The organism is Prauserella salsuginis (assembly GCF_024648885.1).
GTDB lineage: Bacteria > Actinomycetota > Actinomycetes > Mycobacteriales > Pseudonocardiaceae > Prauserella > Prauserella salsuginis.
In genome coordinates this window covers 922,747-978,107 of record NZ_JANBBF010000008.1, presented here as the reverse complement: position 1 = coordinate 978,107, position 55,361 = coordinate 922,747, and the positions used below count along the sequence as shown (strand labels likewise).

The following is a 55,361-nucleotide window of genomic DNA, read 5'->3' as shown; positions in this document are numbered from 1 at the left end:
AGTTCGCGGCGCAGTTCCGGGCCGCCCTCGACGCGGGCGCCGACTCGGTCGTGTCGGTGCACCTGTCGAAACGTCTCTCCGGCACCTGGGAGGCCGCGGTGCTCGCGGCCCAGGAGGTCGGTCCGGACCGGGTGCGCGTCGTCGATTCGCGGACCACGGCCATGGGACTCGGATTCGCCGCCAGCCACGCCGCGGCGGCCGCGCAGGCCGGCCTGACCGGTGCCGAGGTGGAGGACGCTGCGACGGCCACAGCGTTGCGGTCGCGGACGTTGTTCGTCGTCGAAACCCTCGAACATCTGCGCCGTGGTGGGCGTATCGGCCACGCGGCCGCACTGCTCGGGACCGCGCTGATGGTCAAGCCGGTGCTGCACATGGCCGAAGGGGAGATCACGCCGCTCGAGAAGGTACGCACCACCGGCAGAGCGATGGCACGGCTGGTCGAGCTGGCGGCCGAGGCAGCGGCAGGTGAGCCGGACGTGGAGGTCGCGGTACATCATCTCGCGGCACCGGACCGCGCGGCCGAACTGGCGACCCGGCTCGACGAACGCCTCCCCGCCTCGCGTGGCTGTGTCGTCACCGAACTGGGCGCCGTGATCGGCGCACACACCGGCCCCGGCGTCCTCGGCGTCGTGGTGCAGCGCCCGACTCCCCGGCAGTGAGGCCGCGGCGGTGTGAGGGTTGCCCGGGCGCGTGGCGCCGGGCCGTGATGCCGGGCCGTGGCGGCCCGGCATCGTAGCGCACCTCACCGACGACGACCGGCGACGACGGCGCTCGAGCCGGGAGTTGTTCACACCGCCCCGGCTGTCCACAGAATGCGGTTTTCCCTCTGCCGCCCCGGTCGCCGGCTTCCTAACGTCGAGCGGGTGTTCGACGAAACAGCGCAGGTCCGGGCCGGTCGCTCCGCCACGGCGGCCGCAAGGGGACCGCAACGACGACTGGCAGAGCTGGCCGCCCTCGCACCCCTCGACGACGCACTCCGCGCGCCGCCGGAGGAGACGGCGCCGCGCGGACGGCCGGGGATTGACACCGGCACCGGGCGCGGTGGCACGGCCGCCGGGCACGCATCGGACGCCGCGCCGGGATCAGGCCGATCCGGATCCGGCGACGACGGCCCCGCCCCGCCGGATGCGGTGACCGCACCGCCGGATGGGGCGCCGGTGTCGCCGGATCCGGCGGCGTCCCCGAGCGACGCCGCATCCCCGATCGAGGCGATGCGGTCGGCCAGTGAGACAGCGGCGCAGGACGAGCACGCCGGGCCGCTGCGCGAGAACCCGATGACCGCGGCATTGCGCGGCCGCGCCGGACGTCTCGTCGAACGATGGGTGCCCGCCGGTCTTGCAGGCTCCGGCCGCAGGCCGTCGCGGCGGTTGCTGGTGTCGGTGGCCGCGGGGGTGGTCATCGCGCTCGGCCTGGCCGGATTCGTGCTCGCCGACGAACCCGCCGCGGAGGCGCCGCCGCCGCTCCCCGCAGCCCAGCAGACGTCCGGATCCGCATCACCCCGTCCCACGTCGGCGTCGCAGTCCGCGACGGCACCATCGACGTCGGGCTCCGCCGCGGCGTCGTCGGGAGCGGCGGGCGAACGACTGGTCGTCAGCGTGGTCGGCAAGGTGCGCAGGCCCGGCCTCGTGCGGATGCGTGCCGGGGCGCGTGTCGCCGATGCGATCGAGTCCGCGGGCGGCGCGCCGCGCCGGGCCGACCTGCTGTCGGTCAACCTGGCCCGTGTGCTCGTCGACGGCGAGCAGATCTACGTCGGCGTGCCGGTGCCGCCGGAAGTGCGTGCCGGCGGCACCGCGGACGGCGCGCAGCCGAACGGCACCGGGACGGCCGACGAGACCGGCGACGAGCGCGTCCCGCTGAACACCGCCGACCAGGAGGCGCTGGAGAGCCTGCCCGGGGTCGGCGAGGTCACTGCGCAGCGAATCCTCGAGTGGCGTGACGACCACGGCGAGTTCACCGCGGTGGAACAACTGCGCGAGGTCGACGGGATCGGTGACAAACGCTTCGCGGACCTGCGCGACGCGGTGAGCATCGCATGACGCTCACCGCCGGTATCGGTGCCGCGTCCGAGGTCACCGCGGATCCCGCGGCGCGGCCACGTCGGGACATGCGGCTGGTGCCGGCGGCGCTCGCCGTGTGGGGCGGCGCTCTCGCGGGCCTGCAGTGGGGCTGGCAGTCGGCGGTCGCGGTCGGTGGCGTCGCCGTCGTCGCCGGAGGTCTCGTCGCGGTGCGCGCGCGGCGCCGTGGCGCGCCCAGGGTGGCCGCGGCGGCGATGGCCGTGGGCTGTTGCGGACTGCTGGTGCTGGTGCCCGTCGGCCTTCGGGTGCACGAGGCGGATGCGGACCCGCTCCGGGCGGTGGCCGCCGACGGCGGCGAAGTCCGGATGCGCACCGAGGTGCGGGAGCGACCACGCCCGCTGCGGGACGACGGGTACGGCGCTCAGCGCGGCGGGGCCCGGTCGGTGCTGGTGCCCGTGGACGTCGTGAGCGTCCATGATCGAGACGAGGCCGCCCGTGTCGGCACGGGCGGGGCCGGGTCCGGCGGCGACGGCCTCTCGTCGACGGGACGTGTCCTGCTCATCGGGCCGGTAGGCGAGTGGGCCCGGCTCCTGCCGGGGCAGCGGGTCAGCGTGACGGTCTCGTTGGCACCGGCCCGCCGCGGGGATCTGACCGTGGCGGTCGGCTACGTGCGCGGACCACCGGAGCGGGTCGACGCGGCCCCGGTCTGGCAGCGCGCGGCCGACGTCGTGCGCAGCGCACTGCGGGATGCCTCGGGAGTGCTCGGCGAGGACGAAGCGGGCCTGCTGCCCGGGCTCGTCGTCGGCGACACCGGTGATCAGTCGGCGCGTGTGGAGAAGGAGTTCCTCGACGCCGGGCTGTCCCACCTCACGGCGGTCAGCGGTTCGAACGTCGCCATCGTGTGCGGTGCGGTGCTCCTGCTCGCGCGTGCCGTGCGGCTCGGTCCACGCGTCTCGGCAGGTGCGGCCGGGATCGCGCTGGCGGGGTTCGTCGTGCTCGTCGGCTACGAACCGAGCGTGCTGCGCGCCGCGGTCATGGGAGCCCTGGGACTCGCCGCCCTCGTGCTCGGACGCCGGCGCTCCGTGGTGCCGGCGCTGGCGGCGGCCGTCTGCGGACTGATACTCGTCGACCCGGCGATGGCCACGAGCATGGGCTTCGCGCTGTCGGTCGTCGCGACCGGGGGTCTGATCTTCCTGGCACCCCGGTGGGCCGCCGCGCTCGCTGCGCGGCGCGTCCCGCCCGGCATGGCGGAGGCGCTCGCCGTGCCCGTGGCCGCCTTCGTCGCCACCGCACCGGTCATCGCCGGCATGGCGGGCGAGATCAGCATGGTCTCCGTCGCCGCGAATCTGCTCGCAGCGCCGGTGGTCGCGCCGGTCACGGTGCTCGGCGTGGCGGCGGCCGCGCTCGCCGTGCCTGCACCGGCGGCGGCCGAGGTCCTGGTGCACCTCGCCGGGCCGGGGGTGAGCTGGCTCGTGATCGTCGCCCGGGAGGCGGCCGCAGTGCCCGGGGCGGTCGTGTCCTGGCCGTCGGGGTGGTGGGGCGGGGTCGCCGCCGCGGGCATCGCCGTCGGTGCCGTCGCCGCGCTGCGGTACCGAAAGGCGCGCATGGCCGTGGCGATCGGTGTGACGGCAGCGCTCGTGGTGACCGTGCCACCACGGTTCCTGCAGGCCGGATGGCCGCCCGCCGGCTGGACGGTCGTGGCGTGCGATGTCGGCCAGGGTGACGGGATCGTGTTGGCCACCGGTACGCCCGGCCGGGCCGTGGTCGTCGACGTCGGTCCCGATGCCAGGGAGATCGACCGCTGTCTCGACCGGTTGGACGTCCGGCGGGTGCCACTGGTCGCGTTGAGCCACCTCCACGCCGACCACGTCGGCGGCCTGCATGCCGTGCTCGACGGCCGCAGTGTCGGTGCGATCGCCGTCGGCCGCGGACGCAGTCCGGCGTGGGCGTGGCGCGAAGTGTCGACCACGGCCCGTCGCCGCGCGGTGCCGCTGGTCGACCTGACGGTCGGCAGGACGCTGCGCTGGGACGCACTCACCCTCGAGGTCCTCGGTCCGCACTACACGCCGCAACGCGCACGCGCAGGCGAGAGTGAGGACGGCACCGTCGTCAACGACACGTCGGCCGTGTTGCGCGCGTCGACGCCCGCGGGACGCGTACTGCTCAGCGGGGACATCGAACTGACCGCCCAGAGCGACCTGCTCGCTCGCGACGTCGACCTGGGGGCCGAGGTGCTCAAGGTGCCACACCACGGCAGCCGCTACACCAGGCCCGAGTTCCTGGCCGCGGTGCGACCGCGCATCGCGCTGGTCAGCGTCGGTGCAGACAACGACTACGGGCACCCCAGCGACACCACCACGGATGCCTTGGAGGCAGTGGGCGCGCTCGTCGCGCGGACCGACCGGGGCGGAGACCTCGCGGTCGTCCCTGGCGACGGGGACGAACCCGCGCTCGTTCGACGCGGACCGGGACCGTGACGGAACGGCCCGCGTCGAACGAGGGAGTCGGAAGCAGCCGAGACCCGGCCGTCCGGTCGTCAGCCGCCGAGGACCTCGTTCACCGCGGCCGCCGACGGTGCGACCGTCGCCTTCGGGCCGATCTTGTCCTCGACCGCATCGAGGGTCTTGAGGCCGTCGCCGGTGATCAGCAGTACGGTCTCGGCGTCCGGGTCGATCTTGCCTGCCTCGATGAGCTTCTTCGCCGTCGCGACGGTCACGCCGCCCGCGGTCTCGGTGAAGATGCCTTCCGTGCGGGCCAGCAGCCGGATGCCTTCGACCACCTCGTCGTCGGTGACGTCCTCGACCGCGCCGCCGGTGCGGTTCACCGTGTCGAGCACGTAGGGCCCGTCGGCCGGGTTACCGATCGCCAGCGACCGCGCGATCGTGTCGGGCTTGACAGGCTGGACGACGTCGTGACCGTTGCGGAAAGCCGTTGAGACGGGCGAGCAGCCGCTGGCCTGGGCACCGAAAATGGTGTATGGCGAGTCCTCGACGAGGCCGAGCTGCGCCAGCTCCTTGAAACCCTTGTCGACCTTGGTCAGCTGCGAACCGGAGGCGATCGGCACCACGATCTGTTCGGGCAGGCGCCAGCCGAGCTGCTCGGCGACCTCGAAGCCGAGCGTCTTCGACCCCTCGGAGTAGTACGGCCGCACGTTGACGTTCACGAACGCCCACGACTCGTGCTCGGCGGCCAACTCGGTGGCCAAGCGGTTGACGTCGTCGTAGTTGCCGTCGACGGCGAGCAGTGCGCCGTCGTACACCGCGGTCGTGAGGATCTTCGCGCGCTCGAGCGAGGACGGCACGAGCACCACCGACTGCCAGCCGGCGCGGGCGGCTGCGGCAGCCACGGCATTGGCCAGGTTGCCCGTCGAAGGGCAGGCGAGCGTGTCGAAGCCGAACTCACGTGCCGCCGCGAGCGCCACGGCGACCACGCGGTCCTTGAACGAGTGCGTCGGGTTGCCGGTGTCGTCCTTCACCCAGAGGCGCTTCACACCGAGCGCCTTCGCCAGGTTGTCGGCCCGCACCAGCCGGGTACAGCCCGGTTCGGTGTTCGGGATCTCTTCGACGTTGGACGGGACGGGCAGCAGCTTCTTGTAGCGCCAGATGTTGCGCGGCCCGGACTCGATGTCCTCCCGGCGGACCCTGCCGAAGTCGTACCCGACCTCGAGCGGCGAGAAGTCCTCCGCGGAGACGAACTCCGGGGCGAGCGGCTGGCGGTGCCCCTCTTCCTTCGACACCAGTTCGACGGCCGGACCGAGGTCGACGGCCTTGGTGGTGGAGGGGGTCAGGGCTGCAGTCATCGCGAGGTTCCTTTCCTCATCTGCCCCGCTGGCACGGGTCGGAATTAGCACCGTTGTCGTCAGCTACCTCGCGGAATCGAGATGACAGGCTGACGCCGGTTGCCGGGGCTTCTGCGGGCCGTTCCCTCTGCCCCTCTTGATGAGCGGTATTCGATTGTCCGCCGTATGCCTGCGCGGCGTGTGTGGGCACCACATTAGGGCATAGCGATCAGTCCCGGCCATGCCGTTGCGCTCCATGTCACCGTGGCAGGATCAGGGTGTGACCGCGTCGACCGCCGCCCCTGCGCCCCTGCACCTCGTGCTGGGCGACGAAGAACTACTCGTCGACAGGGCTGTGCACGCCGCCGTAGGCGCGGCCAGAGCCGTGGACGAGACGGCCGAACTGACGCGGATGAAAGTGTCCGACCTCACGCCCCCGGAGCTGGCCGAACTCGTCAGCCCGTCGCTGTTCAGCGAGGGCCGGGTGATCGTGCTCGAACAGGCGCAGGACATCGGGCAGGAACTCGCCGACGCCGTGTCGGCCTATCTGAAGGACCCGGCCGACGGCGTGACGCTCGTCGTGGTGCATTCCGGGGGTGGCCGGAGCAAGGCCGCCAAGTCGCTGCCGACGGCGCTGAAGAAGGCGGGCGCCGAAGTCACCGAATGCGCCAAGATCACCAAGCCCGCCGAACGGGAGGCCTTCGTGCGTGCGGAGGTCAAACGGGCGGGTGGCCGGATCGATGCGGCGGGGGTGTCCGCCCTGGTCGACGCCGTCGGCTCGGACCTGCGGGAACTGTCGTCGGCGGCGACGCAGCTGGTGGCCGACTCGGGGGGCAAGGTCGACGAGGAGGCCGTCCGCCGCTATCACCGCGGCAAGGCCGACGTCACCGGTTTCCTGGTCGCGGAGAAGGCTGTCGGCGGGGATCGGGCCGCGGCGTTGGAGACGCTGCGGTGGGCACAGCAGATCGGTGTGCCGCACGTGCTCATCGCGGACGCGCTCGCCGACGCGGTACGGACCGTCGCCCGGGTGTCGGCCGCGGGCAGGGGGAACCCGAACCAGCTGGCGGGCGAGCTCGGTATGCCGCCGTGGAAGATCCGCAAGGCACAGGGACAGACGCGCGGTTGGAACGCGGCGGGACTCGCCGAGGCCATGCGGACGGTCGCCCGGGTGAACGCCGAGGTCAAGGGTGCGGCGGCCGACCCCGACTACGCGCTGGAACGCGCTGTGCTCGACGTCGTCGGCGCGAAGCAGAACCGCTGAGCAGAACCGCTGAGCAGGGACGAACGCCGGGAACCGGGCTACGGTCGTCGAACCGGACAGGACCAATGCGCCGGCGGAATCGGCGAGCCGCGCGGAACCGTCCAGTCGGCGGATTCGGCGCCGCGAGGTGCCGAGTGGGCAGCATCGCGGACCCGGGCCGGGCCGATCACCCGGGCGATGTGGTCGGCCCGGCCGGAGCGGCAGTACCGGGTTCGAGTGCATCGCGGTCCCGGAGGCGACAACGTGAGGCCGTGACAGGCGGACTGTGACACCGACACGCGGGCTGTGACACCGACACGCGGGCTGTGGCTCTGCAACGGGAACCTCGGGCTGCAACACGGGCCGGGGACGCAGCCGCGCATGACGAAGCCCCCGGCTTCCTGAGGAAACCGGGGGCTTCGCCCGAGTCGACGAGTGACAGCTCAGAGGTTGTTCACGCGCTGGGCCATGGCCGACTTCTTGTTCGCGGCCTGGTTCTTGTGGATGACGCCCTTGCTGGCGGCCTTGTCCAGCTGGCGGCCCGCGGCGCGCAGCATCTCGACGGCCTTGTCCTTGTCGCCGGCGTCGGCGGCCTCGCGGAACTTGCGGATCGAGGTCTTCACCGTGGACTTGACCGCCTGATTGCGCTGACGGCGCTTCTCGTTGGTCTGGATGCGCTTCATCTGGGACTTGATGTTGGCCACGAGGTGACTCCTTCATGTTCGGCCGTGTCCTACGGCTACTGGCGATCGCTGCCGCGCTCGTCTCGGCACCGGCTGAGCCGGGTTTCCTCCCTGGCGGAATGCCGCACGGCAGCGGTGGAACAGCTTATCAGCGCCGGTCAGGATCCTTGCGTGCGGAGGTAGGCTGCCGCCGACAGTGCCTAGGGTTCCGCCGCGCCCCGCTCGTTCCCGCGGGAACGACGACACCGACAACGAGGGCAGCGCGGGTCCGGTCCGAGCGGCACCCGGGTGCGGGAGTGGCCGCACCCGCATATGACGGGACAAAAGCCTGGAGTAGCCGGCCTGCCGTGACCGCGGCGGGCCAGGAAGGCTACCCGTGTCCCTTACCGCACTGGTTCTCGTTCTGCTCGCCGCCGCGTTCCACGCCGCGTGGAACCTCGTGGCCACCCGCGTTCCCGGCGGGGCCCGCTTCGTCTTCTGCTACTACACGGTCTCGGCGGCGGTGCTGCTGCCGTTCGGGATCGCGCACGTCCTGGTGAGCGGTGAGCAGCCCCGCTGGACGTGGCTCCTGGCCGCCGCGGTCACGGCCGTGGCGCACGTGGCCTACGGCGTGGTGCTGCAGCGCGGCTATGCCGTCGGCGACCTGTCCGTGGTCTACCCGCTGGCGCGAGGGTGCGGTCCACTGCTGGCCGTGGTGGTGGCCGTGCTCGTGCTGCACGAGCGCCCCGGCTGGCCGGGCCTCGTCGGCGCCGTCCTCGTCGTCGGCGGGGTGTTGGTGATCAGTGCGCCCAGCACGACGCCCACTCGTGGCCGCGGGCGGGCAGGGGCCGGCTACGGCGTGCTCACCGGGGTGACCATCGCGGCGTACACACTGTGGGACGCCTACTCCGTCGACGAACTCGGGGTCCCGCCGGTCGTCTACCTCGCTGCCGGAACGGCGCTGCAGAGCCTGCTGCTGGCGCCCCATGCACTGAGTGGGGCCCGAGGGCGCGTACTGGTACCCGCTGACGACCGGACCGACGGTGTCCCGCGCAGTGAAACCCCGCGCAGCGAGGCCCCGCGCAGCGAGGCCCCGCGCAGCGAGGCCCCGCGCAGCGAGGCCCCGCACGGCGAGGCCCCGCACGGTGGCGCCACGCCGCGAGGTGCCGCGGGCGCCGGTGCCGACGGCAGTGGCCCCGACGGCAGTGGCCCCGACGACGCACGGTTCGACGACGCACGGTTCGACGGCAGTGGCCTCGATGGCGCCGCGCCTCGAGGCGCCGAGGACCGTGATGCCGAGGACCGTGATGCCGAGGACCGTGATGCCGAGGACCGTGATGCCGAGGACCGTGATGCCGGGGTCGCGTTCGAAGGGCCGACCGGCAGGCTGTGGCGGGAGCATCGCCGGTCCGTGGTTCTCGTGGGGCTGCTCTCGCCGGTCGCGTACCTGCTCGTGCTGTTCGCGATGCGGCTGGCCCCGGTGAGTTTGGTGGCGCCGTTGCGCGAGGTGAGCATCGTGCTGGCCGGGTTGGCGGGGTGGCTGATCCTGGGCGAACCCCACGGCCGCAGGAGAGTGGCGGGCTCGTTGGTGGTGCTGGCGGGAATCGCGGCGATCGCGCTGGCGTGAGCCGGCGCCGAGGTGTGAGACCCTGCGGCCATGGACGTGCTGAACAGCCGCATCCTGCTGCACCCGCGTGATCCGGAGGTCACGACCGCGTTCTACCGGGACACGCTCGGGTTGGCGATCTACCGCGAGTTCCCCGGGGGAACGGTGTTCTTCGCCGGTGGTGGGCTTGTGGAGATCGTCGGCCGCGCGAGCACGGGGCCGAGCGAGGCGATGGCGCTGTGGCTGCAGGTCCGCGACCTGCCCGCCGAGCTGGCGACGCTGCGGGAGCGCGGGGTGGAGCCGGAACGTGACGCCCGTCGTGAACCGTGGGGTCTCGACGAGGCGTGGTTGCGGGACCCGGACGGCGTGCGGATCGTGCTGGTGCAGGTCCCGTCGGACCACCCGTTGCGGACCGACGTCCGGCCCGCCGCGGGCTGACGCCCGCCGCGGCGCGCCCACGGTCCGTGCCGTCGGGCGGGGCTGACCTCGCTCGACGTCCGGCCTCCGGGGGAACCTCACGGGCGGCGGCATGGGACCATGGGGGTGGCCGTCCACGAGCGATCCGAGGAAACGAGTGACAAAGAACCGCCCGTCCGCCGAGAAGACGTTCACGCCGCCGGAGTTCATCCGCAACTTCTGCATCATCGCCCACATCGACCACGGCAAGTCGACGTTGGCCGACCGGATGCTGCAGCTCACCGGCGTGATCGAGCAGCGGGCCATGCGCGACCAGTACCTCGACCGCATGGACATCGAGCGGGAACGCGGTATCACGATCAAGGCGCAGAACGTGCGGCTGCCGTGGCACGTCGACGGCCAGGACCACGTCATGCACCTCATCGACACCCCGGGCCACGTCGACTTCACCTACGAGGTCTCCCGCGCGCTCGAGGCGTGCGAGGGCGCGATCCTGCTCGTGGACGCCGCCCAGGGCATCGAGGCGCAGACGCTGGCCAACCTGTACCTCGCGCTCGAGAACGATCTGCAGATCATCCCGGTCCTGAACAAGATCGACCTGCCGGCGGCCGAACCGGAGAAGTACGCAGCCGAGCTGGCGCACATCATCGGCTGCGAGCCCTCCGACGTGCTGCGGGTGTCGGCGAAGACCGGTGACGGCGTCGAGGCACTGCTCGACGAGATCGTGCGCCAGGTGCCGCCCCCGGAGGGTGATGCGGAGGCTCCGGCCCGCGCGATGATCTTCGACTCGGTGTACGACACCTATCGCGGTGTCGTGACCTACATCCGCGTCGTCGACGGCAAGATCACGCCGCGCGAGAAGATCCGCATGATGTCGACGGGCGCGACGCACGAGCTGCTCGAGGTCGGCATCATCTCGCCCGATCCGAAGCCGTCGGAAGGGCTCGGGGTCGGCGAGGTCGGTTACCTCATCACCGGGGTGAAGGACGTCCGGCAGTCGAAGGTCGGTGACACGGTCACGTTCGAGCGGCGCGGGGCGGAGAAGCCGCTGGCCGGCTACCGCGAGCCCCAGCCGATGGTGTTCTCCGGGCTCTACCCGGTGGACGGTTCGGACTACCCGGTGCTGCGTGACGCGCTCGACAAGCTGCGCCTCAACGACGCCGCGCTGTCCTACGAGCCGGAGACGTCCGTGGCGCTGGGCTTCGGCTTCCGCTGTGGCTTCCTCGGGCTGCTGCACCTCGAGATCACCCGTGCCCGGCTGGAGCGCGAGTTCGGCCTGAACCTGATCGCCACGGCGCCGAACGTCGTCTACGACGTCTTCCTCGACGACGGCACCGAGCACGTCGTCACCAACCCGTCGGACTGGCCGACCGAGGGCAAGATCGCCGAGACCCACGAGCCGATCAGCAAGGTGACGATCATCGCTCCCTCGGAGTTCGTGGGCGCGATCATGGAGCTGTGCCAGGGCAAGCGCGGCACGATGCTCGGTATGGACTACCTGTCGGAGGATCGTGTCGAGCTGCGGTACAAGTTGCCGCTCGCCGAGATCATCTTCGACTTCTTCGACTCGCTCAAGTCCCGCACGCGTGGCTACGCCTCGCTGGACTACGAGGAGGCGGGCGAGCAGACGGCCGATCTGGTCAAAGTGGACATTCTCTTGCAGGGCGAGGCCGTCGACGCGTTCTCGGCGATCGTGCACAAGGACTTCGCTTACAGCTACGGCAACAAGATGACCAAGCGATTGCGCGAGCTGATCCCGCGGCAACAGTTCGAGGTGCCGATCCAGGCTGCCGTCGGCTCCCGCATCATCGCGCGCGAGACGATCCGGGCGATCCGCAAGGACGTGCTCGCCAAGTGCTACGGCGGTGACATCTCGCGGAAGCGCAAGCTGCTGGAGAAGCAGAAGGAAGGCAAGAAGAAGATGAAGACCGTCGGCCGCGTGGAGGTGCCGCAGGAGGCGTTCGTCGCCGCACTGTCCGCGGACGAGGGGGAGAGCAGCGACAAGGGCAAGGGAAAGAAGTAACGGCAGACTGTCGTGATCGGACTGTCCGATCACGACGGTTCCGTGAACCCGGTACCGCGAGGGCCGCGCGATCCGCCCGGATCGCGCGGCCCTCGTCGTCGACCGGATCACGCCCGGTGTCCGGTCATGCCGCGGGTCAGCGCACGCCGAGCAGTAGGGCCAGGGCTTCGACCAGCGAGGCGGACGTGGTGGCGATCGTCTCGTCGAGATACTCGGCGATCGGCGTGAGTTCCGCCGCCGACGCCGTGCCGCCGAGGACGGCCAGCATCGGAACGGCCAGCGCGCTCACGGCGAGGCCGCGTACGGTCCAGCGCTGCGCGGGGCGCGGGGTCTGCTTCTCGGTCATGGGTCCTCTTCCTCTCGGGTGCTGCGCGAAGGGCTTTCGCGTATGGCGAGGAAGCCTGGACTGGCCCGAACGGCCCATTCAAGGTTCGGCGACGAGGCTTAGCGTGCTCGAAACGCGGTGTAGCTCACCCGGGTGACGGCGGGTCATGTCGGTGTTACGTTGCCGACTGATATGTCACGCGGTCGCCACGTGGCGTCGGCGGCACCTCGGTGCCGCATCGAATCCCGGCAGCGTCCGTTCGTACGATGAGGGGCATGTTCGAGTCCTTGCGCGTCCCGGTGATCGCGGCGCCGATGGCCGGCGGTCCGTCCACGCCGGAATTGGTCACCTCGGTCGTGCGGGCGGGTGGCTTCGGGTTCCTCGCCGGGGGCTACCTCACGGCCGCCACGCTGGCCGATCAGATCCACAAGACCCGCGAGCTCGCGGGGGAGTCGTTCGGGGTGAACCTGTTCGTCCCCGGCGTGCGGTCGCTGGTCGATGTGACCTCGTACGCCGACCGGTTGAGCGGTGAGGCCGACCGCTACGGCGTCGCGCCGGGTGCGGGCCGGTGGGACGACGACGGCTACGCGGCGAAGCTGGACCTCGTCGTCGAACGGCGGGTGCCGGTGGTGTCGTTCACCTTCGGTACGCCGTTGGTCGCCGATATCGAGCGGCTCCACGAGGCGGGCGTGACCGTCGTGGTGACCGTGACGACCCCCGACGAGGCCCGCGAGGCCGCCACGGCGGGCGCCGATGTGCTCTGCGTCCAGGGGTTCGAGGCGGGTGGCCACCGCGCGGTGTTCACCGACGACGCGAGCAGTGACAGCGGTGGACCGCTGCTCGGCCTGCTGTCGGCGCTGCGGCTCATCGGCGCCGAGACCGACCTGCCGCTCGTGGCCGCGGGCGGGCTCGTGCACGGCGCGGACGTCGCCGCGACGCTGTCGGCGGGCGCGGTCGCCGCACAGCTCGGAACGGCATTCCTGCGGGCGGACGAGGCAGGCACGAACGGCACCTATCGCGCGGCCCTCGACGCCGGCGGACGGCAGACGGCGATCACGCGTGCGTTCAGCGGGAGGCCCGCGCGGGGTCTGGAGAACCGGTTCCTCCGGGAGAACTCGGCCGCCGCGCCGGCGGCGTATCCGCAGCTGAACAACATCACCAAGCCGGTGCGTGCCGCGGCTACGGCGGCGGGCGACCCGGAGGCGGTATCGCTCTGGGCGGGCCAGACCTACCCGCTGACGGAATCGGGTCCTGCGGAACGGATCGTGGCGCGGCTCGCCGAACAGGCGCGGGAGGCCGTGTCGGCGGCCGCTCGCAGGTTCGGCTGAGGGCGGCCGCCGACACCGCGCGCCGGCTCACGGCAGCCGCGCGCCGGTTCACTGTCGCGAGTCAGCCCACCGCATCGGACAGGGATCGGCCGCGCGTGTGCCGGTCCTCGTCCCGGGGTCGTTCGGACAGCGCACTGCCGGCGAAATAATGCAGTGCCTGTGCCAGACCACGCGGATCGTCGAGCTGGGGGCAGTGTCCCCAGTCCTGGCGGACCAGCAGTCTGCTGTGCGGCACGAGCGAATGCAGCCGCTGGCCCGAATCGGCGTTGACCAGCCGGTCTCGTCCGCAGGCCACCACGAGCAGCGGCAGCGTGATGCGGTCGAGCTCGTAGGCGTCGTCGAGCTCGGTGATCAGGCGGGCCGCCTGGTCCAGGCGTTCGCCGGTCGTCTTGAAGTCCGGGAACAGATCGACGAACCGGGCGACGTGCTCGGCTGCGGCCTTTCCCGAGTCGGCGTAGAGCAGCCGCGGCACGATCTGTTCGGCGACGCTCTTGACCAGGAACCGGGGCACGGGCAGCGGAAGCGACGTGGCGAGCCGCGTGAGCGGATTGCGCGCCACACCGCGGACGAGCCACGAGTCGGACAGTCCGGGCGCCGCGATCGAGGCGACGCCCGCGAGCGGCAGGGACGGGTTCTGCGCCGCCCGCAGTGCCATCGTGCCGCCGAGCGAATTGCCGGCCACCACGACACCGCCCAGCGCGGACTGGTCCCCTATGACGGCGGCGGTGAACACGTCGAGCTGCGGCAGTATCGCGCCGGACCGTAGCGCCGAGGCCTCGCCGAACCCGGGGAGGTCGACGGCCACCGCGGCCACGCCCGCGCGCGCCAGCTCCGTGAGCGCCGGGCGCCAGGTGTCGGCGCTGTCGCAGTAGCCGTGCAACAGCACGAGACGGGGTGTGCGGCGCCGCTGCTCGTCGGAACGCCGGCGGAACCGTCGTCCCGCCGGGCGTTCCACGGGCCGGGGTCCTGCCTCCAGGACGCGGGTCGAGAAGCCGCCGAACCGCCGGTACGTGGTGCGGATCTCGACATCGTGCTCGGGGCCCGCGCCGGGGTGGCCGGAGCGGGCCGCGGTATCCGGAGGTTCCAGGGAGTCCGGAGCGTCGTCCGGGTCCGGAATCCCTGGAACCCCGGCTGCTGCCGGGGAGCCTGATGCCTCCCGCCGGGATGCGATCATGGAACCAGGCTAAACACAGAAGGCCGGTTCAGGCTCCGTAACAAAGGTCACGAAGCGATATCGTGACTCTGTGTGTTCGGAATTTTCCCTGGTCAGCGGCATTTTCGCAGGTTAGCGAGTGAAGACGATCTTGCCGGAGGTCCTGCCTTCCAGCATGTCCTCGAAGCCCTTCCCCGCCTCGGTCATCGGCAGTTCGGCGCCGATCTGCGGCCGAATCCCCGTCAGCTCGGTGTAGGAGAGCAGGTCGGTGAGCTCGTCGCGGGTTCCCATGGTCGACCCGGCCACCCGCAGCTGCAGGAAGAACAGGCGCTGCAGCTCGGCGCTCGCATCGGGGCCGCTGGTCGAGCCGGACACGACGATGATCCCGCCCGGCTTCAGCGACTTCATCGAGTGCGACCAGGTGGCCTTGCCCACCGTCTCGAACACGCCGTCCACGCGTTCGGGCAGGCGGGCACCAGATTCGAACGTCTGGTGCGCCCCGAGCTGTTCGGCCAGGGCGCGCTTGTCCTCGCTGCGGCCGGTGACCCACACGCGCAGCCCGGCCGCCCGGCCGAGCTGCACCAGCGCGGTCGACACCCCGCCGGAAGCCCCCTGCACCAGCATCGTCTGACCGGGACGCAGGCCCGACTTGACGAACAGCATGCGGTAGGCCGTGAGCCAGGCGGTGCCCATCGTGGCCGCCTCCGACATCGACAGGCCTGCGGGCTTGGGGACGACGTTGCGGGCGGGCACCACGACCGAGTCGGCGAACGTGCCCTGGTGCTTCTCGGTCAGCAGCGTGCGCTTGGGGTCGAGGGTGTCGTCCCCCTGCCACGACTCGTCGTTGACGACCGAGTGGATGACCACCTCGGTGCCGTCGTCGAGCACGCCGGCACCGTCGCAGCCGAGGATCATGGGGAACTGCTCGCTCTTGATCCCGACGCCGCGCAGCGTCCAGATGTCGTGCATGTTCAGGCTTGCGGCTTTGACATTCACCTTGACCCAGCCTGCGGGAACCTCCGGGTCGGGGCGCTCGCCCACGACGAGGGAGGCGAGAGGGTCGTCGGCATTGGCTTCGTTGGCATAGACGGCGAACATGGCGCCAACGTACCTGCAGTAGGCTCACGTTGTGTTCGACGGAGTTGCCCGCTGGTGGGACGGGTTCGAGCTCTGGCTCGCGCAGCAGTGGTTCCCGTTGCAGTTCGTGCTGGTCGCGGCCGTCCTGCTGCCGATCTGCGCTGTCGCGACGTGGTTGCTCCACCGTGGTGTGGACTTCGCAATGGCCCTCGCCGGCCGGCTGCGACGCGCGCGTCCGGACGAGCAGGCTGAGCGGTCCACAGGCGGCCGTCCGGGTTCCTAGGGAGGCGCGCGTGTTCTCGCGCAGGCGTATCAGTGTGGCGTTGGCCGGTCTCATCCTGCTCGCGCTCGGCGGCTGGCTCGTGGGTGAACTCACCGGGGGAGGCGACGCGTCGGGTGGAGGCGGTAGCCTGCCGGGCGCGGAATCCGGTCTCGAGGTGGTGGCGTTCGCCGACCTGCCCCCGGAAGCCGAACGGACGTGGGAGCTCATCGAACGCGGTGGCCCCTTCCCGTACCCCGAGCGGGACGGCACCGTTTTCGGCAACCGGGAAGGGCTGTTGCCCGACGAACCCCACGGCTACTACCACGAGTACACGGTGGACACGCCCGGTAGCCCCGACCGGGGTGCCCGGCGGCTCGTCACCGGCAGTGAGGACGAGCTGTACTACACCGCAGACCATTACGAATCGTTCGTCGTCGTCGATACCCGGACCTGACCGTGACATCCACACCTGCACCGAACCCCGACAGCAGTGCGCTCGTGGCCGACGCCAAAGCGCGCGGCGCGTTCACCTACGTGCTCGACGGCAGCGGCTTGACCGACAAGGCCGCGACGCTCGACGCCATCGCCGAACTGCTGCGGTTCCCGCCGCACTTCGGCCGGAACCTGGACGCGCTGTACGACTGTCTGACCGACCTGTCGTGGCTGCCCGCGGGAGAGCACGTCCTGGTCTGGGTGGGCGCCGACGCACTGAAGCAGGCCGATCCGCGGACCTACCTGGCCGTGCACGGCACGCTCTCGGACGCCCAGCGGGCGCTCGCGGCGGGTGGTGACCGGGTGAGCAGCCGCCGGTTCACTGTTCTGCTCGCCGACTCCTGACGTTCGCGGCGCGGACACGATCACCCGCTTCGATCGGGTTCCCAGTCCGCACCGACGTGAGGAGCCCGCATGCATGCGTCCCGTGCCGCCGCCCTGCTGGCGGTGGTGATCGCTCTGGTCTCACCGGCCACCGCCGGCGCGCAGCCACGACCGGACCTCGGCAGGCCGCTGGCCCAGGCACACGCGCACAACGACTACGAACACCCGCGGCCGTTGCTGGATGCGCTGGAGCACGGCTTCACCAGCGTCGAGGCGGACGTGTGGGCCGTCGGCGATGAACTGCTGGTCGCCCACGACTCGTGGGAGCTCGATCCCGACCGCACGCTGCGCAGCCTGTACCTGGAACCGCTGCGCGACGCCGTACGCGGCAAGTCCGGTGTCTACCCGGGGTGGAAGGGGCAGTTCCAGCTGCTCGTCGACATCAAGAGTGACGGGCCGCGCACGTGGGAGTTGCTGGAGCACCAGCTCGCCGAATACGCGGGCATGCTCACGCGCTACCGCGACGGGAAGGTCGACACCGGTGCGATCCAGGTCGTGGTGAGCGGTAATCGGCCGCTCGACGACATGGCCGAGGCTCCGGAGCGGTTGTCGTTCTACGACGGGCGCTCCGGTGACCTGGGCGGCGATTTGGCCGCCGAGCTGATGCCGCTGGTCAGCGACAACTGGAACACCGTATTCGACTGGAAGGGCGAGGGCCCCATGCCCGCTCGGGAGCGCGCCCGCCTGCGCGAGATGGCCGCTCGTGCCCACGAAGCCGGGCAGCGGCTGCGGTTCTGGGCCACCCCGGATCAGGCGGGCGAACAGCGCACCGCGGTGTGGACCGAGCTCCGCGACGCCGGTGTCGACCACATCAACACCGACGACCTGGCCGGGCTGCGGGACTTCCTGCGCTCCTGAGGCCGTCTGTGCTCCGCACCGGAGCGTCTCGCGATAGCGAAGGCCGCCCCTCCCGGACCGGGAAAGAGGCGGCCTTCGCCGTCACGGCGGATGCCGGATGGGGGGGGGGAGTCAGGGAATCCAGCGGGGCGGGCGTTTCTCGCCGAACGCGGCGATGCCCTCCTGGCCCTCCTCACTGGCGAAGTAGTGCGCGGACACCGCCTGCATCTTCTCCAGCTCCGCGCCGATGGTGCGGCCGCGTTCGCCGTGCAGCAGCTCCTTCGTCGCCGTCAGCGCCGTAGGCCCGCCGCGCACCAGCGAGTCGACGTAGGAGGCGACCTTCGCGTCGAGTTCGTCGGCGGGTACGGCGGCGTTGAGCAGACCCACCTCGGCGGCGCGTACGGCGTCGAACGTGTCGCCGGTGAGGAAGAGTTCGTGGGCCGCACGCGGGGATAGTCGCGGCAGCACGGTGACCGAGATCAGTGCGGGCACGACGCCGATGCGCACCTCGGTGAACGCGAACGTCGCGTCGGCGGCCGCCACCGCGATGTCGGCTGCCGCGACCATGCCGACACCGCCGGCGCGAGCGGGCCCGGCGAGCTTGGCGACGACCGGTTTCGGGCTCGTCCAGAGCTGCTCGAGGATCGCGGGGAAGCCGTTCACCCCTTGGTCGTCGGAGCCGGCGCCCTTGGCCTCTTTGAGGTCCATGCCGGCGCAGAAGACGGTGCCGGTGTGGGTCAGCACGATCACGCGCGCCTGCTCGTCGTCGGCGGCCCTGGTCAGCGCGTCGGTGAGTTCGCTGCGCAGCTGCGTGGACAGGGCGTTGCGGTTGTGCGGCGAGTCGAGCGTGATCGTCGCGACCCCGCCGTCGAGGTCGTAGTGGACGAGTTCGTCAGCCATGCCGAACACTCTGGCATACGCCGACGCGCGCCGGCGCCGGCTCAGGCCGAGGCCGCCGCGCCGGTGAGCGCGTCGGCGTAGCGGTCGAGCACGACCGTGGCGACGCGCGGATCGGTGCCCAGCGGGGCGGCGAGGACGGCGTCCGGGGCCGATTCGGCCGCGAGGGCTGCGATGCGGTCGGGGAGCAGTCCCGGGGCGAAGAACCACGACGCGACGGCGAACCGGCGCGCGCCGTGGGCGCGGAGCCTGGCGATCGCTGCGGGCACGTCCGGCCGGGCCGTACTGGCGAATGCGGCCGCGACCCGTGCACCGCGGCGGCCGTCCCAGCCGCGGGCGATGCGGGCGACGACGTCGTTGGCCGCATCGTGCGACGAACCCACGGCGGCGAGCACGACGCCGAGGTCCGGGTCGTCGAGATCCGCTCCGGCGGCGGCGAGGCGGTCGAGCGCGACGTCCTCCAGCAGCGGATCGGGGCCGAGGACGTCGGCAACTGTCACCGACAACCGCGGCAGGCTGCCGGTGACCTCGTCGACGAGCGCGGGCAGGTCCACCCGCGCGTGATAGGCGTGGCCGAGCAGCAACGGCACGGCCACGACGTGGCGGTGTCCCTCGGCGTACAGGCCGGAGAGGGCGGTACCGACCGACGGTGCGGACAGGTCCAGGAACGCCACGCGGACGTCCGCACCGGGGGAGTGGGCGCGCACCACCTCCGCGAGCGCGCGCACGGTAGCCGCGGACCTGGAGTCCCGGCTACCGTGCGCGACGATCAGCAGCGGCGGATGCGCCACCGTCACGCGACCTCGGGCTCTGTCACACCCTTGAGCTGGCTGAACCGGTGCCCGACCAGACCCGCGGCGAGCGTGTCGCCGTCCTTCGGGTCGATCACGATGAACGCACCCGTGCGGGGGCTCACCGTGTAGTCGTCCACCGGAAGCTGCTCGGCCAGCCGCAGGCTGACGTTGCCGATCTCGTTGAGCTCCAGCTTCTCCGGAGCGTCCACGATGGACAGCGTCTGCTCGTCGAACCGGGCGTTGAGCTCCTCGACCATGGCCTGCACCGTGCGCGTGCCCTGCTTGACCAGTACACGTGCGCCGGGCTCGAGCTGCTTGCTCGACAGCCAGCACAGCGCCGCGGTGAACTCGTCGGTGACCTTCGGCGCGTTGTCGGCCGCGGCGATCACGTCACCGCGCGTGATGTCGAGGTCGTCGGAGAGCACCACGGTGATCGACTTGCCGGTGCCGGCCTCGTCGAGCGAACCGTCGGCGGTGTCGACGCTCTCGACCGTCGACTTCAGGCCCTGCGGCAGCACCACGACCTCGTCGCCCGGCCGGACCGTGCCCGCCGCGATCTGGCCCGCGTAACCCCGGTAATCGGGGTATTCGGGCGTGCGCGGACGGATGACGTATTGCACCGGCATCCGGAACGGCGCCTCGTGCGGGTCCGGCGCGACCGGCACCTCTTCGAGGTGCTCGAGCAGCGTCGGGCCCGAGTACCACGGCGTGTTCTCCGACTTGGTCGCCACGTTGTCGCCCTGCAGCGCCGACACCGGGATGGCCAGCACCGTGCCCTCGGCGTAACCCAACGACGTCGCGTGCGCGGCGAACTCCTTGGCGATCACGGTGAACGCGGCCTCGTCGTAGTCGATGAGGTCGACCTTGTTCACCGCCAGCACCAACCGCGGCACGCCGAGCATCGCCAGCACGGCCGCGTGCCTGCGGGTCTGCTCGACGACGCCGTTGCGGGCGTCGACCAGCAGCACACCGAGCTGCGCCGTCGACGCGCCGGTGACCGTGTTGCGGGTGTACTGCACGTGCCCGGGGGTGTCCGCGAGCACGAAGCTGCGATTCGGCGTGGCGAAGTAGCGGTACGCCACGTCGATCGTGATGCCCTGCTCCCGCTCGGAACGCAGACCGTCGACCAGCAGCGACAGGTCCGGGGTCGTCATACCCTTGTCGACGCTGGCGCGCTCGATGGCGTCCAGCTGGTCGGCGAGTACGGACTTGGTGTCGTACAGCAGCCTGCCGACCAGAGTCGACTTGCCGTCGTCGACGCTGCCCGCCGTGGCGAGCCTCAGCAACGAGCTCATGGTTAGAAGTACCCCTCCCGCTTGCGGTCTTCCATGGCGGCCTCGGACATGCGGTCGTCGGCACGCGTCGCACCGCGCTCGGTGAGGCGGCTCGCCTGCACCTCGGCGATGACCTCCTCGACCGTCGAGGCGGTGGATTCGACGGCTCCGGTGCACGAGCCGTCACCGACGGTGCGGTACCGCACCGTCAGCTCGTGGACCTCTTCGTCCGCGCGCGGACCGCCCCACGGGCCCTCGGTGAGCCACATGCCGTCGCGGCTGTAGACCTTGCGCTGGTGCGCGTAGTAGATCGACGGCAGTTCGACCTGCTCGCGCGCGATGTAGTTCCACACGTCGGCTTCGGTGAAGTTCGACAGCGGGAACACCCGCACGTGCTCGCCGGGGCGGTGCCTGCCGTTGTAGAGGTTCCACAGCTCAGGGCGCTGCCTGCGTGGGTCCCACTGGCCGAAGGCGCTGCGCAGGCTGAAGATGCGCTCCTTGGCGCGGGCCCGTTCCTCGTCGCGGCGGCCGCCGCCGAACACGGCGTCGAACTTGTTGTCGGCGATCGCGTCGAGCAGCGGCTGCGTCTGCAGCGGGTTGCGCGTACCGTCGGCCCGCTCGACGAGCCTGCCGTCGTCGATGTAGTCCTGCACGCTGGCCACGACCAGCCGCAGGCCGTACTTCTCCACGACGTGGTCACGGAAGGCGATGACCTCGTCGAAGTTGTGGCCGGTGTCGACGTGCAACAGCGGGAACGGAACCGGCGCGGGCCAGAACGCCTTGATGGCCAGGTGCAGCAGCAGCGTGGAGTCCTTGCCACCGGAGAAGAGGATCACGGGACGATCGAATTCGCCCGCCACCTCACGGAAGATGTGAATGGCTTCCGATTCCAGCGCCGCGAGATTGTCGCGCGCCGCATCGGCCGCGGCCTCTAGTGTGGTCATGACATCCTTCCTCAGGCGTGCAGCCCGCACTCAGTCTTGGACTTGCCGGCCCAGCGACCACTGCGTGGGTCGGCGCCCGGCGCGACCTTCGCGGTGCACGGGGCGCAGCCGATCGAGAGGTACCCCTCGTGGACCAGTGGATTCTGCAGAATCCCGTGCTCGTCGATGTAGCCGTTGAACTCGTCGTCGGTCCAGGCCGCGATCGGGTTCACCTTCACCAGGCCATTGCGATCGTCCCATGTCACGATCGGCGTGTTCGCTCTGGTGGGTGCATCGACACGGCGGACACCCGTGATCCAGCAGGAATACTCGGCGAGCGTGTTGCGCAGCGGAACGACTTTTCGCAGGTGGCAGCACTGGTTGGGGTCCCGGTCGTGCAATTTCGGACCGTATTCCGCGTCCTGCTCGGCCACGCTCTGTTCGGCCTGTGCGTTGACGATCCGCACGTCGGGATAGATCGTCGCCACCGCATCACGCACTCCGAGCGTTTCTGCGAAATGGTAGCCCGTTTCGAGAAAAAGCACGTCGATGTCCGATTTGACCTTGGTGACGACATCGACGAGAAGGGCGTCCTGCATATTCGAGGCGACGATCAGATCGTCGCCGAATTGCTCGACCGCCCACCGGATGGCCTCCTCGGTGGTGGCCTCGGCCAATTCGCCGGACGCTCGTTCGGCGAGGGCTTGTAGCTCCTCGGCCGTCCTTGTCGCGGTCATCGCTTTACCTCCGGAATGCGCAGTCCGATGAAGGTCACTGTGAACACCCGCCGACAGGACGTGCACAGCCATGCACCGTCGTCTTCCGGACGGAGATCCTCGTCGGCACAGTACGGGCAGTGCATGGGCGTGGCCCTCGAGGAAGTGGCCTCACTCACGTGAGATCGGCTTCCTCTGCGCGCACGACCCACTGGGCGAACCGCTCGCCCTCGCCGCGCTGATCCAGGTAGTTCCTCACGACCCGCTCCACATAGTCGGTGAGCTCGTCGCTCGTGACCTTATGGCCACGCAGTTTACGGCCGAATCCTGCATCCAGCCCGAGGCCGCCGCCGAGATGCACCTGGAAGCCCTCGACCTGGTTGCCGTCGGCGTCGGTGACGATCTGGCCCTTGAGGCCGATGTCGGCCACCTGAATGCGTGCGCACGAGTTCGGGCAGCCGTTCAGGTGCACGGACACGGGGTTGTCGAGGCCGTCCTGCAGATCGGCCAGCCGCTGCTCCAGCTCGGCGACCAGGTCCGAGGCACGCTTCTTCGTCTCGACGATCGCCAGCTTGCAGAACTCGATGCCGGTGCACGCCATCACGTTGCGCCGCCACGGCGACGGCTTCGTGTCCAGGCCCGCCTCGGCCAGCTCGGCCTGCAGCGAGGCGACCTCGGGCTCGGGCACGTCCAGTACGACCAGCTTCTGCTGCGGTGTCAGCCGCACCCGGCCCGATCCGGCGCGCTCGGCCGCCTTCGCCGCCGACAGCAGCAACGACCCGGACGCGCGGCCCGCGACCGGCGCCCCGCCGACGTAGCGCAGCCCGTCGGTCTGCTCGTGCACGCCGATGTGGTCGATCGGCCGCTCCGGAGCCTCCGGGGCGGGGCCGTCGATGAGCGTGCGCTGCAGGTACTCGGTCTCGAGCACCTCGCGGAACTTCTCGGGACCCCAGTCCTTGACCAGGAACTTGATGCGGGCGCGCGAGCGCAGCCGCCGGTAGCCGTAGTCGCGGAAGATGCTGATGATGCCTTCCCACACGTCCGGCACCTCGTCCCGCGGCACCCACACGCCGAGGCGCTTGGCGATCATCGGGTTGGTCGAGAGGCCGCCGCCGACCCACACGTCGAACCCGGGACCGTGCTCGGGGTGCTCGACCCCGACGAACGCGACGTCGTGGATCTCGTGCGCCACATCCTGCTGGCCGGAGATCGCCGTCTTGAACTTGCGGGGCAGGTTCGCGAACGTCGGATCGCCGACGAAACGGCGCGTGATCTCGTCGATCGCGGGCGTGCCGTCGATGATCTCGTCAGCCGAGATCCCGGCGACGGGGGAGCCGAGGATGACCCGCGGGCTGTCGCCGCAGGCCTCCATCGTCGTCATGCCCGCGTCCTCCAGCTTCTGCCAGATCGCGGGCATGTCCTCGACACGGATCCAGTGGTACTGGATGTTCTGCCGGTCGGTGATGTCGGCCGTGTCACGGGCGTAGGTCTGCGAGATCTCACCCAGGACGGCGAGCTGCCGGGTGGTCAGCGCGCCGCCGTCGAGCCGCACCCGGAGCATGAAGTACTTGTCGTCGAGGTCCTCTGGTTCGAGCGCCGCCGTCCTTCCGCCGTCGATCCCGGGCTTGCGCTGGGTGTAGAGGCCGAACCAGCGGAACCGGCCGCGCAGGTCGCCGGGGTCGATGCCGTCGAAGCCGGTGTGGGCGTAGATGTTCTCGATGCGCGCGCGCACGTTCAGCGGCGCGTCGTCCTTCTTGGAGCGCTCGTTGGGGTTGAGCGGCTCGCGGTAACCCAGGGCCCACTGGCCCTCGCCGCGGCGCTTCTTGGGGCGGGCGGGTCGGCCTGTCTCGGCGGCCATGGCGGTGTCCTCCAGGGCGGTGTGTTCGGCGGCGGTTCGGGCTGGGCGTTCGGGCGGCTCGTGGCAGCCCGAGGGCGGCCGGGGACGACCGGGCGCGGCGCTGCCGCTCGTGAGCGGTGCCGGGACGGGCGCGCGGTGGGCTCGGACGTGGGCGTCGGTGACCAGAGGCCGGCCTGTGGCGTCGGCGATGTGCGGTGGCATCGGCCTGCGCCGGCAGGCGGACCGACGTGCGGCCCGGTGCGCGCTCGACGTGCGGCTGCGGCTGGGCAGGAGCGGCGCGTCGCGGTCAGGGCCGGCACAGACTGCTGGAGACGCGCAGGTAGTCCACGTGGCGTCGTACCACGAGGGCTACACCGGCGGTCGTCACAGTCACAACGATTACCTTGCCACGGTGTTCACAGGGTGGTCCAGCAGCGTCCGCATCGTGGGAGCAACGTCACCAGCGACGGCGTCCGCCGGCCGGCCCGCGACGTGTCCCCAAGGGCACCTCAGTGGCGTTGAACGCCACGAATCCTCCCCTCACGATCTGCGGACGGACGTGAGTCCGGCCCCGTCGCGAGGGGAGGATCAGGGGTCCCTCCCGCCGGCCCGGCCACTGTTCCTCAACGGCACGCTGCTGCGTGGCTGTGTTGCATGTGCGGGTGCCCCCTTGGGGGCGGTTGCGGTCGCCTCAGGGAGCCGGCTGGAGGCGGCGTTGGGCGGCGCGGAGACCGGTGCGGCAGGCCTTCGCCAGTGCGCGGTGCCGCCGGGTACGTGCCAGCAGGCCGAGGGTGGTTAGGTCCTCGCCCGGTGACCCGGTCCGGGTTTCGACGGCCAGCCGTTCGCGCTCGACCGTGCCGGCCAGCGACCACGCTTCCCACCGTTCGAGATCGGGCATCGTGTAGTCGTAGCCGAACGCCAGCGCGCCCGCGGACGCGGCGGGCAGCGGTTCACCCGCCAGCTCACGCACTCCCATGACGTCGGACGCTGCCGCGCCGGACTGTGCGGAGTCGGCACCCAGGTCGACACTGCGCAACTCGGGGGCACTGCGAAGCTCGGGGGCACTGCGAAGCTCGGGGGCACTGCGCAAATCGGGGATAGTCGGCAGCTCGGGGACACGCTGCGACTCGGCGCCCCCGGGTGCCGTGGTGACGAGCAGTGCGTGCCGGGTCGGGTCGGTGCGCGCGGGCAGCGGCTTCTCGCCGGGGTGCCCGGCGGCCGGGAGCGGACCGGTGAGTTCCACGACGATCCGGGGCAGCCACCACCAGTTCTCCCGGCGGAGCAGCACGCTGTCGGCGAGCGTGCGCGACGGCGGGTACTTGACCAGCTCCTGGTCGAGCAGCTCCTCGGTGAACAACTCGCCGTCGACGTCGTCGACGATCCGCACCCCACCCGCCGCGGCGATTCCGGACGCGGCGCCCCCGGGCCCTGAGACCCGGGTTCCGGATTCGGTGTCGTCGGGCAGCGAGCGCGAGTCGGTCACGGCGAACACCGCGGCCGGGGCCGCACGCAGGCCTTCGACCTCGCCCGCCCGGGCGTAGGGCAGGGCGGCGCACACCGTCGCCGAGGCGGGATCCGATCCGCGCAGCACCGGGGTCACGGCGATCGCGGCGGCACTGCCGTCGGGGTTCGTCCAGCACAGCTCTGCCGTGACGGCCCGCCGCCAGGCCTCCCGCAGCCGGTTCACCGTTGGTCGCCTCCACGTCTCGCCCAGCGCGGGATTCACACCGCTCTTACCTCGTCAGCCACACTGCTGTTACCGTCCCACGTCGCCTGACCACCGTGTCAACGTCGCTCACGGGAAGGAACGTCCATGCCGGCCATCGTGATGGTCCTGATCGTCGGGGTGCTGTTCTACCTCGGCTACCGCTACTACTCGGGATACCTCTCGCGTCGTGTGTACGCGCTCGACGACAGCCGGCCGACACCCGCGCACACCATGCGGGACGGCGTGGACTTCATCCCGACCAACAAGCACGTCCTCTTCGGACACCACTTCACCTCGGTCGCCGGCGCGGCACCGATCGTCGGTCCCGCCATCGCCGTGTTCTGGGGATGGGGACCGGCGCTGATCTGGGTCGTGGTGGGCACGATCTTCGCCGCGGGCGTGCACGACTTCGGCTCGATCGTGGTGTCGGTGCGGCACAAGGCGCAGAGCATCGGCACGCTCACCCGCGAGGTGGTGGGCACCCGCGCCCGCGTGCTGTTCCTGCTGATCATCTTCTTCCTGCTGACCCTGGTGAACGCCGTGTTCGCCGTGGTGATCGGGAACCTGTTCGTGGCCAATCCCGAGGCCGTGCTGCCGATCCTGCTGGAGATCCCGCTGGCCATCGGCATCGGCCAGTACATCTACCGCACGCGCAGCGCGGCGCTGATTCCGTCACTCGTCGGCGTCGTCGTGCTGTACGTGACGATCCTGCTCGGGCAGGCGCTGCCGATCTCGCTGGCGGGCATCGCCGCCGAGGACGGCCTGTTCACCGAGCGCAACATCTGGATCGTGCTGCTGTTCGTCTACACGTTCATCGCATCGCGCATCCCGGTGTGGGTGCTGCTGCAGCCGCGCGACTACATCAACTCCCACCAGCTGTTCATCGCGCTCGGCGTGATCGGTCTGGGCGTGCTCGTCGGCTGGGACACGATCGTGGCGCCCGTGGTCAACGACCAGACGCCTGCCGATTCGCCCAGCTGGTTCCCGTTGCTGTTCGTGACGATCGCGTGCGGCGCGATCTCCGGGTTCCACAGTCTCGTGTCGTCGGGCACGACGTCGAAACAGCTCGACAAGGAGAGCGACGCCCGGTACGTCGGCTACTTCGGCGCGATCGGCGAAGGGTCGCTGGCGCTGGGGTCGATCCTCGCGTGCACCGCGGGCATCGTTGCCACGACGGCCGACTGGCACGCCGCCTATTCCGACTTCGCCACCGCCTCGGACGGTGCGACCTCGAACTTCGTCAACGGCGTCGGCCACTTCGCCGCCAACCTCGGCGTGCCCCAGGCGACCGCCGTGGTCTTCGCCGCCGTCGTGGTGATCAGCTTCGCCGCGACCACGATGGACACCGGGGTGCGCCTGCAGCGCTACATCGTGCAGGAGATCGCCGAGATCGTCCGCATCCGTGCCATCTCACGCAACCTGACCCTGGCGGGGCTGATCGCCGTGCTCATCCCGCTCGTGCTGGCGCTGCTGCCCGGCGGCGGCGACGCGGGCTACACGTTCGGCGTGCTGTGGCAGCTGTTCGGCACCACCAACCAGCTCACCGCGGGCCTGGCGCTCGCCGTCATCGCGGTGTGGGTCACCAAGAACCGCCGCAACCCGATCGCCGTTCTGGTGCCGCTGGTGTTCCTCGTCGTGATGACGACGTGGGCGCTCATCCAGAACCTCATGACGTTCATCGCCGAGAGCGAATGGGTGCTGGCGCCGCTCGACGCGATCATCTTCGTGCTGGCCGTGTGGCTCATCGTCGAGGCGGCGCTCGCGCTGCGCCGGGCTCGCGGCGCCGCCGCCGACGCGGGTGATCCCGAGCCGACGGAGCTGACAGAGCGGTGACCGCAGGCGGGAGGTGGCGGCGGCTCGGCGCCCGGTTGCTCCGGTACTGGCGCCGGTTCGAACGGGGCCATGAGCTGCTGCTGGTCTCCCGCTGGCGGCAGGGTCTGCGCAAGGAGGCGCGCCGTCGCGACGACACCCTGCGCACACTGCTGCTGCTGGAATCGCTGGGCGTGGACAATCCGGTCGCCTACGAGACGCTCGATGCCGTTCCGTATCTCGTGGCCGACTTCCACGCCTGGCACCGGCGCATGGGACGGGACGAGTTCGGCGACGCCGGAGTGTGCTGTTGATCCGGTTCTTCGGCGGCAAAGGCGGGGTCGGTAAGACGACGCTCGCCGCGGCGTTCGCCGTCCGGCAGGCGCGCCGCGGTGTGCGCACGCTCGTCGTGTCGACCGATCCGGCGCATTCGCTGGGCGACGTGCTCGGTGAGTCGCTGTCCGACGAGCCGCGGTCGGTCGGCGAGTCGCTCCTGGCCGCCGAGATCAGTGGTGAGCGGCAGGCGAGCAACCGGGTCGCCGAAGTCCTCGAGGACGCCAGGCATGCGGTCCCCAGGGAGGTGCTGCCGGCCGTGGAGCGGCACCTGCGCAGGGCGGTCGACAGTCCCGGAACCGTCGAATCGGCGTTGCTGGACCGGCTCACCGACCTCGTCGAGCGCACCGGCCGGGACTGGGACCTGTTGGTCGTCGACAGCGCGCCGACGGGGCACATGTTGCGGCTGCTGAGCCTGCCGGCACTGCTCACGCCGTGGATCGAAGGCCTGGCCCACAACCGGAAACAGGCCCGCGACGTCGACCGGTTCGCCGACGGGCTGCTCGGCGAGGTCGGACCGCAAAATGACCCGCTGCTGGAACGGTTGCAGAACCGCCGCCGGCGGCTGGAGGCGTTGCAGAGCCGGCTGCGCGAGGACGCCCGTGTGCACCTCGTGCTCGTGCCGGAGCGGCTGCCGCTGGCCGAGACCGAACGGGCCGCCGACCAGCTGGCCGAGGCGGGAGTGTCGCTCGGGGCGGTGCTGGTCAACCGGGTCGCCTCCGGCGACGAGTCCGGGGTGCTCGCCCGCCGCCGGACCCAGGAACGCGCCGTGCTGGCACGCGTCAGGGAACGCTTCGGCGGTGAGGAGACCGGCGTGCTCACCGTGCCGCTGCTGCCCGGTGAGCTGACCGGCGTGGCCGACCTGGCCGAGGCGAGCGGCTGGTTGCAGTCCCTGGACCCGCCTGGTCCGCGGGAGGCGTGACGACCGCGTTGTGTCCGGGGAGCCGGTGGGCAGCACGCGCTTGCCTGCCCGCCGGTGGGACACTGGGGACGTGAGCACCCCGGACGATCTTCACCTGCCCGACTTCGCCCTGCAGGGGCTCGGCACGAGGCCGTTCGGGGTGTACGTGCACGTGCCGTTCTGTGCGACCCGCTGCGGCTACTGCGACTTCAACACCTACACTGCCGGCGAACTCGGTTCCGGTGCGGCGCCCGAGGACTGGCTCGAAGGACTGCGCAAGGAACTCGACCTCGCCGCACAGCGCCTCGGGAGGCCGCCGGCCGCCGACACCGTGTTCGTCGGAGGCGGCACCCCGTCGCTGCTGGGCGCCGACGGGCTGGCGGCGGTGCTGGACGCCGTGCGGCAGTCCTTCGGACTCGCCGCCGACGCCGAGGTCACCACCGAGTCCAACCCGGAATCGACGTCGCCGGAACTGTTCGCCGGAATCCGCGACGCCGGGTACACGCGGGTGTCACTGGGCATGCAGTCGGCCGCGCCGCACGTACTGCGCGTGCTCGACCGCACGCACACGCCGGGCCGTCCCGTCGCCGCCGCTGCGGAGGCCCGAGCCGCAGGATTCGACCACGTCAACCTGGACCTCATCTACGGCACGCCCGGCGAGCGTACCGAGGACCTGCAGGCGTCGCTGGACGCGGTGTTGGAGGCCGGCGTCGACCACGTGTCGGCCTACGCGCTGATCGTCGAGGACGGCACCGCGCTGGCGCGCCGGGTCCGCAAGGGGGAGATCCCGATGCCGGACGACGACGTGCTGGCCGCCGACTACGAACTGCTCGACGCGATGCTCGAGAAGGCGGGCCTGCGGTGGTACGAGGTGTCCAACTGGGCCGCCTCCGAACAGGCGCGCTGCCGGCACAACCTCGGCTACTGGCTCGGTGGCGACTGGTGGGGCGCCGGTCCCGGAGCCCACTCGCACGTGGGCGGGGTGCGGTGGTGGAACGTCAAGCATCCGGCCCGCTACACGGCGACGCTCGCCGACGCCGCGTTGCCCGTCGGCGGACAGGAGAGCCTGACCGCCGAGGACCGGCACCTCGAACGGGTCATGCTCGAACTCCGCCTCGCCGACGGTCTTCCGCTCGACGCGCTCGACGACGACGGTGCGCGGGAGGCGCGGCGCGCCGCCGCCGACGGCCTGCTGTCCACTCGGGACCTCGACGGCGGCCGTGCGGTACTCACCGACCGGGGCCGACTGCTCGCCGACGCCGTCGTCCGCCGCCTCGTCAGCTGAGGCTCACTCGCTCCCGGGTCTCGCTCACACCCAACCCTGCCGTCACCGCAGGATCACTCGTCGAGGACGCGGATGCGCAGCCCCGCGTTCTGCAGGCGCGTGACGAGGGAGTCGCCCATCGCCACGGCGGTCGTCACCTGCCCCGCGGTGTCGGGTAGTTCGTCGAAAGCCAGGCACAGCGCCGATTCGGACAGCATCTTCGCGGTCTCGTCGTAGCCGGGGTCGCCGCCCGCCACCTCCGTGACGACGCGCTGCCCGCCTGCTTCGCCGGTGAACCGCACCTGGAACCACGACCGCGCCCGGCGCTGTGCGCTCGGCCCGTCGCCGGGCTTGCGGATCTTGCCGAGCGCGCTGCGCACCGGCGGGATCTGCGCTGCGACCGCCAGCACGCCGAGGCCCGCACCGGTCGCCACGAGCGTCGTCAGCCGCTTCATCGCCGCGGACTGGCGATAGGTGAACGACGTGCCGTACCGGGGCAGCGTGGCTGCCGAGCGGGCCACGATCTGCGGGTCGAGCGTCGGCATCGGCACGAGCCACCTGCCGGTCTCGGAGTCCCGGGTGGGCGGCCCGGAGGGGGTGCGGATCTCACGGTCGGCGGGGCGCGGGTCGGCGCGGCGGCGGCGCTTGGCCACGTCCGTCATGTGGCGGGCACGGGAGAAGGCCGTCAGGGCCGAGGCGAACGTGCCGCCGGAGAACTCGGCGTTCGCGCGGATCTGGGCGTCGACCGTCGTCGGCGCGTCGTCGGGCAACTGGCCGACCGTGAAGTAGGCGCCCAGGTCGTAGGGGATCGAGTCCAGTCCGCACGCGTGGACGAGCCGGGCGCCGGTGCGCCGGGCGGTCTCGTGGTGGGCGAGGTACATGCGGTCGACGAACTCGGGTTCGCCGGTCAGGTCGACGTAGTCGGTGCCGGCCTCGGCGCACGCCGCGACGAGCGGTTCGCCGTAGTTCAGGTACGGGCCGACGGTCGTGACGACGACCCGTGCCGACTCGGCGACGGTGCGCAGCGACGCGGTGTCGGTGACGTCGGCCTGCAGCAGCGGCAGGTCGGCGCAGGCGGGATCGATGGAGCTCAGCCGCCGGCGCACGGCCTCGAGCCTGGTGGTGTTGCGGCCCGCGAGTGCCCATCGGCAGCCGTCCGGCACGTGGGCGGCGAGGTACTCGGCGGTCAGACCGCCGGTGAACCCGGTGGCGCCGAACACCACGATGTCGTATTGCCGCTCGCTCATGCGCATCCTCCGGCGTCGTCGCTGCAGTCTGGCCGGAGCGTACCGGAGGTATGTCGGGTCCGACCGAACCCGTGAGCGGCGGCCACGGGATCCGGGTGATCGAACCGTGATTGAACACCGCGCAGGCGGGGTATCACGTCGATCATGACGGAGAACCACGATCTCGCACCGGCCTCCGATGTCGACGAGCAGCGGCGTCCGGTCGTCGACGACTTCGAGCGCGGCGAGTTCACCGACGACACCGGCGCCGGGGACGAACCCGGACCGGCGGGGGTTTCCGTCCCATTGGACGCCGATCCCGCCGATGTCGCCGACCAGGCGGAACCGGTGGCCGTCGACGACGACGAGTACCGCTGACGTACGGCAGGTGTGATTTCCGCACCGGCCGGGTACACCGCGCATCGCACATCTTCACGGAGGTGATCACCATGGCCGACACGTCCCGGCTGCCGACCCCGGTGGCTGAGGTCTGGGAATGGCAGCGCAACGGAAATTGCCGCAATCTGGACAGTGCGGTGTTCTTCCATCCTGACGGCGAACGCGGTTTCGCGCGAGCCGACCGTGTGGCGCGGGCCAAGGAGGTCTGCCGCACGTGCCCGGTGATCGTCCAATGTCGACACCACGCGCTGACGGTGCAGGAGCCGTTCGGAGTGTGGGGAGGGCTCGACGAGACCGAACGTCGTGAGGCCATCGCCCGCCGCAAACGGATCGGTGTCGAAGAAGAGCCCGAGCCCACACCGGCGCTGCGCTGACGCCGGCGGCGCCGATATCCGCAGCGCTGACGTTTGCAGTGCCGAGACCGCAATGCCGATCTCAGTGCCGATACCTGCTGTGCCGATGTCCGCTCCAACCGGCCTCGCTGTGCCGCGGGCGGCACCAAGGCCCGCGGCACTACAAGGCCCGCGGCACCAAGGCTCGCAGGACGCAGGCCCGCAGCACTGAGGAACGCAGTATCGGCCTGCGCTCCCACGGCGGCCCGTGCGGTGCAGAGGCCGCTCGGGCGGGTGCCGGCGTGGCTGCCGGTGAGGGCCGGGAACCGTTGTGACGATGAGGAGGGGCCGGCCACGGCCGGCCACAGGGGAGACGTGTGCGTTTCGGTTATACGTTGCTGACCGAGCAGGCCGGCCCGCGCCGGCTCGTTGCCGATGCGGCGCGAGCCGAGCGGGCCGGTTTCGCGTTCGAGGTGATGAGCGACCACTTCTCGCCGTGGCTCGACGAGCAGGGCCACGCGCCGCACGCGTGGTCGGTGCTCGGCGCGGTCGCGGAGGTCACCGGCGACGTCGAGCTCATGTCGCTGGTGACCTGCCCGACGATGCGCTATCACCCCGCCGTGGTGGCGCAGCAGGCGGCGACCGTGCAGGAGCTGTCCGGCGGGCGATTCCTGCTGGGCCTCGGCTCCGGCGAGAACCTCAACGAGCACGTGGTCGGCCGGGGATGGCCGCCGGTCAACGTGCGGCACGACATGCTCGCCGAGGCGCTGCAGATCATCAACGATCTTTTCGACGGCGGGTACACGAACCGGGCGGGCGAACATTTCCGCGTGGACTCGGCGAAACTGTGGGACCTGCCGCAGCGGCGGGTGCCGATCGGGGTCGCGGTCTCGGGCGCCCAGTCGGTCGAGAAGTTCGCGGCGGCCTCGGAGGCGCTGATCGCCGTCGAGCCCGCGAACGAGTTGTGCCACCACTGGGACGACGTGCGTGGCCAGCTCGGGTTGTCGCCGTCCCGGAAGATCGGCCAGCTGCCGGTGTCGTGGGGCCGGGACACAGGGGAGGCCGTCAGGCGCGCGCGGGAGCAGTTCCGATGGTTCGCCGGCGGTTGGAAGGTCAACGCCGAGCTCCCAGGGACGCAGGCGTTCGCGGCCGCGACGCACTACGTGCGTGAGGAGGACGTGGCCGCGGCGATCCCGTGCGGCGGGTCGGTCCAGGCGGTGGTCGACGCCGCACGGCCGTTCCGCGACGCGGGGTTCACCGATCTGGCCCTGGTGCAGGTCGGCGGTGACCACCAGGACGAGTTCCTGGACGCCGCCGAGTCCGAGTTGCTGCCCGAGTTGCGCCGCCAGCTGCGGTAGCAGGGCCGCGGATCAGTGGCCGATCGTGAGCGCGGCGAGCAGTGCCGCGAGGCTCACCACGGTCGTGGCGGTGACGAGCAGGGCGGCCGTCGCGGCGAGGGGCAGCGGCAGTGGGGCGGTGCTGCGGCGCAGTCGTCTGCCCCGGCTCGTTCCCGCGGCGGCGAGGACGACCGTGGTCACGAGCGAGACCGGGAGGGCGATCGCCGGTGCGGCGTGGCCGGTCGTGAGCGCGGCGTGCAGCAACAACCCGCTGCACGCGGCCGAGGCCAGCGCGGTGCGCTGCCACGCGAGGCCCGTGCGTTCCGGCTGGTCCCCGTTCATGCCGTGATCACCAGCACGAGTGCGAGCGCCGTGATCACGGCGATGCCGAATCCGAGCACCGGCAGCAGGACGTTCCGCGGCAGCGGCCCGCCACGGGACATCGCCCGCTGCACCGTCCGCCAGCGCGGATAGGCGGCCGCGGCGATCACCAGGGCCAGCCCGATGCACAGCGCCGCGAGCACGGTGCGGGTCACCTCGGAGGCCAGCCCGGGCACGAGCTGCTGAATCGCGACGCCTCCGGCGACCAGCCCGAGTGCCGTGCGCAGCCACGCGAGGAACGTGCGTTCGTTGGCCAGCGTGAACCGGTGGTCGGGCTCGCCGGCGGTCCCGTCGTCCTCGTCGTGGGACGCGTGGTCGGGCGGCTGCTGCATCCTCACCGGGTCACCTCGGGGTCACGGCTCCAGACGAACACCCACGAGCGCAGCACGAGGAAGCGCAGCACTCCGCCGACGAGGCTGGTCGCGACCAGCACCGTCGTCTCGGTCATCGGCGACGGGTGTTCGGCCAGCAGATGCAGCAGGCCGAGCGCCGTCGTGCCCGCGCACGCGTAGAACAGGAACGTGCCGACGGTCTGCAGGTGCTGCCGGCCTCGAGGTCCCGTGACGTCGGCGAACGTGATCCGCCGGTGGAACTCGGTGTTGAGCACCGTGGTGACGCCGATGGCGACGGGATTGGCGGCCGCCGGGGTCAGCGGATCGCGGAGCAGGAGGAACAGCAGGGCCTGCAGCCCGGTGCTGACGGCCCCGCCCAGCACATACAGCGGTACGTGCCGGGCGAGTTCCGGCTGATCCCTGGCACTCGTCCGGGCGAGTTCCCACGCCGCCACGCGCGCCCTGGCCAGTACACAGCTCATACCCGAACGATACGTCGCCGACGGTGCCGGTCACGTCCACCTCGGGCCGTGGCGATCGTCGCATTCGGCTGGGCGGCTGCGGGTGAGTGCGGACGCCCGGCCGTGACAGTGGGCCGGGGCCGTGTCGGGTGTGCTTCGCGCGGCCGGATCACACGGCCGATACCGCCGAGTCGACGCCGGCGTGCACCGGGATCTGCTCGGCGAGGCCGGTCGCCTCCAGCGGGCGCAGCACGACGCGGGTGCTCGCGACGATCGCCCAGTTCAGTTGGTCGCCGGCGGCCTGTTCGGACAGCTCGGCGAGTACGGACAGGCCCGCCGAGCCGAGGAAGTCGACGCCGTCGAGGTCGAGCACGAGCCGTGCGGGTGCCGGGAGCTCCTCGTGGATCCACTTGCGCAGATCCGGTGCGGACAACAGATCGAGTTCGCCGCTCACGCGGGCGTGCACGATGCCGTCGGCGCGCCGTTCGGCCTCGATACGCATGCCGGAGGTGCCGACGGTGTCCACGGGGCCGGTCTGCTCGTGAGGCGTGCCTGCCGGGGTGAGCGCCGGTCCGAACGCCGGGTCACCGGCACCGGACGGGCCACTGGTCAGGCCGGTCAATGGGCCGCTGTCCTGGGAATGGCTGGGTCGCACTGCGGTATCCCTCCGTCGGGTCGGCGAGCGCGGGATTGGACATCCCGGTGCTGTGCATTCGTCCGGACGGGATCCATCCGGGCGGAAATCTGCGTCCGCCTTGCCTTTTCCACCGTAGGAACATCTGCGTGGGCTTTCAACAACAGGGTGGCGTCTGACGTGTGAGGTTCCTGTGGTGTGGCGGACGTTTATCGCGTCCGTGCGGGGGTATCGCGGAGCTGCCGGAAAAATTCCTGCCAGGAACTTTCGGAAAGTGCGCGGTGGCCGGGTGTCGAAGCCGGGTGCGAGGGGGCAATACCGGAAACTCGATCGAGTGACGGGTCGGCGGAGGCTCGTTGCCGCGTAAGGGTTTCCCGGTGGGCACGGACCTATTCCCGGGTTCGGCCGATGATCTCGCCACGTGTCCGCACGCATGCCTGCGGGGCTGCCGTGGGAAATCGCCAGGAATGGACGGGCACCGCCGTTCTCGTGGAATTTCCTGACGAGCCCGGGGGTGTGCCGAAATGGGCGTGCCGGTAGGGCGATCGACGTGGCCGACCTTTACGGTGGGAATGGCAGCCCAAGCAACCGAAGGGAAATAGCGACCATGCTTGCGATGACTGACGCTGCCGTGGAGGCGATCAGCGCGCTGACCGCCCAGGACGGTCAGGATGCCGCCGGTCTCCGGTTCGCGGTCCGGGAGGAGACGGAAGAGGGCGCTCAGCTCGCGCTTTCGGTCGCTCCTGGCCCCGAAGAGGGCGACCAGGTGCTGGGCACCGAGAGCGGTGCGCGGGTTTTCCTCGAGGAGAAGGCGTCGTCGTTCCTCGACGACAAGGTGCTGGACGTCCAGCAGGACGAACAGGGCCAGCTGAACTTCGCGGTGATGCAGCAGCCGGAAGGCGAAGGCTGACGCACCCGCTGTCGAGCGCGAGGCCGGCATCCGGAGATCCGTCCGGATGCCGGCCTTCGTCGTGTCAGGGGCGTCGTGTCAAGGGTGTCGTGTCGAGGGGCCGTGTCGTTGCTCGCCCGCGGCTCGCCGGGTCCGTCAGGGGTGTGGGTTCAGCCGGACCGAGCCAGGTCGGCGCTGTGGCGGCGGAGCAACGCGGCGGCATCGCGCACGGCGACCTCCACCGACGGTGCGTGGTCGGCGAGCGCGACCGCTGCCGTGATCCCCGCTGCGGTCAGCTCCTCGGACGGCAGCGCGACCCGGCCCGCGATGGCGGCGACCCGGGCGCCGTGGCGCCGCGCGATGGCGGCGATCCCGGCGGGCGCCTTGCCCGCGAGGCTCTGTGCGTCGAGCGAGCCCTCGCCGGTGATGACCAGGTCGGCGCCCACGATCGCGTCGGCCACCCCGGTGAGCTCGACGACGAGGTCGAACCCCGACTCTGCGCTCGCGCCGAGCGCAGCCATCGCTCCGCCGGAGATGCCGCCGCCGGCACCCGCGCTGGTCCGGTCCGTGAAGCCGAGTGCCTCCGCCCACCGCTCGAGATGTGCCCGCAGCGTCGAGACCTCCGCCGGGCCCGCGCCCTTCTGCGGGCCGAACACGGCGGCCGCACCGTCGGGGCCGTGCAGCGGGTTGGTCACGTCCGTCGCCACCCGCACCCGCGCGTCGCCGAGCAACGCGCGGGTCTCGGTCAGGTCGACCGAGACGACGTCGGCGAGCGCCCCGCCGCCGAGACCCACGGGATTGCCGGTGCTGTCGGTGAGGCGCGCACCGAGCGCCTGCAGCATGCCGCTGCCGCCGTCGGTGCTCGCGGTACCGCCGACGGTCAGCACGATCTGCCGGGCACCCCGCCGGAGCGCGTCGGCGATCAGCTCGCCGACACCGTGCGTGTGGGCGGCCAGCGCCACGTCCGGTGAGGGCGTGACGTGCTCGATTCCGCAGGCGCGGGCCGACTCGACGTAGGCGGTGCCGTCGAGCATGACGTACCAGGCGTCGACCGGATCGGACAGCGGACCCGACACACGCCGGTCGACGCGGGATCCGCCCGCCGCCAGCAGCACGTCGAGTGTCCCCTCGCCGCCGTCGGCGACCGGGCACAGCGCGACGTCGGCGTCGGGGAGCGCGTCGCGCACCCCCGCGCCGATGGCCTCGGCCGCCTCGACCGCGGTGAGACTGCCTTTGAACTTGTCCGGTGCGACGACTACGCGCTGGGGGATCGGTGCGGTCACGGTGTCACCTCGGTGAGCGGCGTTTCGCCCGCCAGCACGGCGAGCACGTTGCGGGCGGCCAGGGTTGCCATGGCGGTGCGGGTTTCGACCGTCGCCGACCCCAGATGCGGGGCCATCGCCACGTTGTCGAGGTCGAGCAGCCCGGGGTGGACGTCGGGTTCGTGTTCGAAGACGTCGAGCCCGGCGCCCGCGATGGTGCCCTCGCGCAAGGCCTCGGCGAGTGCGGCCTCGTCGACGACGGGGCCGCGGGTGGTGTTGACCAGGAACGCCGTCGGCTTCATCGCCGCGAGCGCCTCGGCGTCGATCAGGTGGCGGGTCTCGGACGTGAGCGGGCAGTGCAGCGACACGACGTCCGCGGTGGCGAGCAGTTCGTCCTGTGGCAGGTATGTGGCGTCGAGGTCGGCTTCGACCTCGGCAGGCGCGCGGCGGCGTCCCGTGTAGACGATCGACATCCCGAACGCCCGCGCCCGCGTCGCCATCGCACGGCCGATCTGCCCCAGCCCGACGATGCCGAGCGTCTTGCCCTGCACACCGGAGCCGAGCATGAACCCGAGGTGGAACGACCACGGTGTGCGCGAGCGCAGCAGGCGTTCACCCTCACCGAGGCGGCGCGTGACCGACAGCAGCAGGCCGAACGCGATGTCGGCGGTGGCGTCGGTCAGTACGCCGGGTGTGTTGGTCACCGTGATGCCGCGTTCGGCGAGCGCCGGGACGTCGATGTTGTCGTAGCCGACCGCGACGTTCGCGACGACCTTCAGCTGTGGTCCGGCGGCGTCCGCGAACGCGGCGCCGGCGTGCTCGCTCAGCGTTACCACCGCGGCGTCGGCCCCGGCGACGACCTCGTGCAGCTCCGCAGCGGGGAGCGCGCGGTCCGGTTGGGGAAGCCACACGTCACCCGCCTCGCGCAGCAGTGCCACGGCGTCGTCCGGGATCCACCTGCTGACCACGATCCGTGGTCTCGTGCCGGTCATCGCATCGCTCCTTCGTCGCACGCGCCCGCCGCAGCTTATCGAGGAGTGCGGCAGCCGTGTCGCCGCCGGTGCGATCCAGGGGGCGACGGACGGGAGCAACGCGGCTCAGGGGAGGTGTGTCGTCACCTCCGGGCCTCGTGTTGTCGATTCCGGGGGCCGTGTTGCATCCCCGCGGGGCCGTGTTGTCGATTCCGGGGGTCGTGATGGCGATTCAGGGAACAGTGTTTCCGATCCTCGTGCTGGTGTCGTTCGACCGCATGCCGAGGGCGTCGACATGCGTGTGCCGTCACCCGCGGCGCAACACGGCCTGGTGGAACACGGAGGCGCCCCGGAAGGCGCAACACGAGGCCCGGGAGGCGCAACACGGGCCCGGGAGGTGCAACACGAGGCCTGGAAAGCGCAACACGGGCCCCCGGGGGTGCTGCACGGGTCACCCGAGGCGTTCGATGATCGTGACGTTGGCCGTGCCGCCGCCCTCACACATGGTCTGCAGGCCGTAGCGGCCCCCACGGCGTTCGAGCTCGTGCAGCAGGGTGGCCAGGAGTTTCGTACCGCTGGCGCCGATCGGGTGGCCGAGTGCGATCGCGCCGCCGTTGACGTTGACGCGGTCGGGGTCGGCGCCCGTCTCGTCGAGCCACGCCAGCACCACGCTCGCGAACGCCTCGTTGACCTCGAACAGGTCGATGTCGCCGGTCGACAGTCCACTCCGGCGCAGCGCCCGCGACGTGGCGGGGATCGGGCCGGTGAGCATCCACACGGGGTCCGCGGCCGACACCGACAGGTGGTGGATCCGTGCCCGCGGGGTGATCCGGTGTTCGCGGACGTAGGCCTCCGACACGACGAGTGCCGCGCTCGCTCCGTCCGATATCTGGCTGGCCGTCGCCGCGGTGATCCGTGACTCCTCGGCAAGGGGTTGCAGCTGGGCCATCTTCTCCGGCGTGGTGCCACGGCGTGGGCCCTCGTCGGCTGCGAGGCCGGCCACGTCGGTGAGCTCGCGGTCGAAGACCCCTTCGTCGGCGGCGCGCAGCGCGCGCTGATGGCTGCGGTAGGCGTAGGTCTCCATCTGCTCGCGGGTGATGTCCCAGTGCCGGGCGATCATGTCGGCGCTGCGGAACTGCGAGATCTCGATGTCGCCGTAGCGCTTGTGCCAGCCCTCCGAGCCGGAGAACGGATCCTCGAAGCCGTACTCGCGGCCGGCCAGCATCGCGGCGCTGATCGGGATGGCGCTCATGTTCTGCACGCCGCCCGCGACCACCGCGTCCGCCGTGCCGGACAGCACCGCCTGTGCGGCGAAATGCACCGCCTGCTGACTCGACCCGCACTGTCGGTCGACGGTCACGCCCGGCACGTGATCCGGCATACCCGCGGCCAGCCACGCCGTCCGTGCGATGTTCCCCGCCTGCGGGCCCAGCGTGTCGGTGCAGCCGAGGATCACGTCGTCGACCGTCGCGGGGTCGATACCCGTACGTTCCACGAGCGCTCCCAGCACATGCCCGCCGAGATCAGCGGAGTGCATAGTGGACAGTGCGCCGCCGCGTTTGCCCACGGGGGTGCGGACGGCGTCGACGAGGTAGGCCTCGGCCATGGTTCCTCCTACGGGTGCTGGCTCGACACGGACACGGTCTCGCCCGTGAGATAGGTGGCGTAGCCGGACGCGAGCCACACCATGACGTTGGCGATCTCCCACGGCTCGGCGGCGCGGCCGAACGCTTCGCGGCCCGCGAGCTCGGTCAGCAGCTCCTCACTGGTGACCTTCGCGAGAAACGGATGTGCGGCCAGGCTCGGAGCGACGGCGTTGACGCGGATGCCGTGTGCGGCGACGTCCATCGCCGCACAGCGGGTCAGCGCCATCACCCCGGCCTTCGCGGCCGCGTAGTGCGCCTGGCCCTGCTGCGCCCGCCAGCCGACGACGGAGGCGTTGTTCACGACGACCCCGCCGCCGCCCTGGGCGACGAACCGCCGGGTCGCCGCGCGCGTACAGCGGAACGTGCCGCTCAGCGTGATGTCGAGTACGCGGGACCATTCCTCGTCAGACATGTCCAGAATGGACTGTGTGCCGCCCAGTCCCGCGTTGTTGACCATCACGTCGATCCGGCCGAAACGGGTGCACGCCGCGTCCACGAGCGCGACGACCTGGTCGTCGTCGGTCACGTCGCACGGGACCGCGTCCACCTCGCCGAATTCGGCCAGCTGCTCGGCTTTCTCGGCCAGCCTGCGTTCGTGCCAGTCGCTCACGACCACCCGCGCGCCCTCCTCGAGACACCGCCTCGCCGTGGCCGAGCCGATCCCCGTGCCCGCCGCCGCCGTGACCACGACGACCTTGCCCGCCAACAGGTCATGGGGCTTCGGATACTCCGGTGGCTGTGCGTGCTCGGGTGGCTGTGCGTGCTCGGGCGGTTCCGTGTGATCGGCTGCCGTCGCAGGCCGTTCGGTCATCGGCGTTCCTCCGTGTTCCTGGGTTCCTTCGGCAGTCCGAGCACGCGCTCGGCGATGATGTTCCGCTGGATCTCGTCGGAACCGCCGTAGATGGTGTCCGCGCGGCTGAACAGCAGCAGCCGCTGCCACTCGTCGAGATCGCCGCCCGTGATCAGGCCGCGCGCGCCGCGCGCACGCATCGCCAGCTCGCCGAGCCGCCGGTGCCAGGTGGCCCACAGCAGCTTGCCCACGGCGACGTCCGGCCCCGGCTCCCGCTCGAGCGTGCGCAGTGCGTGGGCGCGCAGCACCCGCAGGTCGACCCGCGCGCGGACGAGATCGTCGCGCAGTACGGGGTCGTCGATCGTGCCCGTCGCGCGCGCCTGCGCGACGATGCCGTCCAGCTCGCGCCGGAATCCGATCTGCTGGCCCAGCGTGGAGACGCCGCGTTCGAAACCGAGCGTGCCCATCGCGACGCGCCAGCCGTCGCCCGGCTCGCCGACGACCATGTCGGCCTCGGTGCGGGCGTCGTCGAAGAACACCTCGTTGAACTCCGAGGTCCCGGTCAGCTGCGTGATCGGACGGACGGTCACGCCCGGCTGGTCCATCGGCACCAGCAGGTACGAGAGCCCGTGATGCCGGGTCGACCCCGGTTCGGTGCGCGCGAGGACGAAACACCAGTCGGCGACGTGCGCCAGCGAGGTCCAGATCTTCTGTCCGTTGAGCATCCACGCCTGCTCCTCGGCGCCGCCGCCGTCCGGTTCGAGCCGGGCGGTGGTCGACACCGCCGCCAGGTCCGATCCGGCTCCCGGCTCGGAGTAGCCCTGGCACCACAGCTGCTCCACCGCGCGGATCGCGGGCAGGAACCGGCGTTGCTGTTCCGGGGTGCCGAACGCGATGAGCGTCGGACCCAGCAGCTGCTCGCCGAGGTGGCTCACCCGCGCGGGCGCACCCGACGCCGCGTACTCCTCGTGGAAGATCACCTGCTCGGCCAGCGACAGGCCGCGCCCGCCGAACTCGGTGGGCCAGCCGACACACGTCCAGCCCGCCGCCGCGAGATGTCGTTCCCACGCGAGGCGTTCGTCGAACGCCTCGTGTTCGCGGCCCGGTCCGCCGAGGCCGCGCACGCCCGCGAACTCGCCGGTGAGGTTGTCGGCGAGCCAGGTGGCCACCTCTCGCCGGAATCGCTCGTGGTTTTCCACTCACACCTCCTGCTACCGTGCGCTAGCATAATAAGAACACGTTCTAGATTTCTCGTCCAGCAAGGGAGCGGGATGAGTGAGGCAGGAACTCCGGTGACGATCCCCAAGGCGCTTCAAGCAGCGTCGGAGCGGTTCGGTGACCGGGAGGCAATTGTCGACGGGCATGTGCGGATCACGTTCGATCGGCTTCTGGAACACGTTCGCGTCATGGCGCGCGTGCTGATGGCGCGCGGCGTCCGCAGCGGCGACCGGGTGGCCGTGAACTCGCCCAATACGCACCACTGGGTGATCGCCGCGTTCGGGGCGCAGTACGCCGGGGCGACCCTGGTGCCGATCAACACCCGGTTCACCGGGGCCGAGGCGGTCGATCTGATCCGCCGCAGCGAGGCCACGGCTCTGGTCGTCGCCGGGGACTTCCTGGACACCGACCGGCTCGCCGGCATCCGGGCCGCCGCGGCGGACGGTGACCTCGACACCCTCCGCCTGATCGTGCGGGTGCCGCTGCCGGGGCCACTCGCACCCGACCCGGTCGCCGTGGACTGGGACGACCTGGCAGACGTGGCGGCGGCCGTCGACCCGGCCGAGGCCGACGCGCGGGCCGCCGCCGTCACCGGCGAGGCCATCGCCGACGTCCTGTTCACCTCCGGCACGACAGGCCGCAGCAAGGGCGTCCTGTCGGCGCATCGGCAGTCGCTCGCCGTCGCCGCGGCATGGGCCGACCGCGGCGCCCTGACACCCCGCGACCGGTACCTCGTCGTCAACCCGTTCTTCCACAGCTTCGGCTACAAGGCGGGCATCCTCGTCGGCCTGCTGACCGGTGCGACGCTGCTGCCACAGGCCACCTTCGACGCGACCGCCGCGCTCGAGCTGATCGAGCGAGAACGGGTATCGGTGCTGCCCGCGGCACCGACGGTGTTCCAGACACTGCTCGACCACCCCGGCCGAGAGGCGGCGGACCTCTCGTCGCTGCGGTTGGCGGTCACCGGCGCGGCGACCGTGCCGGTGACGCTCGTCGAACGGATGGGCGGCGAGCTCGGATTCGACACGGTGCTCACCGCGTACGGCCTCACCGAAGCGGTCGTCGCGACGATGTGCGAACCCGGCGACGATCCGGCCACCATCGCGCGTACGTGCGGGAGGGCGGCCGCCGGCTTCGAGGTGCGCATCGGCGACCACGACGAGGTGCTCCTGCGTGGGCCGAACGCGATGCGCGGCTATCTCGACGACCCGGAGGCGACGGCGCAGGCGATCGACGCCGACGGCTGGCTGCACACCGGTGACGTCGGCCGGCTCGACGAGGCGGGCAACCTGTCGATCACCGACCGGCTGAAGGACATGTACATCTGCGGCGGTTTCAACGTCTACCCGGCCGAGATCGAACAGGAGATGTCCCGTGTGGACGGTGTGCGGGAGGTCGCGGTGATCGGTGTTCCCGATCCGCGGCTCGGCGAGGTGGGGAAGGCCTTCGTCGTGCGTGCGGACACGGCCGGAGGTGATCCGCCGTCGGAGGAGTCGCTGCTCGAACACTGCCGGCAGCGGCTCGCCAACTACAAACGTCCCCGCTCGGTGGAGTTCGTCGGCGAACTGCCGCGGAACGCGTCGGGGAAGGTCCTGAAACGCCTGCTGGGCAAGGAGAAAGTGGCATGACCGAGGAGAACAGCGCCGCGAGCACCGACGAGGAGACCGTGCGCTACGAACGCCGCGGCGCCGTCGCCGTGGTGACGATGAACCGGCCGGAGTACCGCAACGCGCAGAACTCGGTGATGACCTACGCGCTCGACGCCGCGTTCGCACGTGCGGTCGACGACCCCGACGTGAAGGTGATCGTGCTGGCAGGAGAGGGAAAGCACTTCTCGGCGGGACACGACATCAGTTCGCCGGGCCGCGACGTGGACGTCAGCTACGACCGCAAGGCCGTCCTGTGGTGGGACCACACCGACCGCGAGGGCGGGGACCGGCGGTTCGCCAGGGAGTCCGAGGTGTATCTCGGCATGTGCCGGCGCTGGCGGGAGATCCCCAAGCCGGTGATCGCGTCGGTGCAGGGCGCATGCATCGCAGGCGGCCTGATGCTCGCGTGGGTGTGCGACCTCATCGTCGCCTCCGAGGACGCGTTCTTTGCCGACCCGGTGGTGCGGATGGGCATCCCCGGTGTCGAGTACTTCGCCCACCCCTGGGTGCTCGGTACGGCCGCCGCCAAGGAGGTCCTGCTGACCGGACAGCGGTTCAGCGCCGCGCAGGCCAAGGAATGGGGCATGGTCAACCGGGTCGTGCCACGCGAACAGCTGCAGGACACGGTCTTCGGCCTCGCCGACACGGTTGCCGAGATGCCGGCGTTCGGCCTGACGTTGGCGAAGAAGGCCGTGAACCAGGCGCAGGACCTGATGGGCATGCGCTCGGGGATGGACGCGGTGTTCGGCCTGCACCACTTCGCCCACGCCCACAACGCCGAGACCGCGGAGGATCCGCTGGCGGGGCAGACGGCGAAGTCGATGCGGGACGCCGGGAGCCGCTGATGGACCTCGACATCGATCCGGAGTCGGCGGTCTTCCGCGACGAGGTCCGCGCGTGGCTCGCCGACAACGTGCCGCGGCAGGGCCTGCCGTCGATGGACACGGCCGAGGGGTTCGCCGCACACCGGGAGTGGGAGGCGCGGCTCGCCGAGGAGCGCCTTTCGGTCGTCACCTGGCCCGTCGAGTACACCGGCCGGGAGGCGTCACTGTTGCAGTGGCTGCTGTTCGAGGAGGAGTACTACGCGGCCGGCGCACCCGGGCGCGTGGGACAGAACGGCATCTTCATGCTCGCGCCGACGCTGTTCGCCCACGGCAGCACCGAGCAGCGGGACCGCATCCTGCCGGCGATGGCGCGCGGTGAACAGGTGTGGGCTCAGGCCTGGTCCGAGCCGGAGGCAGGCAGCGACATCGCGGCCCTGCGCAGCAGCGCGGTCCGCACCGAGGGCGGCTGGCTGGTGTCCGGGCAGAAGACGTGGAGCTCGCGGGCCGCGTTCGCCGACCGTGCGTTCGGCCTCTTCCGCAGTGACCCGGACTCGGAGCGGCACCGCGGGCTGACGTACCTGATGATCGACCTGCGCGCCGACGGCGTGACCGTGCGGCCGATCCCGCAGCTGGACGGCGAGCCGGGGTTCGCCGAGCTGTTCTTCGACGAGGTGTTCGTGCCGGACGAGGACGTGATCGGCACGCCGGGTGACGGCTGGCGGGTGGCGATGACGACCGCCAACAACGAACGCGGGTTGTCGCTGCGTAGTCCGGGCCGGTTCCTGGCCTCGGCGGACCGGCTGGTGCGGCTGTGGGAAGCGTGTGGTGAGCCCGCGGCGACGGCCTCGCGGGTCGCCGACGCGTGGATCGACACCCGTGCTTACCAGCTCTACACCTACGGCACCGCGACCCGGTTGGCCGACGGCGAGCAGCTGGGACCGGAGTCGAGTGTGAACAAGCTGGCCTGGTCGAGCGTCGACGTCGCACTGCACGAGACGGCGCTCGACGTGCTCGGCGCGGACGGCGAACTGGCCTCGCCGTGGGTGGAGGGCTACCTGTTCTCGCTGGCCGGTCCGATCTACGGCGGCACGGACCAGATTCAGCGGAACACGATCGCCGAGCGAGTGCTGGGCCTGCCACGGGAGGAGCGTCGATGAGGTTCGCGTTGTCGCCGGAGCAGCGGGATTTCGCCGCGGCGCTGGACGAACTGCTGGCGGGCGCCGACACGCCGGGCGTGGCACGGGAGTGGGCCGAGCGGCGGTTCGAGCCCGGCCGGAAACTGTGGCGGGAGCTGGCCGACCTCGGGGTGTGGGGCCTGCTGGTGCCGGAGGAGCACGGGGGAGCGGACGCCGAGCCCGCGGACGCCGTGGTGGCGCTCGAGGCGTGCGGGTACCACGCGGTGCCGGGCCCGGTCGTGGAAACGACCGTGGTGGCGCCGCGGTTGCTCGGCGGTGACGAGCTGGCGCGCGTCGCCGCGGGGGAGTCGATGGTGACGGCCGCGATCCCGCCCGAGGTGCCCCGGGCCCTGGACGCCGACGCGGCGGATGTCGTGCTGCGGTTGGACGGGACCGCCGTTCAACGGATCTCGTCCGATATGGACTCCGGGGGCCGGATGCCGTCGATCGACGCGACGCGGGGCCTGTTCCCCGCCGCCGAGCACGGGGAAGTGCTCGGCGCGGCGCGGCCGCACGCGTTCGCGCTCGGCGTGCTCGGCGTGTCCGCCCAGCTGCTCGGCGCGGCTCGGCGGATGCTGGCGATGGCGACCGAGTACGCGTCGCAGCGGCGGCAGTACGGCAGGGCGATCGGGCAGTACCAGGCCGTCAAGCATCTGCTCGCCGACGTCACGGTGAGCCTGACGATGGCGCGGCCACTCGTCGACGGGGCGGCGGTGACGCTCGCCTCCGGCGCAGCCGAGCCCGTGGTGATGCGGGACATCTCAGCGGCGAAGGTCGCCGCGACCCGTGCGGCGTTGCTCGCCGCGCGCACGTCGCTGCAGGTGCACGGCGCGATCGGCTACACGGCCGAACACGACCTCGGCCTGTGGCTGACGAAGGTACGCGCGCTCGCGGGCGCATGGGGCACCGCGGACGCGCACCGCACCCGCGTGCTGACGGCCGTGCGAGGTGAGCATGCCGACTGACGACGGGGCGGCGGAACGCGAGGCGCTGCGCGAGGCCGTGCGCGGACTGCTGGAGAAACACTCCGAGATCCGCGACGTGATGGCCTCCCCCGGCGGGTACGACCCCGCCGTGTGGTCGATGCTGTGCGACCAGATCGGTGTCGCCGGACTCGCCGTCCCCGAGCGGTACGGGGGCGCGGGTGCCGGACTCGCCGAGATCGGCGTCGTGGCCCACGAGCTGGGCCGCACGTTGACGCCGAGTCCGCTGCTCGGGTCCTCGGTGCTGGCCGCTCGCCTCGTCAGGGAGGCCGCCGACGAACCGGCCTGCGCCCGGCTACTGCCGGGCCTCGCCGACGGGAGCCGCGTGGCCGCAGTGGTGTGGACCGGTGAGGACGGCACGTGGTCGGACCGGCCCGTCGTCACCGCCCGCCTGCGCGGTGCGGACGGCGCGGCGTCGACGGTGTTGCACGGCACGGCTTCGTACGTGCTGGACGGGGACGAGGCGGACACATTGCTGGTGCCGGTCGTCGAGAGCGACGACGGGCCACCGGCACTGTACGAAGTGGACGCGGGAGCTGCCGGAGTCAGCCGCCGCGACGCCGAGGCGTTGGATCCGCTGCGCCGTCTCGCCACCATCACCTTGTCGGAGGTGGCGGGGACGCGGCTGGGCGAGCTGCCGGGGGACGCGCTCCGGCGGGCGCGAGCCGAGGCGGTGGTCGTGCTCGCCGCGGAGCAGACCGGTGCGGCCGAGCGGGCCCTGGAACGGACGGTGGAGTACACGCTGCAGCGCCGCCAGTTCGGCAGGCCGATCGGAAGCTTCCAGGCGGTCAAGCACCGGCTGGCCGATGCGTTCGTCCGGTTGGAAACGGCTCGCTCTGCCTGCCATGCCGCGATCGCGTCCGCGGCGCGCGGTGACGGTCCGGACGATGAGGACGCGGCGGTGGCCAAGGTCGTGTGTTCGGAGAGCCTGCAGCACATCGCCGCGGAGATGATCCAGCTGCACGGCGGTATCGCGATCACGTGGGAACACGACGCCCACCTGTACTTCAAGCGTGCCCACGGCAGTGCCGCACTGTTCGGCCCGCCGCAGCGGTACCTCGACGAGCTGCGGTACCTCGGCGACCCGGACGACCCGGCTCCCGGCGCACCGCACGCCGGAAGCCGGGACACGGCGAACGCGGCGTCCGGCGTCAGCGGCGGTTGAACGTGTCCGGGTCCGGACCGGTCCGCTCGCCGCGGTCGAGTCCCGCCAGCCGTGTCATGTCGTCGGCGTCGAGCGCGAAGTCGAACAGCTGCAGGTTCTCGGCCATGCGCGAGGGCGTGACGGATTTCGGGATGATCACGTTCCCGAGCTGCAGGTGCCACCGCAGCACGACCTGCGCGGGAGTGTGCCCGTGCTTGGCGGCGAGCGTGGTGACGGTTTCGTTGGTGAGCAGGTCACCGCCTTTGGCGAGCGGGCTCCATGCCTCGGTGACGATGCCGTGGGCGGCGTCGTACTCGCGCACCGCGGCCTGCTGCAGGAACGGGTGCTCCTCGATCTGGTTGACCGCGGGCACGACGCCGGAGTTCTCGGCGAGGGTGTCCAGGTGGTGCGGCTGGAAGTTCGACACGCCGATGGCCCTGGCCCTGCCCTCGGCGTTGATCCGCTCCAGCGCTCGCCACGTCTCCGGGTACAGACCTGCCCCGGGGAGGGGCCAGTGGATCAGGTACAGGTCGACGTAGTCGGTGCCCAGCGCGGCCAGACTCGCGTCGAACGCCTTCAGCGCCGCGTCGTAGCCGTGCGCGTCGTTCCACAGTTTCGTGGTGAGGAACAGCTCTTCGCGCGGGATGCCCGCGTCGCGGACGGCCCGGCCGACGCCGGACTCGTTGCCGTACAGGGTGGCGGTGTCGATGCTGCGGTATCCGGCTTCGAGCGCCGCCGTCACCGCGACGGCCGTCTCGTCGGGCGGCACCTGGAACACCCCGTAGCCCACCTGCGGCATGGTCACGCCGTTGTTCAGTTCGACGGTCGGAATGTCGATCTCGGTCACGTCACTGAGTCCTTTCCTGGGGATGCAGGGGCGAGTCTCGCCCATTCGGTCGCGGCCGGCACGGTGCGGGTCCCGGTCGACGGCGGTGCCGAATCGCGCCCGCTGCCGTACAATTCGCGTCCCGGCGCAGACGTGACGTGCACGAGGAGGCCGCTGTGCGAGACGACGTGGAGCCGCAGCCGACGGTCTTCGGGACGCTGCTCGTCGACGGTGCGGCGACGCGGGGTGAGGCCGACACCGTGCTCGCCGCGCTGGAGCCGGTCGTGCCGTCGCGCTACACCCTCGAGGCCGGTCCGCGCCGGATTCGCAACCGAACCCACCTCGACACCGCCGACTGGCGACTGCGGCGCAAGGGCGTGCGGCTGACCCACGACCGCGCCTCCGGCCCCGGTTCACTGACCGCTACTCGTGGCGACGACACTGCGAGCACTCCGTTGTCCGGACCACCCGAGTGGCCCGCACTCGCCGGCGAATTGCCCGACGGCGACGTCCGCGAGCTCGTCGCCGGACCGATGTGGGTGCGTGCCGTCGCGCCCGTGTTGCGTGCCCGCACGGTGACCCGCGAGGTGCACGTGCGGGACGAGGAGGCAAGGGTGGTCGCCGGTCTCGTCTGGCGGGAGACGACCGTGCAGGAGCCGGTGCGTACGGAGCCGCTCATCCGTGTCGACGTGCTCACCACGGGCGTGGGCAAGCACGCGAAACGGATCAGGAAGGCCCTCTGCGCTCCTCGGTCGCAGGGCGGTGACGACGCGGGCAGGACGTTCCGCAAACACTCCGGTGACCTCTACGAGGAGTTGCTGGCCGCGGCCGGTCTGCCGGATCGGCCCGAGCCCCCGGAACTGTCGCCCGACATGCCCGCCGACGTGGCCGTCGCGCTCGCGCTGCGGGCGCACGCCCGTGCGATCGCAGCCAACGTGGACGGCACGATCGCCGACGTCGACACGGAGTATCTGCACGATCTGCGCGTGGCCGTGCGGCGGACCCGGTCACTGCTGAAACTCGCAGGCGACGTACTGCCGGCGCGGCCGGTCGAGCGGCACTCGGCGGCGTTGACGTGGTTGGGCGAGGTGACCGGGCCGACGCGCGACCTCGACGTCTACCTGCTCGGATTCGACGACCTCGCCGGCAGGCTCACGGCAGGCGAGTCGGACGACCTCGCGCCGTTCCGCGACCATCTCCACCGCGAGCGCGACACTGCCCGGCGCGCACTCGTCCGTGCGCTGCGCACCCGCCGGTTCACCCGGCTGCTGGAGGAGTGGCCCGCGACCCTGACGGACGTCATCGGTGACGGCGACACCGGTGCGGCCGAGGACACAGGTGCGGCCGAGGACACCGGGACGACCGAGGACACCGGGGCGGCGGGCGGCGAGGCCGGCCGGGTTCCCGACGTCAGGACGTTCGTGCGGGACCGGCTGGCGCGCACGGCGAAGAAGGTGACCCGCAAGGCCGCGGCGATCACCCCGGAAACGCCTGCCGAGGACGTGCACAACCTGCGGAAGCGGTGCAAGGAGCTGCGGTACCTGCTGGAGTTCGCGCGGCCGCTGTGCCCGGCCGCCGAGCACGCGGCGGTGCTGAAACGGCTCAAGAAGCTCCAGGACATCCTCGGCGCGTTCCAGGACGGTGAGGTGCAGAGCGACGGGCTGCGCGAACACGCCGCACGCATGCACGAAGCGGGGCGCGCGCCCACCGGAACGCTGCTGGCCATGGGCGAGCTGGCTGGCGCGTTCGCGGCCGATCAGCAGCAGGCTCGCCACGAGCTCACCGCCGCGCTGCGTCGATTCCTCGGTGAGGACATGCGCACCCGCATCACCGGGCTCGTCCGCTGATCGGCCCCGCGTGCGCGGGTGGGCCCCGCGCGGGTGGGACGAGGCCCGGAACCGGGCACTCCGCGCGGGATGGGAAGCAGCCTGCTCCCTCGGTAGGGTGACGGCGGCGGTTGATCAACGACGCGTCCGCGGGGACGACGAGGAGGAACGATGGCGCCGAACGGCCAGGGCTCCGTACCGGAGGGCGTGGATCTGGAACGCCCGAATCCCGCGCGGATCTACGACTGGTTCCTCGGCGGGCACAACAACTGGGCGATCGACCGCGAGTTCGGCGCGAAGGCCGTCGAGACCTTCCCGATCGTGCGGACGATGGCCCGCGTCGGGCGGGAGTTCCTCGGCCGCGGTGTGCAGTACCTCGCCGATCAGGGCATCACCCAGTTCCTCGACCTCGGATCCGGTGTGCCGACGGTGGGCAACGTCCACGAGATCGCCGATTCGGTCAACGCCGACAGTCGCTGTGTCTATGTCGACAACGAGTCCGTGGCGGTGGCGCACTCGCGGGTGTTGCTCGAACAGGAGGGTGATCCGACCCGCCACGCCGTGATCCACGCCGACCTGCTCGACGTCGACGAGGTGTGGGAGGCGGCGCTCGACACCGGCGTGCTCGATCCCACGAAGCCGATCGGCCTGATCGCGGTCAACGTGCTGTACTTCTTCGGCCCGGACGACGATCCGCGCGGCGTCATCCGCGACTACCTCGACCGCCTCCGGCCCGGCTCGTACCTGCTGACCTCGCACCTGACCGACGACGGGGTACCGGACGAGGGCCAGAACGAACGGGAGGCGATCAGGGCGCAGTACGCCCGCTCGAGCTCGCCGCTGTTCCTCCGGTCCCGCGAGGAGTTCGCGCAGTTCTTCGACGGCCTCGAACTCGTCGAGCCCGGTATCACATGGACGCCGGAGTGGAAGCCGGAGCTGCGCGCATCACCCGCATCGGAAGAGTTCCGCGCGAACCCGGCCACCTCGAGCGGCATCGTCGGCCTCGGCCGCAAACCCTGACGAGCGGCGTCGTGCCGTCGGAAAATCGGTCGACACCGGGATGGGGTGCCGGTAGGACACCGGCATGATCGATCCTCGTCTTGCGGGGCGGAACGTCCTCGTGACCGGCGGTGCGGGCAACATCGGCGCGGCGATCAGCCGTGCTTTCGCGGCTCAGGAGGCTCGCGTCGCGATCCATTACCTGGAAGCCGAGTCTCCTGCGCCGGCCGAGACCTCATGGGCTCATGTCACGCCGCCGGCCGAGCAGGCGTGGCGGCTGGCCGACGAGCTCGACGGCGCGATCGCCGTCGAGGCGGACCTGTCGGCCGAGGCTGCGGCCCGGGCGCTGGTGCGGGAGGTGGTCGAGCGCCTCGGTTCGGTAGACGTTCTGGTCAACAACGCGGCGCACTGCGAGACGCCGGACACCGTGGACACGGTCACCCGCGGGTCGCTCGAGCGGCATTACCGCGTGAACGCGGTTGTTCCGGCACTCCTGACCGCCGAACTCGTCCGGGAGCGGCAGGGTGGCGATCCGCCGTGTGTGATCAACGTGTCGACCGATGCCGCGCGGGCGTTTCCCGGGCAGGTGGGCTACGGGACGTCGAAGGCCGTGCTCGAGGCGGTCACGCGAGCTACCGCGCTGGATCTCGCACCGTCCGGGGTTCGGGTGAACGCCGTCGCACCGGGCCCGGTGCAGACCGGTTGGCTCGATGGCGAACTCCTGGAACACGCCACCCGCGCCGTGCCCATGGGACGGGTCGGCGAGCCCGACGACATCGCGGACGCCGTCGTCTTCCTGGCCTCGCACCAGGCCCGCTGGATCACCGGCCAGGTTGTGCAGGTCGCCGGTGGCCACGCGCTCTGACCTCGCCCGCGCACGCGAGCGGGCCGCTCGGGGATCCGTCGCGAATCCCCGAGCGGCCCGACGAGACCGATCGGCTGCGGCTGCGCCGCGTGCTCAGTAACCCTGGTAGTCACCGCCACCGGCCATCGAGGCGAGGCCGGGGTGCTCGTCGAAGTTGCCGTAGCGGTCCAGCGTGTACCGGACACCGGCGATGATGTTGTCGACCGGGTTGTAGATGTCGTCGTGGCCCGCCAGCTTGTGGGCGTCGAACGTCGGGTCGATGGTCTGCATCAGGCCCTTCGACGGGATGCCCTTGGCCGCGTTGCTGTCCCACAGGTTGATGGCCCGCGGGTCTCCGCTCGACTCCTTCTCGATGATCGTGCGGATCTCGTCCCGCTTCTCGTGGGTGATCTCGACGTTGTTCTGCCGCAGGATGTCGATCGCACGGTTGATCCAGCGGTCGACCTGGTCGAACTGCGGCTTCGGCGCAGGCTTGGGCTTGGCCTTCGGGGCGGGCTGGTTCTGCGCCTGCTTGTCGGCCTGCTGCTTCTGCTGCGGCTGGGCCTGCTGCGGCTGGGCCTGCTGCTGATCGGCCTGCTGCTTGCTGTCTTCGTCGGCCTGGCCCGCGGGCTGGGCCTGGCCACCGGAACCGCCGTTCTGCTCGGACTTCCCGGAATCGTTGGACTTCTGGGAATCGGAGGCCTTCTCGCCGAGCTGGGCGACGCCGAAGTGGCTGTGCGCACGGACCACGCCGGCGTTCTGCACCGCCGAATCAGCGGTGCGCTGGGTTGCGGCCGGGTTGACCTCCTCGTCGGCGAACGCGGCCTGGCCGACCACTCCGGCGAGGGCGGTGGCGAGGAGTCCGACGGCGGCGTAGCCGCGGACACTCTCCTTCAAGGAGGCGTTCAGCTTCGGGGAACTCGGGGTCAGGGCCTTTCGCGCGAAGATGTTCTTCGCGTTCCGGGGGATGTCGTTCCACTCCACGGGGTGGTTCTCCTTTTTTGTTTCGCGTGCCGACCGGTCGGGGTTCCGGATCGGCAGGGTCGCGACCGTGCTGGGGAACACGCGGGGTTGTCGCGAACACCTTCCGAGAGATTACGAAACAGCAACGGAAAAGTCACGGATCGGTGTCGTGGAACACAGATCGTTTTCCGGGAGAAGGTTTAGGCGCCCAGGAGTCGGCTTTCTTTGACTCGCGCCAGACAACTGCGCGAACGTATCAGAAACACGGGTCGATTGGCCAAGTCCGCCGGTCAAAACGCTGTGACCAGCGAAAATAATGGCACGTGTGAGTGACTGTGCCGGCGGCGACGGCCATGGTGACGGCATTGTGTGGGTGTCCGGTCACGGCTCGTCGATATCGCTCGGACGTGTCACTGTGCTCGGCGTGCCACGTCGAATACACTGCGTGATAACCGGATACGGAACGTGAATGCCACTCGTGATTCATTCGTGAAAATGTATTGGTAGAGACATTTCACGAAACCGAAAAATGATCACAGAGATCGGCCGGACAGCTGCCGGCGACGATCGGTAACCGTATCCGTGGTGCGTACCGGCAGCCGGGCCCGTGGGACTGCGCTGCGGCACGAGGTCGCGGCGAGGGCCGGTCGCGGCGGTACGAGGTCGCCGCGGGGACGGGCGGTGTGGCGAGAGAAGACACCGCGGTGCACGACGACACCGCGGTGCAGGAAGACGCTGCGGTGCAGGAAGGCACTGTGGTGAACGACGCCGCCGTCGGTGAACGACGCCGCCGTGAAGGCGCCGCCGCGTCGGTAGAAACTGCCGCGACGACGGCACCACCGCGGTGAGACGTTGCGGCCGGCGGCCGCGGTGGGGCGGTACAGTTCGGCCGCGTACACCCGTGGATCGGACGGGTCGCCGGTGAGGACGAGCACACCAGGAGGTTGGAGAGTTGCCACGCATCGCCACCGCCGAACGGGTCGGCAGGGACACGCTCCTGGAGTTCGTGCGGCCGCGCCACCGCACGGTGCTGATGACGACGCGAACCGACGGCAGGCCACAGCTGTCGCCGGTCACCTGTGGTGTGGACGAGAGCGGCCGGGTCGTCATCTCCACGTACCCGAGCCGAGCGAAGACCCGCAACGCGCGGCGGAACCCGACCGTGTCGTTGTGCGTGCTCTCCGAGGAGTGGAACGACGCCTGGGTACAGCTCGACGGCACTGCCGAGGTGCTCGACATGCCCGATGCGCTCGACGGTCTCGTCGAGTACTTCCGCTGCATCTCCGGGGAACACCCCGACTGGGACGAGTACCGCGAGGCGATGCAGCGGCAGGGCAAGTCCCTGTTGCGGATCACGATCGATGACTGGGGTCCGATCGCGACCGGCGGATTCCCTCCCGAGCTGGCAGGAGACTGAGCCCGCCCGGCCGCTCGCCCGTCCAGGGCCGCCCCGCCGTGGCCCCGCCGCGACCTGCGCGAGGGGACCACGGCGGGGGCGGCCCGGTTCCGCAGGGGCGGGTGGCGTCCGGCTGCGGCGTTCTCCGCGCCGTCTTGTGTTCCCGCATGCCGTTAGGCCGGGATGGCGCGCCGGCCCCGCTCCCGTAATCGTGCCGTGCGGCCCGCTTACAGGTACACCGCGTCGTGGAAGCTGATCTCGGCGTCGAGCATGCCGGTGAACCACGCGGCGAGACGGTCGTCGGGTACGTCGGCGGGCAGTTCGTCGACGGCTGCGCCGAGCGCGTCGACGCCGGAGACGAACGGGTCGCGGGTGTGCAGGGCGACCCAGTCGGCGATCGGACCCGCGGGGGGCGTCCCGTCGCGGTGGGCACGGGTGCACCAGGTCAGATACAGCGTCTCCGCGGCGAACAGAACCGTGGTGACGGCCGGGTAGCCGCCGTCCTCGGCGGCCGCGACGGCGTAGTCCGACAGCACCGACGCGGCGCGCCGTGCCGCGTCGGACACCTCGGCTGCGACGGGCCACGCCGCGCGCGCGGCCGCGAAGTACTCGGTCTGCTCGGTCGTCAGTCCGTGCAGGGCGCCGGCGTTGCGGGTGACGGCCCGCCAGTGCGGTGCCTGCCACACCGCGAGCCCGTGCAGTCGTGCCGCGGTGTCGACGAATCCGGCCTCGAACTCCAGATACCGTGCGTACTCCGGCTCGCCGATCGTGCCGTCGTGGACGTCTCGGACGAACCGCA

Annotated in this window: 57 protein-coding genes, 1 pseudogene and 1 riboswitch (2 of these 59 only partly in view); of the genes and pseudogenes, 31 read left to right on the top strand and 27 right to left on the bottom strand. The window is 71.1% G+C overall.

Features of this window, described 5'->3' with window-relative positions; all coding sequences use genetic code 11:
- The 3 genes from LY40_RS06055 to LY40_RS06045 form a co-directional block, all read left to right on the top strand.
- On the top strand, positions 1–659 hold the 3' portion of the coding sequence (locus LY40_RS06055) for a DegV family protein (RefSeq protein WP_183777977.1). Its footprint begins 196 nt before the window's first position; the window shows 659 of its 855 coding nt (coding positions 197–855); the start codon falls outside the window, past its left edge; the stop codon is at positions 657–659.
- A 204-nt stretch (positions 660–863) separates the two neighbouring features.
- Positions 864–2,036 carry a ComEA family DNA-binding protein gene (locus tag LY40_RS06050; RefSeq protein WP_258936179.1) on the top strand — a complete coding sequence of 391 codons (1,173 nt, stop codon included), beginning with the start codon at positions 864–866 and terminating at the stop codon, positions 2,034–2,036.
- Entirely contained in the window at positions 2,033–4,492 is a 2,460-nt protein-coding gene (locus LY40_RS06045; protein WP_372497683.1) for a ComEC/Rec2 family competence protein, read from the top strand. The genes LY40_RS06050 and LY40_RS06045 overlap by 4 nt, the downstream gene beginning before the upstream one ends.
- A 59-nt stretch (positions 4,493–4,551) precedes the next feature.
- Here LY40_RS06045 and thrC read toward each other — a convergent pair whose 3' ends face one another.
- Positions 4,552–5,814 carry a threonine synthase gene (gene thrC, locus LY40_RS06040; protein WP_183777973.1) on the bottom strand — a complete coding sequence of 421 codons (1,263 nt, stop codon included), beginning with the start codon at positions 5,812–5,814 and terminating at the stop codon, positions 4,552–4,554.
- A gap of 13 nt (positions 5,815–5,827) precedes the next feature.
- Positions 5,828–5,960: riboswitch (SAM riboswitch) on the bottom strand.
- Between the two features lie 113 nt (positions 5,961–6,073).
- Between thrC and holA the strand changes: the two genes are divergently transcribed.
- On the top strand, positions 6,074–7,054 hold the full coding sequence (holA, locus tag LY40_RS06035; RefSeq protein WP_258936178.1) for a DNA polymerase III subunit delta: 981 nt from the start codon (positions 6,074–6,076) through the stop codon (positions 7,052–7,054).
- A 422-nt stretch (positions 7,055–7,476) separates the two neighbouring features.
- Here the strand turns inward: holA and rpsT are convergent, their stop codons facing one another.
- Positions 7,477–7,737: a 30S ribosomal protein S20 gene (gene rpsT, locus LY40_RS06030; protein ID WP_183777969.1), complete on the bottom strand. Its 261-nt coding sequence runs from the start codon at positions 7,735–7,737 to the stop codon at positions 7,477–7,479.
- Between the two features lie 355 nt (positions 7,738–8,092).
- Here rpsT and LY40_RS06025 point away from each other — a divergent pair.
- A pseudogene (locus LY40_RS06025) lies at positions 8,093–8,488 on the top strand (EamA family transporter); the annotation flags it as partial.
- 146 nt (positions 8,489–8,634) lie between these two features.
- Here LY40_RS06025 and LY40_RS26485 read toward each other — a convergent pair.
- Positions 8,635–9,210, bottom strand: a complete 576-nt coding sequence (locus LY40_RS26485) for a pentapeptide repeat-containing protein (protein ID WP_372497704.1) — start codon at positions 9,208–9,210, stop codon at positions 8,635–8,637.
- Between LY40_RS26485 and LY40_RS06015 the strand changes: the two genes are divergently transcribed.
- The 3 genes from LY40_RS06015 (at position 9,107) to lepA (ending at position 11,741) form a co-directional block, all read left to right on the top strand.
- Positions 9,107–9,322 (top strand): EamA family transporter, encoded by a 216-nt coding sequence (locus tag LY40_RS06015; RefSeq protein WP_372497703.1) that lies wholly within the window; start codon positions 9,107–9,109, stop codon positions 9,320–9,322. The genes LY40_RS26485 and LY40_RS06015 overlap by 104 nt on opposite strands.
- A 30-nt stretch (positions 9,323–9,352) precedes the next feature.
- Positions 9,353–9,739 carry a VOC family protein gene (locus LY40_RS06010; protein ID WP_183777967.1) on the top strand — a complete coding sequence of 129 codons (387 nt, stop codon included), beginning with the start codon at positions 9,353–9,355 and terminating at the stop codon, positions 9,737–9,739.
- Positions 9,740–9,875: 136 nt separating this feature from the next.
- Positions 9,876–11,741, top strand: a complete 1,866-nt coding sequence (gene lepA / locus LY40_RS06005; RefSeq protein ID WP_183777965.1) for a translation elongation factor 4 — start codon at positions 9,876–9,878, stop codon at positions 11,739–11,741.
- Positions 11,742–11,877: 136 nt separating this feature from the next.
- Here lepA and LY40_RS06000 read toward each other — a convergent pair whose 3' ends face one another.
- Positions 11,878–12,087 carry a hypothetical protein gene (locus tag LY40_RS06000; RefSeq protein WP_183785743.1) on the bottom strand — a complete coding sequence of 70 codons (210 nt, stop codon included), beginning with the start codon at positions 12,085–12,087 and terminating at the stop codon, positions 11,878–11,880.
- 254 nt (positions 12,088–12,341) lie between these two features.
- On the opposite strand from LY40_RS06000, the gene LY40_RS05995 reads away from it, so the two are divergent.
- The gene (locus tag LY40_RS05995) at positions 12,342–13,394 is read left to right on the top strand and encodes an NAD(P)H-dependent flavin oxidoreductase (protein WP_258936177.1); all 1,053 of its coding nucleotides are present in this window, start codon (positions 12,342–12,344) and stop codon (positions 13,392–13,394) included.
- A gap of 61 nt (positions 13,395–13,455) precedes the next feature.
- On the opposite strand, the gene LY40_RS05990 is transcribed toward LY40_RS05995, so the two are convergent.
- Together LY40_RS05990 and LY40_RS05985 are read right to left on the bottom strand one after the other, a co-directional pair.
- The gene (locus tag LY40_RS05990; protein ID WP_258936176.1) at positions 13,456–14,568 is read right to left on the bottom strand and encodes an alpha/beta fold hydrolase; all 1,113 of its coding nucleotides are present in this window, start codon (positions 14,566–14,568) and stop codon (positions 13,456–13,458) included.
- A 111-nt stretch (positions 14,569–14,679) separates the two neighbouring features.
- Complete coding sequence (locus tag LY40_RS05985) at positions 14,680–15,645, bottom strand: quinone oxidoreductase family protein (protein WP_258936175.1); 966 nt, start codon at positions 15,643–15,645, stop codon at positions 14,680–14,682.
- Between the two features lie 31 nt (positions 15,646–15,676).
- On the opposite strand from LY40_RS05985, the gene LY40_RS05980 reads away from it, so the two are divergent.
- The 4 genes from LY40_RS05980 (at position 15,677) to LY40_RS05965 (ending at position 17,620) form a co-directional block, all read left to right on the top strand.
- Entirely contained in the window at positions 15,677–15,907 is a 231-nt protein-coding gene (locus LY40_RS05980; protein ID WP_258936174.1) for a hypothetical protein, read from the top strand.
- Between the two features lie 10 nt (positions 15,908–15,917).
- Positions 15,918–16,340, top strand: a complete 423-nt coding sequence (locus tag LY40_RS05975) for a guanyl-specific ribonuclease (RefSeq protein WP_258936173.1) — start codon at positions 15,918–15,920, stop codon at positions 16,338–16,340.
- A gap of 2 nt (positions 16,341–16,342) precedes the next feature.
- Complete coding sequence (locus LY40_RS05970; RefSeq protein WP_258936172.1) at positions 16,343–16,723, top strand: barstar family protein; 381 nt, start codon at positions 16,343–16,345, stop codon at positions 16,721–16,723.
- Between the two features lie 69 nt (positions 16,724–16,792).
- The gene (locus tag LY40_RS05965) at positions 16,793–17,620 is read left to right on the top strand and encodes a phosphatidylinositol-specific phospholipase C/glycerophosphodiester phosphodiesterase family protein (RefSeq protein WP_258936171.1); all 828 of its coding nucleotides are present in this window, start codon (positions 16,793–16,795) and stop codon (positions 17,618–17,620) included.
- A gap of 111 nt (positions 17,621–17,731) precedes the next feature.
- Here LY40_RS05965 and LY40_RS05960 read toward each other — a convergent pair whose 3' ends face one another.
- The 8 genes from LY40_RS05960 to LY40_RS05925 form a co-directional block, all read right to left on the bottom strand.
- Positions 17,732–18,499 (bottom strand): enoyl-CoA hydratase family protein, encoded by a 768-nt coding sequence (locus LY40_RS05960; protein ID WP_183787253.1) that lies wholly within the window; start codon positions 18,497–18,499, stop codon positions 17,732–17,734.
- A gap of 41 nt (positions 18,500–18,540) precedes the next feature.
- Positions 18,541–19,287 (bottom strand): sirohydrochlorin chelatase, encoded by a 747-nt coding sequence (locus LY40_RS05955; RefSeq protein WP_183787260.1) that lies wholly within the window; start codon positions 19,285–19,287, stop codon positions 18,541–18,543.
- A gap of 2 nt (positions 19,288–19,289) precedes the next feature.
- Positions 19,290–20,585 carry a sulfate adenylyltransferase subunit 1 gene (locus LY40_RS05950; protein ID WP_183787252.1) on the bottom strand — a complete coding sequence of 432 codons (1,296 nt, stop codon included), beginning with the start codon at positions 20,583–20,585 and terminating at the stop codon, positions 19,290–19,292.
- A gap of 2 nt (positions 20,586–20,587) precedes the next feature.
- Positions 20,588–21,508, bottom strand: a complete 921-nt coding sequence (gene cysD / locus LY40_RS05945) for a sulfate adenylyltransferase subunit CysD (protein WP_183787251.1) — start codon at positions 21,506–21,508, stop codon at positions 20,588–20,590.
- Between the two features lie 11 nt (positions 21,509–21,519).
- Entirely contained in the window at positions 21,520–22,224 is a 705-nt protein-coding gene (locus LY40_RS05940; protein WP_183787250.1) for a phosphoadenylyl-sulfate reductase, read from the bottom strand.
- On the bottom strand, positions 22,221–22,349 hold the full coding sequence (locus tag LY40_RS05935) for an Insertion element protein (RefSeq protein WP_228726678.1): 129 nt from the start codon (positions 22,347–22,349) through the stop codon (positions 22,221–22,223). Before LY40_RS05935 ends, LY40_RS05940 begins: the two co-directional genes overlap by 4 nt.
- A 29-nt stretch (positions 22,350–22,378) precedes the next feature.
- The gene (locus LY40_RS05930) at positions 22,379–24,061 is read right to left on the bottom strand and encodes a nitrite/sulfite reductase (protein WP_258936170.1); all 1,683 of its coding nucleotides are present in this window, start codon (positions 24,059–24,061) and stop codon (positions 22,379–22,381) included.
- Positions 24,062–24,731: 670 nt separating this feature from the next.
- The gene (locus tag LY40_RS05925) at positions 24,732–25,727 is read right to left on the bottom strand and encodes a hypothetical protein (RefSeq protein ID WP_258936169.1); all 996 of its coding nucleotides are present in this window, start codon (positions 25,725–25,727) and stop codon (positions 24,732–24,734) included.
- Positions 25,728–25,853: 126 nt separating this feature from the next.
- Between LY40_RS05925 and LY40_RS05920 the strand changes: the two genes are divergently transcribed.
- From LY40_RS05920 to hemW, 4 genes are all read left to right on the top strand, one after another.
- Positions 25,854–27,581, top strand: a complete 1,728-nt coding sequence (locus tag LY40_RS05920) for a carbon starvation CstA family protein (RefSeq protein ID WP_183787247.1) — start codon at positions 25,854–25,856, stop codon at positions 27,579–27,581.
- Entirely contained in the window at positions 27,578–27,871 is a 294-nt protein-coding gene (locus LY40_RS05915) for a cory-CC-star protein (protein ID WP_183787246.1), read from the top strand. The genes LY40_RS05920 and LY40_RS05915 overlap by 4 nt, the downstream gene beginning before the upstream one ends.
- On the top strand, positions 27,862–28,812 hold the full coding sequence (locus LY40_RS05910; protein WP_258936168.1) for an ArsA family ATPase: 951 nt from the start codon (positions 27,862–27,864) through the stop codon (positions 28,810–28,812). The genes LY40_RS05915 and LY40_RS05910 overlap by 10 nt, the downstream gene beginning before the upstream one ends.
- A 70-nt stretch (positions 28,813–28,882) precedes the next feature.
- Entirely contained in the window at positions 28,883–30,076 is a 1,194-nt protein-coding gene (hemW, locus tag LY40_RS05905) for a radical SAM family heme chaperone HemW (protein WP_258936167.1), read from the top strand.
- A gap of 53 nt (positions 30,077–30,129) precedes the next feature.
- Here the strand turns inward: hemW and LY40_RS05900 are convergent, their stop codons facing one another.
- Complete coding sequence (locus LY40_RS05900) at positions 30,130–31,302, bottom strand: saccharopine dehydrogenase family protein (protein ID WP_258936166.1); 1,173 nt, start codon at positions 31,300–31,302, stop codon at positions 30,130–30,132.
- 144 nt (positions 31,303–31,446) lie between these two features.
- Here LY40_RS05900 and LY40_RS05895 point away from each other — a divergent pair, with 144 nt between their 5' ends.
- The 3 genes from LY40_RS05895 (at position 31,447) to LY40_RS05885 (ending at position 33,370) form a co-directional block, all read left to right on the top strand.
- Entirely contained in the window at positions 31,447–31,659 is a 213-nt protein-coding gene (locus LY40_RS05895; RefSeq protein WP_183787242.1) for an Rv3202a family protein, read from the top strand.
- 71 nt (positions 31,660–31,730) lie between these two features.
- Positions 31,731–32,054, top strand: a complete 324-nt coding sequence (locus LY40_RS05890) for a WhiB family transcriptional regulator (RefSeq protein ID WP_183787241.1) — start codon at positions 31,731–31,733, stop codon at positions 32,052–32,054.
- Between the two features lie 335 nt (positions 32,055–32,389).
- Positions 32,390–33,370 (top strand): TIGR03557 family F420-dependent LLM class oxidoreductase, encoded by a 981-nt coding sequence (locus LY40_RS05885; protein ID WP_183787240.1) that lies wholly within the window; start codon positions 32,390–32,392, stop codon positions 33,368–33,370.
- A 12-nt stretch (positions 33,371–33,382) separates the two neighbouring features.
- Here LY40_RS05885 and LY40_RS05880 read toward each other — a convergent pair whose 3' ends face one another.
- From LY40_RS05880 to LY40_RS05865, 4 genes are all read right to left on the bottom strand, one after another.
- Positions 33,383–33,691, bottom strand: a complete 309-nt coding sequence (locus LY40_RS05880) for a DUF202 domain-containing protein (protein WP_258936165.1) — start codon at positions 33,689–33,691, stop codon at positions 33,383–33,385.
- Complete coding sequence (locus LY40_RS05875) at positions 33,688–34,062, bottom strand: YidH family protein (protein ID WP_183787259.1); 375 nt, start codon at positions 34,060–34,062, stop codon at positions 33,688–33,690. The genes LY40_RS05880 and LY40_RS05875 overlap by 4 nt, the downstream gene beginning before the upstream one ends.
- Positions 34,063–34,064: 2 nt before the next feature.
- On the bottom strand, positions 34,065–34,544 hold the full coding sequence (locus tag LY40_RS05870; RefSeq protein ID WP_183787238.1) for a GtrA family protein: 480 nt from the start codon (positions 34,542–34,544) through the stop codon (positions 34,065–34,067).
- A 148-nt stretch (positions 34,545–34,692) separates the two neighbouring features.
- Positions 34,693–35,178, bottom strand: coding sequence for an STAS domain-containing protein (locus tag LY40_RS05865; protein ID WP_308216669.1), 486 nt, complete (start codon positions 35,176–35,178; stop codon positions 34,693–34,695).
- A 586-nt stretch (positions 35,179–35,764) separates the two neighbouring features.
- On the opposite strand from LY40_RS05865, the gene LY40_RS05860 reads away from it, so the two are divergent.
- Positions 35,765–36,067 carry an iron-sulfur cluster biosynthesis family protein gene (locus LY40_RS05860; RefSeq protein ID WP_183654643.1) on the top strand — a complete coding sequence of 101 codons (303 nt, stop codon included), beginning with the start codon at positions 35,765–35,767 and terminating at the stop codon, positions 36,065–36,067.
- A 149-nt stretch (positions 36,068–36,216) separates the two neighbouring features.
- On the opposite strand, the gene LY40_RS05855 is transcribed toward LY40_RS05860, so the two are convergent.
- The 5 genes from LY40_RS05855 to LY40_RS05835 form a co-directional block, all read right to left on the bottom strand.
- Positions 36,217–37,329, bottom strand: coding sequence for a glycerate kinase (locus tag LY40_RS05855; RefSeq protein WP_258936164.1), 1,113 nt, complete (start codon positions 37,327–37,329; stop codon positions 36,217–36,219).
- The gene (locus tag LY40_RS05850) at positions 37,326–38,300 is read right to left on the bottom strand and encodes a 2-hydroxyacid dehydrogenase (protein WP_183787237.1); all 975 of its coding nucleotides are present in this window, start codon (positions 38,298–38,300) and stop codon (positions 37,326–37,328) included. The genes LY40_RS05855 and LY40_RS05850 overlap by 4 nt, the downstream gene beginning before the upstream one ends.
- Positions 38,301–38,730: 430 nt before the next feature.
- Positions 38,731–39,885 (bottom strand): acetyl-CoA C-acetyltransferase, encoded by a 1,155-nt coding sequence (locus tag LY40_RS05845; protein ID WP_258936163.1) that lies wholly within the window; start codon positions 39,883–39,885, stop codon positions 38,731–38,733.
- A gap of 8 nt (positions 39,886–39,893) precedes the next feature.
- Positions 39,894–40,736, bottom strand: a complete 843-nt coding sequence (locus LY40_RS05840; protein WP_183787235.1) for an SDR family oxidoreductase — start codon at positions 40,734–40,736, stop codon at positions 39,894–39,896.
- On the bottom strand, positions 40,733–41,914 hold the full coding sequence (locus LY40_RS05835) for an acyl-CoA dehydrogenase family protein (RefSeq protein ID WP_183787234.1): 1,182 nt from the start codon (positions 41,912–41,914) through the stop codon (positions 40,733–40,735). Before LY40_RS05835 ends, LY40_RS05840 begins: the two co-directional genes overlap by 4 nt.
- A 72-nt stretch (positions 41,915–41,986) precedes the next feature.
- On the opposite strand from LY40_RS05835, the gene LY40_RS05830 reads away from it, so the two are divergent.
- From LY40_RS05830 to LY40_RS05810, 5 genes are read left to right on the top strand one after another with little or no spacing between them, the layout of a single operon-like run.
- On the top strand, positions 41,987–43,561 hold the full coding sequence (locus tag LY40_RS05830; RefSeq protein ID WP_258936162.1) for a FadD3 family acyl-CoA ligase: 1,575 nt from the start codon (positions 41,987–41,989) through the stop codon (positions 43,559–43,561).
- Complete coding sequence (locus LY40_RS05825) at positions 43,558–44,427, top strand: enoyl-CoA hydratase (RefSeq protein WP_183787232.1); 870 nt, start codon at positions 43,558–43,560, stop codon at positions 44,425–44,427. Before LY40_RS05830 ends, LY40_RS05825 begins: the two co-directional genes overlap by 4 nt.
- Positions 44,427–45,563 carry an acyl-CoA dehydrogenase family protein gene (locus LY40_RS05820; RefSeq protein ID WP_183787231.1) on the top strand — a complete coding sequence of 379 codons (1,137 nt, stop codon included), beginning with the start codon at positions 44,427–44,429 and terminating at the stop codon, positions 45,561–45,563. Before LY40_RS05825 ends, LY40_RS05820 begins: the two co-directional genes overlap by 1 nt.
- Positions 45,560–46,546 carry an acyl-CoA dehydrogenase family protein gene (locus LY40_RS05815; protein ID WP_183787230.1) on the top strand — a complete coding sequence of 329 codons (987 nt, stop codon included), beginning with the start codon at positions 45,560–45,562 and terminating at the stop codon, positions 46,544–46,546. Before LY40_RS05820 ends, LY40_RS05815 begins: the two co-directional genes overlap by 4 nt.
- Positions 46,536–47,729, top strand: a complete 1,194-nt coding sequence (locus tag LY40_RS05810; protein WP_258936161.1) for an acyl-CoA dehydrogenase family protein — start codon at positions 46,536–46,538, stop codon at positions 47,727–47,729. The genes LY40_RS05815 and LY40_RS05810 overlap by 11 nt, the downstream gene beginning before the upstream one ends.
- On the opposite strand, the gene LY40_RS05805 is transcribed toward LY40_RS05810, so the two are convergent.
- Positions 47,716–48,507 carry an aldo/keto reductase gene (locus tag LY40_RS05805; protein ID WP_258936273.1) on the bottom strand — a complete coding sequence of 264 codons (792 nt, stop codon included), beginning with the start codon at positions 48,505–48,507 and terminating at the stop codon, positions 47,716–47,718. The genes LY40_RS05810 and LY40_RS05805 overlap by 14 nt on opposite strands.
- Positions 48,508–48,710: 203 nt before the next feature.
- Between LY40_RS05805 and LY40_RS05800 the strand changes: the two genes are divergently transcribed.
- From LY40_RS05800 to LY40_RS05790, 3 genes are all read left to right on the top strand, one after another.
- Positions 48,711–50,381, top strand: a complete 1,671-nt coding sequence (locus tag LY40_RS05800; protein ID WP_258936160.1) for a CHAD domain-containing protein — start codon at positions 48,711–48,713, stop codon at positions 50,379–50,381.
- Positions 50,382–50,531: 150 nt separating this feature from the next.
- A complete protein-coding gene (locus LY40_RS05795; RefSeq protein WP_258936159.1) occupies positions 50,532–51,380 on the top strand; it encodes an SAM-dependent methyltransferase in 849 nt (282 codons plus the stop codon).
- Positions 51,381–51,444: 64 nt separating this feature from the next.
- Positions 51,445–52,224, top strand: a complete 780-nt coding sequence (locus tag LY40_RS05790) for an SDR family NAD(P)-dependent oxidoreductase (protein WP_258936158.1) — start codon at positions 51,445–51,447, stop codon at positions 52,222–52,224.
- Positions 52,225–52,317: 93 nt separating this feature from the next.
- Here the strand turns inward: LY40_RS05790 and LY40_RS26480 are convergent, their stop codons facing one another.
- Complete coding sequence (locus LY40_RS26480; protein WP_372497682.1) at positions 52,318–53,187, bottom strand: transglycosylase SLT domain-containing protein; 870 nt, start codon at positions 53,185–53,187, stop codon at positions 52,318–52,320.
- Between the two features lie 683 nt (positions 53,188–53,870).
- Between LY40_RS26480 and LY40_RS05780 the strand changes: the two genes are divergently transcribed.
- Positions 53,871–54,014 (top strand): hypothetical protein, encoded by a 144-nt coding sequence (locus tag LY40_RS05780; RefSeq protein WP_258936157.1) that lies wholly within the window; start codon positions 53,871–53,873, stop codon positions 54,012–54,014.
- A 104-nt stretch (positions 54,015–54,118) separates the two neighbouring features.
- Positions 54,119–54,583: a PPOX class F420-dependent oxidoreductase gene (locus tag LY40_RS05775; protein WP_258936156.1), complete on the top strand. Its 465-nt coding sequence runs from the start codon at positions 54,119–54,121 to the stop codon at positions 54,581–54,583.
- Between the two features lie 206 nt (positions 54,584–54,789).
- On the opposite strand, the gene LY40_RS05770 is transcribed toward LY40_RS05775, so the two are convergent.
- A protein-coding gene (locus LY40_RS05770) for a TenA family protein (protein WP_258936155.1) crosses the window boundary here: on the bottom strand, positions 54,790–55,361 show its 3' portion. Its footprint extends 1 nt past the window's final position; the window shows 572 of its 573 coding nt (coding positions 2–573); its start codon straddles the right edge of the window (only 2 of its three bases are visible, at positions 55,360–55,361); it ends in the stop codon at positions 54,790–54,792.

Excerpts from the sequence above, each read along its gene's own strand:
- LY40_RS05850 (WP_183787237.1), bottom strand. The coding sequence starts at position 38,300 with ATGACCGGCACGAGACCACGGATCGTGGTCAGCAGGTGGATCCCGGAC.
- LY40_RS05830 (WP_258936162.1), top strand. The coding sequence starts at position 41,987 with ATGAGTGAGGCAGGAACTCCGGTGACGATCCCCAAGGCGCTTCAAGCA.
- LY40_RS06010 (WP_183777967.1), top strand. The coding sequence starts at position 9,353 with ATGGACGTGCTGAACAGCCGCATCCTGCTGCACCCGCGTGATCCGGAG.
- LY40_RS05805 (WP_258936273.1), bottom strand. The coding sequence starts at position 48,507 with ATGCCGCAGGTGGGCTACGGGGTGTTCCAGGTGCCGCCCGACGAGACG.
- LY40_RS05900 (WP_258936166.1), bottom strand. The coding sequence starts at position 31,302 with ATGAGCGAGCGGCAATACGACATCGTGGTGTTCGGCGCCACCGGGTTC.
- LY40_RS05965 (WP_258936171.1), top strand. The coding sequence starts at position 16,793 with ATGCATGCGTCCCGTGCCGCCGCCCTGCTGGCGGTGGTGATCGCTCTG.
- LY40_RS05790 (WP_258936158.1), top strand. The coding sequence starts at position 51,445 with ATGATCGATCCTCGTCTTGCGGGGCGGAACGTCCTCGTGACCGGCGGT.
- LY40_RS06000 (WP_183785743.1), bottom strand. The coding sequence starts at position 12,087 with ATGACCGAGAAGCAGACCCCGCGCCCCGCGCAGCGCTGGACCGTACGC.
- cysD (WP_183787251.1), bottom strand. The coding sequence starts at position 21,508 with ATGACCACACTAGAGGCCGCGGCCGATGCGGCGCGCGACAATCTCGCG.
- LY40_RS05845 (WP_258936163.1), bottom strand. The coding sequence starts at position 39,885 with ATGGCCGAGGCCTACCTCGTCGACGCCGTCCGCACCCCCGTGGGCAAA.
- LY40_RS05880 (WP_258936165.1), bottom strand. The coding sequence starts at position 33,691 with ATGAACGGGGACCAGCCGGAACGCACGGGCCTCGCGTGGCAGCGCACC.
- LY40_RS05935 (WP_228726678.1), bottom strand. The coding sequence starts at position 22,349 with ATGCACTGCCCGTACTGTGCCGACGAGGATCTCCGTCCGGAAGACGAC.
- LY40_RS05920 (WP_183787247.1), top strand. The coding sequence starts at position 25,854 with ATGCCGGCCATCGTGATGGTCCTGATCGTCGGGGTGCTGTTCTACCTC.
- thrC (WP_183777973.1), bottom strand. The coding sequence starts at position 5,814 with ATGACTGCAGCCCTGACCCCCTCCACCACCAAGGCCGTCGACCTCGGT.
- LY40_RS05930 (WP_258936170.1), bottom strand. The coding sequence starts at position 24,061 with ATGGCCGCCGAGACAGGCCGACCCGCCCGCCCCAAGAAGCGCCGCGGC.
- LY40_RS05825 (WP_183787232.1), top strand. The coding sequence starts at position 43,558 with ATGACCGAGGAGAACAGCGCCGCGAGCACCGACGAGGAGACCGTGCGC.
- LY40_RS05890 (WP_183787241.1), top strand. The coding sequence starts at position 31,731 with ATGGCCGACACGTCCCGGCTGCCGACCCCGGTGGCTGAGGTCTGGGAA.
- LY40_RS05895 (WP_183787242.1), top strand. The coding sequence starts at position 31,447 with ATGACGGAGAACCACGATCTCGCACCGGCCTCCGATGTCGACGAGCAG.
- LY40_RS05940 (WP_183787250.1), bottom strand. The coding sequence starts at position 22,224 with ATGACCGCGACAAGGACGGCCGAGGAGCTACAAGCCCTCGCCGAACGA.
- LY40_RS05860 (WP_183654643.1), top strand. The coding sequence starts at position 35,765 with ATGCTTGCGATGACTGACGCTGCCGTGGAGGCGATCAGCGCGCTGACC.
- LY40_RS05985 (WP_258936175.1), bottom strand. The coding sequence starts at position 15,645 with ATGTTCGCCGTCTATGCCAACGAAGCCAATGCCGACGACCCTCTCGCC.
- LY40_RS05875 (WP_183787259.1), bottom strand. The coding sequence starts at position 34,062 with ATGCAGCAGCCGCCCGACCACGCGTCCCACGACGAGGACGACGGGACC.
- LY40_RS05950 (WP_183787252.1), bottom strand. The coding sequence starts at position 20,585 with ATGAGCTCGTTGCTGAGGCTCGCCACGGCGGGCAGCGTCGACGACGGC.
- LY40_RS05820 (WP_183787231.1), top strand. The coding sequence starts at position 44,427 with ATGGACCTCGACATCGATCCGGAGTCGGCGGTCTTCCGCGACGAGGTC.
- LY40_RS05960 (WP_183787253.1), bottom strand. The coding sequence starts at position 18,499 with ATGGCTGACGAACTCGTCCACTACGACCTCGACGGCGGGGTCGCGACG.
- LY40_RS26485 (WP_372497704.1), bottom strand. The coding sequence starts at position 9,210 with ATGCTCACCTCGCGCAACGGCGCCACCAAACTCACCGGGGCCAGCCGC.
- LY40_RS05840 (WP_183787235.1), bottom strand. The coding sequence starts at position 40,736 with ATGACCGAACGGCCTGCGACGGCAGCCGATCACACGGAACCGCCCGAG.
- LY40_RS05995 (WP_258936177.1), top strand. The coding sequence starts at position 12,342 with ATGTTCGAGTCCTTGCGCGTCCCGGTGATCGCGGCGCCGATGGCCGGC.
- LY40_RS05870 (WP_183787238.1), bottom strand. The coding sequence starts at position 34,544 with ATGAGCTGTGTACTGGCCAGGGCGCGCGTGGCGGCGTGGGAACTCGCC.
- LY40_RS05815 (WP_183787230.1), top strand. The coding sequence starts at position 45,560 with ATGAGGTTCGCGTTGTCGCCGGAGCAGCGGGATTTCGCCGCGGCGCTG.
- LY40_RS05795 (WP_258936159.1), top strand. The coding sequence starts at position 50,532 with ATGGCGCCGAACGGCCAGGGCTCCGTACCGGAGGGCGTGGATCTGGAA.
- LY40_RS06045 (WP_372497683.1), top strand. The coding sequence starts at position 2,033 with ATGACGCTCACCGCCGGTATCGGTGCCGCGTCCGAGGTCACCGCGGAT.
- LY40_RS05810 (WP_258936161.1), top strand. The coding sequence starts at position 46,536 with ATGCCGACTGACGACGGGGCGGCGGAACGCGAGGCGCTGCGCGAGGCC.
- LY40_RS05990 (WP_258936176.1), bottom strand. The coding sequence starts at position 14,568 with ATGATCGCATCCCGGCGGGAGGCATCAGGCTCCCCGGCAGCAGCCGGG.